Source organism: Streptomyces sp. SGAir0957 (genome assembly GCF_043523415.1).
The window spans coordinates 7,625,971-7,677,541 of sequence record NZ_CP027293.1 but is presented as its reverse complement, the minus strand read 5'-3'; the positions used below and the strand labels follow the sequence as shown (position 1 = coordinate 7,677,541).

The 51,571-nt window shown below is 69.5% G+C and carries 77 protein-coding genes and 1 pseudogene (2 of these 78 running past the window's edge); 14 read left to right on the top strand and 64 right to left on the bottom strand.

Translation table 11 applies throughout. The features are described 5' to 3' along the window. Positions 1-859, bottom strand: the 5' portion of a protein-coding gene (locus tag C1N81_RS40085) for a DMT family transporter (protein ID WP_394436335.1). The gene continues 65 nt to the left of window position 1, outside the view; 859 of the gene's 924 nt are visible here — the first part of the coding sequence; the start codon lies at positions 857-859; its stop codon lies beyond the left edge, outside the window. A gap of 94 nt (positions 860-953) precedes the next feature. Between C1N81_RS40085 and C1N81_RS40080 the strand changes: the two genes are divergently transcribed. The 4 genes from C1N81_RS40080 to C1N81_RS40065 all read left to right on the top strand — a co-directional run bounded on the left by C1N81_RS40080 (position 954) and on the right by C1N81_RS40065 (position 4,762). Further along, the gene (locus C1N81_RS40080) at positions 954-1,583 is read left to right on the top strand and encodes a TetR/AcrR family transcriptional regulator (protein ID WP_394436334.1); all 630 of its coding nucleotides are present in this window, start codon (positions 954-956) and stop codon (positions 1,581-1,583) included. Further along, positions 1,580-2,014 (top strand): protein-tyrosine phosphatase family protein, encoded by a 435-nt coding sequence (locus tag C1N81_RS40075; RefSeq protein ID WP_394436333.1) that lies wholly within the window; start codon positions 1,580-1,582, stop codon positions 2,012-2,014. Before C1N81_RS40080 ends, C1N81_RS40075 begins: the two co-directional genes overlap by 4 nt. Positions 2,015-2,149: 135 nt before the next feature. Next, positions 2,150-4,063, top strand: coding sequence for a tetracycline resistance ribosomal protection protein Otr(A) (gene otr(A), locus C1N81_RS40070; protein ID WP_394436332.1), 1,914 nt, complete (start codon positions 2,150-2,152; stop codon positions 4,061-4,063). A 54-nt stretch (positions 4,064-4,117) separates the two neighbouring features. Beyond that, complete coding sequence (locus C1N81_RS40065; RefSeq protein ID WP_394436331.1) at positions 4,118-4,762, top strand: DUF4230 domain-containing protein; 645 nt, start codon at positions 4,118-4,120, stop codon at positions 4,760-4,762. 22 nt (positions 4,763-4,784) lie between these two features. Here C1N81_RS40065 and C1N81_RS40060 read toward each other — a convergent pair whose 3' ends face one another. Next, positions 4,785-5,606, bottom strand: a complete 822-nt coding sequence (locus tag C1N81_RS40060) for a putative protein N(5)-glutamine methyltransferase (RefSeq protein WP_394436330.1) — start codon at positions 5,604-5,606, stop codon at positions 4,785-4,787. A gap of 249 nt (positions 5,607-5,855) precedes the next feature. Here C1N81_RS40060 and C1N81_RS40055 point away from each other — a divergent pair, with 249 nt between their 5' ends. After that, positions 5,856-6,590, top strand: a complete 735-nt coding sequence (locus C1N81_RS40055) for a 2OG-Fe(II) oxygenase (RefSeq protein ID WP_394436329.1) — start codon at positions 5,856-5,858, stop codon at positions 6,588-6,590. Between the two features lie 13 nt (positions 6,591-6,603). Here the strand turns inward: C1N81_RS40055 and C1N81_RS40050 are convergent. Continuing rightward, positions 6,604-7,131: pseudogene (locus C1N81_RS40050) on the bottom strand (MFS transporter); the annotation flags it as partial. A 569-nt stretch (positions 7,132-7,700) separates the two neighbouring features. On the opposite strand from C1N81_RS40050, the gene C1N81_RS40045 reads away from it, so the two are divergent. Next, the gene (locus C1N81_RS40045; RefSeq protein WP_394436328.1) at positions 7,701-8,312 is read left to right on the top strand and encodes a GntR family transcriptional regulator; all 612 of its coding nucleotides are present in this window, start codon (positions 7,701-7,703) and stop codon (positions 8,310-8,312) included. A 119-nt stretch (positions 8,313-8,431) separates the two neighbouring features. Here the strand turns inward: C1N81_RS40045 and C1N81_RS40040 are convergent, their stop codons facing one another. After that, positions 8,432-8,800: a DUF6415 family natural product biosynthesis protein gene (locus C1N81_RS40040; protein ID WP_394436327.1), complete on the bottom strand. Its 369-nt coding sequence runs from the start codon at positions 8,798-8,800 to the stop codon at positions 8,432-8,434. 166 nt (positions 8,801-8,966) lie between these two features. Between C1N81_RS40040 and C1N81_RS40035 the strand changes: the two genes are divergently transcribed. From C1N81_RS40035 to C1N81_RS40025, 3 genes are all read left to right on the top strand, one after another. After that, positions 8,967-9,227, top strand: a complete 261-nt coding sequence (locus C1N81_RS40035; protein ID WP_394436326.1) for a GntR family transcriptional regulator — start codon at positions 8,967-8,969, stop codon at positions 9,225-9,227. Positions 9,228-9,290: 63 nt separating this feature from the next. After that, positions 9,291-9,470: a hypothetical protein gene (locus tag C1N81_RS40030; RefSeq protein ID WP_394436325.1), complete on the top strand. Its 180-nt coding sequence runs from the start codon at positions 9,291-9,293 to the stop codon at positions 9,468-9,470. Positions 9,471-9,672: 202 nt separating this feature from the next. Beyond that, a complete protein-coding gene (locus C1N81_RS40025; protein WP_394436324.1) occupies positions 9,673-9,954 on the top strand; it encodes a hypothetical protein in 282 nt (93 codons plus the stop codon). 269 nt (positions 9,955-10,223) lie between these two features. Here C1N81_RS40025 and C1N81_RS40020 read toward each other — a convergent pair whose 3' ends face one another. Together C1N81_RS40020 and C1N81_RS40015 are read right to left on the bottom strand one after the other, a co-directional pair. Continuing rightward, a complete protein-coding gene (locus C1N81_RS40020) occupies positions 10,224-10,409 on the bottom strand; it encodes a hypothetical protein (RefSeq protein WP_394436323.1) in 186 nt (61 codons plus the stop codon). Further along, positions 10,406-10,645, bottom strand: coding sequence for a hypothetical protein (locus C1N81_RS40015; RefSeq protein WP_394436322.1), 240 nt, complete (start codon positions 10,643-10,645; stop codon positions 10,406-10,408). The genes C1N81_RS40020 and C1N81_RS40015 overlap by 4 nt, the downstream gene beginning before the upstream one ends. 55 nt (positions 10,646-10,700) lie before the next feature. Between C1N81_RS40015 and C1N81_RS40010 the strand changes: the two genes are divergently transcribed. The 3 genes from C1N81_RS40010 to C1N81_RS40000 are packed head-to-tail and all read left to right on the top strand — an operon-like array spanning position 10,701 to position 12,130. Continuing rightward, positions 10,701-11,033 (top strand): DUF6233 domain-containing protein, encoded by a 333-nt coding sequence (locus tag C1N81_RS40010; protein ID WP_394436321.1) that lies wholly within the window; start codon positions 10,701-10,703, stop codon positions 11,031-11,033. A 23-nt stretch (positions 11,034-11,056) separates the two neighbouring features. Then, entirely contained in the window at positions 11,057-11,272 is a 216-nt protein-coding gene (locus tag C1N81_RS40005; RefSeq protein ID WP_394436320.1) for a hypothetical protein, read from the top strand. Beyond that, positions 11,273-12,130 (top strand): ATP-dependent DNA ligase, encoded by an 858-nt coding sequence (locus C1N81_RS40000; RefSeq protein ID WP_394436319.1) that lies wholly within the window; start codon positions 11,273-11,275, stop codon positions 12,128-12,130. Positions 12,131-12,875: 745 nt separating this feature from the next. Here the strand turns inward: C1N81_RS40000 and C1N81_RS39995 are convergent. After that, positions 12,876-14,057 carry a site-specific integrase gene (locus C1N81_RS39995; RefSeq protein ID WP_394436318.1) on the bottom strand — a complete coding sequence of 394 codons (1,182 nt, stop codon included), beginning with the start codon at positions 14,055-14,057 and terminating at the stop codon, positions 12,876-12,878. Continuing rightward, positions 14,050-14,595: a hypothetical protein gene (locus C1N81_RS39990; protein WP_394436317.1), complete on the bottom strand. Its 546-nt coding sequence runs from the start codon at positions 14,593-14,595 to the stop codon at positions 14,050-14,052. The genes C1N81_RS39995 and C1N81_RS39990 overlap by 8 nt, the downstream gene beginning before the upstream one ends. A 146-nt stretch (positions 14,596-14,741) precedes the next feature. Between C1N81_RS39990 and C1N81_RS39985 the strand changes: the two genes are divergently transcribed. Then, entirely contained in the window at positions 14,742-15,209 is a 468-nt protein-coding gene (locus C1N81_RS39985) for a hypothetical protein (RefSeq protein ID WP_394436316.1), read from the top strand. A 173-nt stretch (positions 15,210-15,382) separates the two neighbouring features. On the opposite strand, the gene C1N81_RS39980 is transcribed toward C1N81_RS39985, so the two are convergent. The 17 genes from C1N81_RS39980 to C1N81_RS39900 all read right to left on the bottom strand — a co-directional run bounded on the left by C1N81_RS39980 (position 15,383) and on the right by C1N81_RS39900 (position 30,554). Then, on the bottom strand, positions 15,383-15,553 hold the full coding sequence (locus C1N81_RS39980) for a hypothetical protein (protein ID WP_394436315.1): 171 nt from the start codon (positions 15,551-15,553) through the stop codon (positions 15,383-15,385). A gap of 8 nt (positions 15,554-15,561) precedes the next feature. Beyond that, positions 15,562-16,290 (bottom strand): gluzincin family metallopeptidase, encoded by a 729-nt coding sequence (locus tag C1N81_RS39975; RefSeq protein WP_394436314.1) that lies wholly within the window; start codon positions 16,288-16,290, stop codon positions 15,562-15,564. 68 nt (positions 16,291-16,358) lie between these two features. Further along, positions 16,359-16,721: a hypothetical protein gene (locus C1N81_RS39970; protein WP_394436313.1), complete on the bottom strand. Its 363-nt coding sequence runs from the start codon at positions 16,719-16,721 to the stop codon at positions 16,359-16,361. After that, positions 16,718-17,161 carry a hypothetical protein gene (locus tag C1N81_RS39965; protein ID WP_394436312.1) on the bottom strand — a complete coding sequence of 148 codons (444 nt, stop codon included), beginning with the start codon at positions 17,159-17,161 and terminating at the stop codon, positions 16,718-16,720. Before C1N81_RS39965 ends, C1N81_RS39970 begins: the two co-directional genes overlap by 4 nt. Next, positions 17,161-17,526: a hypothetical protein gene (locus C1N81_RS39960; protein ID WP_394436311.1), complete on the bottom strand. Its 366-nt coding sequence runs from the start codon at positions 17,524-17,526 to the stop codon at positions 17,161-17,163. Before C1N81_RS39960 ends, C1N81_RS39965 begins: the two co-directional genes overlap by 1 nt. Then, positions 17,527-18,240 carry a peptidoglycan recognition protein family protein gene (locus C1N81_RS39955; protein ID WP_394436310.1) on the bottom strand — a complete coding sequence of 238 codons (714 nt, stop codon included), beginning with the start codon at positions 18,238-18,240 and terminating at the stop codon, positions 17,527-17,529. Between the two features lie 61 nt (positions 18,241-18,301). After that, the gene (locus C1N81_RS39950; RefSeq protein WP_394436309.1) at positions 18,302-18,730 is read right to left on the bottom strand and encodes a hypothetical protein; all 429 of its coding nucleotides are present in this window, start codon (positions 18,728-18,730) and stop codon (positions 18,302-18,304) included. Between the two features lie 16 nt (positions 18,731-18,746). Further along, entirely contained in the window at positions 18,747-19,379 is a 633-nt protein-coding gene (locus tag C1N81_RS39945; protein ID WP_394436308.1) for a hypothetical protein, read from the bottom strand. 8 nt (positions 19,380-19,387) lie between these two features. Next, on the bottom strand, positions 19,388-19,990 hold the full coding sequence (locus C1N81_RS39940) for a hypothetical protein (protein WP_394436307.1): 603 nt from the start codon (positions 19,988-19,990) through the stop codon (positions 19,388-19,390). Then, positions 19,987-21,078 carry a DUF5047 domain-containing protein gene (locus C1N81_RS39935; RefSeq protein WP_394436306.1) on the bottom strand — a complete coding sequence of 364 codons (1,092 nt, stop codon included), beginning with the start codon at positions 21,076-21,078 and terminating at the stop codon, positions 19,987-19,989. The genes C1N81_RS39940 and C1N81_RS39935 overlap by 4 nt, the downstream gene beginning before the upstream one ends. A gap of 4 nt (positions 21,079-21,082) precedes the next feature. Further along, the gene (locus C1N81_RS39930; protein WP_394436305.1) at positions 21,083-23,314 is read right to left on the bottom strand and encodes a hypothetical protein; all 2,232 of its coding nucleotides are present in this window, start codon (positions 23,312-23,314) and stop codon (positions 21,083-21,085) included. Positions 23,315-23,325: 11 nt separating this feature from the next. Further along, positions 23,326-28,350: an aggregation-promoting factor C-terminal-like domain-containing protein gene (locus C1N81_RS39925; protein ID WP_394436304.1), complete on the bottom strand. Its 5,025-nt coding sequence runs from the start codon at positions 28,348-28,350 to the stop codon at positions 23,326-23,328. A 21-nt stretch (positions 28,351-28,371) separates the two neighbouring features. Further along, positions 28,372-28,656, bottom strand: coding sequence for a hypothetical protein (locus tag C1N81_RS39920; RefSeq protein WP_394436303.1), 285 nt, complete (start codon positions 28,654-28,656; stop codon positions 28,372-28,374). A gap of 116 nt (positions 28,657-28,772) precedes the next feature. Then, positions 28,773-29,138, bottom strand: coding sequence for a hypothetical protein (locus C1N81_RS39915; RefSeq protein ID WP_394436302.1), 366 nt, complete (start codon positions 29,136-29,138; stop codon positions 28,773-28,775). Between the two features lie 92 nt (positions 29,139-29,230). Next, a complete protein-coding gene (locus C1N81_RS39910; RefSeq protein ID WP_394436301.1) occupies positions 29,231-29,818 on the bottom strand; it encodes a phage tail tube protein in 588 nt (195 codons plus the stop codon). A gap of 68 nt (positions 29,819-29,886) precedes the next feature. Then, a complete protein-coding gene (locus tag C1N81_RS39905; RefSeq protein WP_394436300.1) occupies positions 29,887-30,279 on the bottom strand; it encodes a hypothetical protein in 393 nt (130 codons plus the stop codon). Then, positions 30,276-30,554 carry an HK97 gp10 family phage protein gene (locus C1N81_RS39900; RefSeq protein ID WP_394436299.1) on the bottom strand — a complete coding sequence of 93 codons (279 nt, stop codon included), beginning with the start codon at positions 30,552-30,554 and terminating at the stop codon, positions 30,276-30,278. The genes C1N81_RS39905 and C1N81_RS39900 overlap by 4 nt, the downstream gene beginning before the upstream one ends. Before the next feature lie 87 nt (positions 30,555-30,641). Between C1N81_RS39900 and C1N81_RS39895 the strand changes: the two genes are divergently transcribed. Further along, positions 30,642-30,962 (top strand): DUF4429 domain-containing protein, encoded by a 321-nt coding sequence (locus tag C1N81_RS39895; protein ID WP_394436298.1) that lies wholly within the window; start codon positions 30,642-30,644, stop codon positions 30,960-30,962. On the opposite strand, the gene C1N81_RS39890 is transcribed toward C1N81_RS39895, so the two are convergent. From C1N81_RS39890 to C1N81_RS39700, 39 genes are all read right to left on the bottom strand, one after another. Then, complete coding sequence (locus tag C1N81_RS39890; protein WP_394436297.1) at positions 30,959-31,342, bottom strand: hypothetical protein; 384 nt, start codon at positions 31,340-31,342, stop codon at positions 30,959-30,961. The two genes, C1N81_RS39895 and C1N81_RS39890, sit on opposite strands and share 4 nt — an antisense overlap. Then, positions 31,342-31,752 (bottom strand): hypothetical protein, encoded by a 411-nt coding sequence (locus C1N81_RS39885; protein ID WP_394436296.1) that lies wholly within the window; start codon positions 31,750-31,752, stop codon positions 31,342-31,344. Before C1N81_RS39885 ends, C1N81_RS39890 begins: the two co-directional genes overlap by 1 nt. 11 nt (positions 31,753-31,763) lie before the next feature. Further along, positions 31,764-32,798: a glycosyltransferase family 4 protein gene (locus C1N81_RS39880; protein ID WP_394436295.1), complete on the bottom strand. Its 1,035-nt coding sequence runs from the start codon at positions 32,796-32,798 to the stop codon at positions 31,764-31,766. Further along, complete coding sequence (locus C1N81_RS39875; RefSeq protein WP_394436294.1) at positions 32,798-33,754, bottom strand: phage major capsid protein; 957 nt, start codon at positions 33,752-33,754, stop codon at positions 32,798-32,800. Before C1N81_RS39875 ends, C1N81_RS39880 begins: the two co-directional genes overlap by 1 nt. Before the next feature lie 12 nt (positions 33,755-33,766). Then, entirely contained in the window at positions 33,767-34,408 is a 642-nt protein-coding gene (locus tag C1N81_RS39870) for a hypothetical protein (RefSeq protein ID WP_394436293.1), read from the bottom strand. 61 nt (positions 34,409-34,469) lie between these two features. After that, complete coding sequence (locus C1N81_RS39865) at positions 34,470-35,243, bottom strand: VG15 protein (RefSeq protein ID WP_394436292.1); 774 nt, start codon at positions 35,241-35,243, stop codon at positions 34,470-34,472. Then, positions 35,224-36,690, bottom strand: a complete 1,467-nt coding sequence (locus C1N81_RS39860) for a phage portal protein (RefSeq protein ID WP_394436291.1) — start codon at positions 36,688-36,690, stop codon at positions 35,224-35,226. Before C1N81_RS39860 ends, C1N81_RS39865 begins: the two co-directional genes overlap by 20 nt. Then, positions 36,687-38,318, bottom strand: a complete 1,632-nt coding sequence (locus tag C1N81_RS39855) for a terminase (RefSeq protein ID WP_394436290.1) — start codon at positions 38,316-38,318, stop codon at positions 36,687-36,689. The genes C1N81_RS39860 and C1N81_RS39855 overlap by 4 nt, the downstream gene beginning before the upstream one ends. 1 nt (position 38,319) lies before the next feature. Further along, on the bottom strand, positions 38,320-38,799 hold the full coding sequence (locus tag C1N81_RS39850; protein WP_309054527.1) for a phage terminase small subunit: 480 nt from the start codon (positions 38,797-38,799) through the stop codon (positions 38,320-38,322). A 372-nt stretch (positions 38,800-39,171) separates the two neighbouring features. Continuing rightward, entirely contained in the window at positions 39,172-40,248 is a 1,077-nt protein-coding gene (locus tag C1N81_RS39845) for a hypothetical protein (RefSeq protein WP_394436289.1), read from the bottom strand. Continuing rightward, entirely contained in the window at positions 40,245-40,544 is a 300-nt protein-coding gene (locus tag C1N81_RS39840; protein WP_394436288.1) for a hypothetical protein, read from the bottom strand. The genes C1N81_RS39845 and C1N81_RS39840 overlap by 4 nt, the downstream gene beginning before the upstream one ends. A 251-nt stretch (positions 40,545-40,795) precedes the next feature. Then, entirely contained in the window at positions 40,796-41,011 is a 216-nt protein-coding gene (locus C1N81_RS39835) for a hypothetical protein (protein ID WP_394436287.1), read from the bottom strand. Then, a complete protein-coding gene (locus tag C1N81_RS39830) occupies positions 41,008-41,211 on the bottom strand; it encodes a hypothetical protein (RefSeq protein WP_394436286.1) in 204 nt (67 codons plus the stop codon). Before C1N81_RS39830 ends, C1N81_RS39835 begins: the two co-directional genes overlap by 4 nt. 295 nt (positions 41,212-41,506) lie before the next feature. Continuing rightward, positions 41,507-41,692, bottom strand: coding sequence for a hypothetical protein (locus C1N81_RS39825; protein ID WP_394436285.1), 186 nt, complete (start codon positions 41,690-41,692; stop codon positions 41,507-41,509). Between the two features lie 3 nt (positions 41,693-41,695). After that, the gene (locus C1N81_RS39820; protein ID WP_394436284.1) at positions 41,696-41,902 is read right to left on the bottom strand and encodes a hypothetical protein; all 207 of its coding nucleotides are present in this window, start codon (positions 41,900-41,902) and stop codon (positions 41,696-41,698) included. Then, positions 41,895-42,266 (bottom strand): hypothetical protein, encoded by a 372-nt coding sequence (locus tag C1N81_RS39815; protein ID WP_394436283.1) that lies wholly within the window; start codon positions 42,264-42,266, stop codon positions 41,895-41,897. The genes C1N81_RS39820 and C1N81_RS39815 overlap by 8 nt, the downstream gene beginning before the upstream one ends. Then, positions 42,266-42,478: a hypothetical protein gene (locus C1N81_RS39810; protein WP_394436282.1), complete on the bottom strand. Its 213-nt coding sequence runs from the start codon at positions 42,476-42,478 to the stop codon at positions 42,266-42,268. The genes C1N81_RS39815 and C1N81_RS39810 overlap by 1 nt, the downstream gene beginning before the upstream one ends. Next, positions 42,478-42,657: a hypothetical protein gene (locus C1N81_RS39805; protein ID WP_394436281.1), complete on the bottom strand. Its 180-nt coding sequence runs from the start codon at positions 42,655-42,657 to the stop codon at positions 42,478-42,480. Before C1N81_RS39805 ends, C1N81_RS39810 begins: the two co-directional genes overlap by 1 nt. 24 nt (positions 42,658-42,681) lie before the next feature. Next, on the bottom strand, positions 42,682-43,038 hold the full coding sequence (locus tag C1N81_RS39800; RefSeq protein WP_394436280.1) for a hypothetical protein: 357 nt from the start codon (positions 43,036-43,038) through the stop codon (positions 42,682-42,684). An 18-nt stretch (positions 43,039-43,056) separates the two neighbouring features. Beyond that, positions 43,057-43,305 (bottom strand): hypothetical protein, encoded by a 249-nt coding sequence (locus C1N81_RS39795; protein WP_394436279.1) that lies wholly within the window; start codon positions 43,303-43,305, stop codon positions 43,057-43,059. A 12-nt stretch (positions 43,306-43,317) separates the two neighbouring features. Beyond that, on the bottom strand, positions 43,318-43,878 hold the full coding sequence (locus C1N81_RS39790) for a DUF6221 family protein (RefSeq protein WP_394436278.1): 561 nt from the start codon (positions 43,876-43,878) through the stop codon (positions 43,318-43,320). 18 nt (positions 43,879-43,896) lie between these two features. Then, positions 43,897-44,154, bottom strand: a complete 258-nt coding sequence (locus tag C1N81_RS39785; RefSeq protein WP_394436277.1) for a hypothetical protein — start codon at positions 44,152-44,154, stop codon at positions 43,897-43,899. Next, positions 44,151-44,447, bottom strand: a complete 297-nt coding sequence (locus C1N81_RS39780) for a hypothetical protein (RefSeq protein ID WP_394436276.1) — start codon at positions 44,445-44,447, stop codon at positions 44,151-44,153. Before C1N81_RS39780 ends, C1N81_RS39785 begins: the two co-directional genes overlap by 4 nt. Next, positions 44,444-44,749: a hypothetical protein gene (locus C1N81_RS39775; protein ID WP_394436275.1), complete on the bottom strand. Its 306-nt coding sequence runs from the start codon at positions 44,747-44,749 to the stop codon at positions 44,444-44,446. Before C1N81_RS39775 ends, C1N81_RS39780 begins: the two co-directional genes overlap by 4 nt. A 24-nt stretch (positions 44,750-44,773) precedes the next feature. Further along, a complete protein-coding gene (locus tag C1N81_RS39770) occupies positions 44,774-44,971 on the bottom strand; it encodes a hypothetical protein (RefSeq protein ID WP_394436274.1) in 198 nt (65 codons plus the stop codon). Positions 44,972-44,992: 21 nt separating this feature from the next. Further along, complete coding sequence (locus C1N81_RS39765; protein ID WP_394436273.1) at positions 44,993-45,199, bottom strand: hypothetical protein; 207 nt, start codon at positions 45,197-45,199, stop codon at positions 44,993-44,995. Continuing rightward, a complete protein-coding gene (locus C1N81_RS39760; protein ID WP_394436272.1) occupies positions 45,192-45,731 on the bottom strand; it encodes a methyltransferase domain-containing protein in 540 nt (179 codons plus the stop codon). Before C1N81_RS39760 ends, C1N81_RS39765 begins: the two co-directional genes overlap by 8 nt. 14 nt (positions 45,732-45,745) lie before the next feature. Further along, positions 45,746-46,033, bottom strand: a complete 288-nt coding sequence (locus C1N81_RS39755; protein WP_394436271.1) for a hypothetical protein — start codon at positions 46,031-46,033, stop codon at positions 45,746-45,748. Next, on the bottom strand, positions 46,027-47,205 hold the full coding sequence (locus tag C1N81_RS39750; protein ID WP_394436270.1) for a hypothetical protein: 1,179 nt from the start codon (positions 47,203-47,205) through the stop codon (positions 46,027-46,029). The genes C1N81_RS39755 and C1N81_RS39750 overlap by 7 nt, the downstream gene beginning before the upstream one ends. A 19-nt stretch (positions 47,206-47,224) precedes the next feature. Then, positions 47,225-47,632 (bottom strand): phage tail fiber protein, encoded by a 408-nt coding sequence (locus C1N81_RS39745; protein WP_394436269.1) that lies wholly within the window; start codon positions 47,630-47,632, stop codon positions 47,225-47,227. Positions 47,633-47,860: 228 nt separating this feature from the next. Continuing rightward, on the bottom strand, positions 47,861-48,043 hold the full coding sequence (locus tag C1N81_RS39740; protein WP_394436268.1) for a hypothetical protein: 183 nt from the start codon (positions 48,041-48,043) through the stop codon (positions 47,861-47,863). A gap of 148 nt (positions 48,044-48,191) precedes the next feature. Continuing rightward, positions 48,192-48,473 (bottom strand): hypothetical protein, encoded by a 282-nt coding sequence (locus C1N81_RS39735; protein WP_394436267.1) that lies wholly within the window; start codon positions 48,471-48,473, stop codon positions 48,192-48,194. Positions 48,474-48,589: 116 nt separating this feature from the next. Next, the gene (locus tag C1N81_RS39730) at positions 48,590-49,207 is read right to left on the bottom strand and encodes a GIY-YIG nuclease family protein (protein ID WP_394436266.1); all 618 of its coding nucleotides are present in this window, start codon (positions 49,205-49,207) and stop codon (positions 48,590-48,592) included. A gap of 89 nt (positions 49,208-49,296) precedes the next feature. Then, a complete protein-coding gene (locus C1N81_RS39725; protein WP_394436265.1) occupies positions 49,297-49,569 on the bottom strand; it encodes a hypothetical protein in 273 nt (90 codons plus the stop codon). Then, positions 49,566-49,895, bottom strand: coding sequence for a hypothetical protein (locus C1N81_RS39720; protein ID WP_394436264.1), 330 nt, complete (start codon positions 49,893-49,895; stop codon positions 49,566-49,568). The genes C1N81_RS39725 and C1N81_RS39720 overlap by 4 nt, the downstream gene beginning before the upstream one ends. Beyond that, on the bottom strand, positions 49,892-50,596 hold the full coding sequence (locus tag C1N81_RS39715; protein ID WP_394436262.1) for a hypothetical protein: 705 nt from the start codon (positions 50,594-50,596) through the stop codon (positions 49,892-49,894). The genes C1N81_RS39720 and C1N81_RS39715 overlap by 4 nt, the downstream gene beginning before the upstream one ends. 86 nt (positions 50,597-50,682) lie before the next feature. Continuing rightward, positions 50,683-51,165 (bottom strand): hypothetical protein, encoded by a 483-nt coding sequence (locus C1N81_RS39710; protein ID WP_394436261.1) that lies wholly within the window; start codon positions 51,163-51,165, stop codon positions 50,683-50,685. Between the two features lie 132 nt (positions 51,166-51,297). Then, entirely contained in the window at positions 51,298-51,492 is a 195-nt protein-coding gene (locus C1N81_RS39705) for a hypothetical protein (protein ID WP_394436260.1), read from the bottom strand. 2 nt (positions 51,493-51,494) lie between these two features. Beyond that, positions 51,495-51,571: the 3' portion of a hypothetical protein gene (locus tag C1N81_RS39700; RefSeq protein ID WP_394436259.1), read on the bottom strand. It continues 100 nt past the right edge of the window; 77 of the gene's 177 nt are visible here — the last part of the coding sequence; its start codon lies beyond the right edge, outside the window; it ends in the stop codon at positions 51,495-51,497.

Below are 51,571 nucleotides of genomic sequence, written 5' to 3'. Positions count from 1 at the left end.
CGCCCCGCTGCACCACCACGACGGCGGCGAGCCCCAGCGCGAGCCCGATGGCGGTGCGCACACCGAACGGTTCGCCGAACATGAGGGCGCCCCACACCGCCGTCACCGGCGCCATCAGGAACATCAGCGTGTTGACCTGCGTGAGCCCGCGCCTGCGCAGGACGACCCAGTACAGGCCGTAGCCGCCGAACGTCGACAGGGCGACCAGCCAGGCGATCGCGAGCCAGAAGGACGGCGCGGCGGGCGGCGCCGCCTGCCCCGTCGCGAGGGCGAGGCCCGTGAAGACGACGGCGCTGGTGGCGCAGTGCACGGTCAAGGCCGCCATGGGCTCCGCGCGCGCGGGTGAGCGGCTCTCCACGAAGGTGGCCGCCACGAGGGCCAGCATCCCGAGGAAGGGGATCGCGTAGGCCCAGGGCGCGACGCCGGTCACGGCCGCCGCGTCGGCCGTCGTGACGACGACGACCCCGGCCACGCCCAGGCACAGGCCGAGCCACTGCCGCGCGGTGACGTACTGCCGCAGCAGCGGTCCGGCGAGCGCGCCCGCGACGAGCGGCTGGGTGCCGTCGATCAGGGCCGTGGTGCCACTGGAGACGCCGAGCTGGATGGCGTAGTAGACGGTCAGCAGATAGCCGCTCTGGGAGAGCAGCCCGACGACGGCCTGGCGTCCCGCGTCGCGTGGCGTCAGGCCGCGCCACCATCGCCGTCCCGCCGTCGCGGCGACCGCGCCGAGCACGAGCGCCAGCGGCAGGAACCGCCACATCAGCGTGGTCACGGCGCTCGCGTCACCGGCGCCGAGCTTGGCGCCGATGAAACCGGAGCTCCAGGAGAGGACGAAGCCGAGGGACAGCAGGACGTTCATGGCGTGGACACCGCCTCGCGTAGCAATGGCGCGGATACTGGGTATCCAGATCTGTTTACTGGCCCGAGTATACAGATCGGTTTAGTGTGGAGACATGCGTACGACCACACCCCCGGTGACAGCACCTCCCGTCGTCGATCCCGAACGGCCCGACCTCACCCCGGCCGCCCGCCGGGTCCTGGACACCGCCTCGCGGCTGTTCTACGAGCGCGGCATCCATGCCGTCGGCGTCGACCTGATCGCGGCCGAGGCGGGCGTCACGAAGAAGACGCTCTACGACCGCTTCGGCTCCAAGGAGCAGATCGTGGTCGACTACCTGCTCACCCGGGACGCGCGCTGGCGGGCGTTCCTCGCCGCGCACCACGACCCGGCGGCCCTCACCCCGGTCGAGCGGATCCTCGCCGTCTTCGACGCGTCGAAGGAGTGGTCGGCCGGGCCGTACGCGGGAAAGGGCTGCGGCATGGTCAACGCGCACGCCGAGATCAGCGACCCGGCCCACCCCGCGTACGCCGTGATCACCGGCCAGAAGCAGTGGACCCTCGACCTCTTCACCCGGCTCGCGCACGACGTGTCGCCGGACGCGGCACGGGAGTTGGGGCGCTCCCTGACCCTGCTGCACGAGGGCGCCCTCGTCACGGACGGCCTGGACGTCTTCCCCGACGGCTTCGGCCGGGCGCGCCGCCTCGCCGCCTTCCTGCTCTCCGCCGCGAAGGAGGCGCGATGACCTGGGACCCGGACGTGCCCGGCGTGCTGCGCCTGCCGTCGGGACGGCTCGTGCGCGGCCGGGGGCTGCGCGACCCGGCGCCGCCGGGGCCGTCGGCGACGTACGGCGTCTACCTGCTGGGCCGCCGGCCGCCGCCGGTCGGCTGGGAGTCCACCTGGCTGCGCTGGCCGGACTTCCGGCTCCCGGCCGACGCCGGGCGGGCGCGGGCCGTGCTGCTCGACGCCTGGCGCAGGTCGCCCGACGAGCGGGTCGAGCTGGCGTGCGGCGGCGGTCGCGGCAGGACCGGCACCGCGCTCGCCTGCATGGCCGTCCTCGACGGCGTGCCGCCCGCCGAGGCGGTCGCGTACGTGCGCCGCCACTATGACCCGCGCGCCGTCGAGACGCCGTGGCAGAAGCGGTACGTACGCCGTTTCGAGCCGCCCGGAAAATAGTTTGCGCGCCCCGGTGACCCTCGGTGCATGCTGAGCGCGACATCCGTCCGTTCGTTCAGGAGAACCGCATGCGCCGAGTCCTCGAAGCAGTTCAGCGCCCCCGCCGGACCACAGCTTTCGAGGACTCGACCTTCCATGCAGACCCCGCAGGTACGCACGACCCTGAACATCGGCATCCTCGCCCACGTCGACGCCGGTAAGACCAGCCTCACCGAGCGGCTCCTGTTCGACACGGGCGCCATCGGCCGGCTCGGCAGCGTCGACGGCGGCGACACCCGCACCGACACCGGCGCGATCGAGCGGCGGCGCGGCATCACGATCCGCTCGGCCGTCGCCGCGTTCACCGTCGGTGACACCCAGATCAACCTCATCGACACCCCGGGCCACAGCGATTTCGTCGCCGAGGTCGAGCGGGCGCTCGACGTGCTCGACGGCGCCGTCCTGCTGCTCTCCGCCGTGGAGGGTGTGCAGGCGCGGACGCGCGTGCTGCTCAAGACGTTGCGGCGGCTCGGGCTGCCCACGCTCGTCTTCGTCAACAAGATCGACCGGGCGGGCGGGCGCGTCGCCCCGCTCCTGGACGACATCCGCCGCAGGCTCACCCCGCACGTGACGGCCCTCGCGGACGTGCGCGGCGCCGGTACGCCGGACGCCGTCGTCACCGCCCGGAACCTCGACGATCCGGCGGTACGCGAGGAGACCGCCCTCGCCCTGGCCGACGTCGACGACACCGTGCTCGCCGCGCTGGTCGACGGGGAGCTGCCGGACGCCGCCGCCCTCCGCGCCGCGCTGGGCGCGCGCACCGGTGACGGCACGTTCCACCCGGTCCTGTTCGGCTCGGCGCTCGGCGGACAGGGAGTACCCCAACTACTGGACGCGGTACGGACGTTCCTCCCTGCCACCGCGAAGTCCGGGGCGGCGTCGGCGCGGCCGGCCGGCACCGTGTTCGCCGTCCGGCGCGGGCCTGCCGGGGAGCGCATCGGCTGTCTGCGCCTGTACGAGGGTGAGGTGCGGGCTCGTCAGAAGGTGACGTTCCTCCGGCGTGACGCGGAGGGCGGCACCGTGCGCGTCGCCGCCCGGCTCACCGGGGTCGAGGTCGTCGGCACCGGCGGCGACCTCGTGGGCCCGGGGCAGATCGCCGAGGTGCGCGGCGCCGCAGGACTCCGCGTGGGCGACCGGTTGGGCCGACCAGGGTCCGTACGCGGGCAGTTCGCGCCGCCGACTCTGCTCACAACGGCCCGCGCCGTCCGCGCGGGCCAGGGCGCGGCGCTCCGCTCCGCCCTGCTCGAACTCGCCGACCAGGACCCGCTCCTGCACGCCCGCCCCGAGCCGGACGGCAGCACCGCGCTGCTTCTCTACGGCGACGTGCAGAAGGAGGTCGTCGCGGCCACGCTCGCCGAGGAGTTCGGCATCGAGGCGGAGTTCGCGCCGACCCGCGTCCGCTGCGTCGAGCGGCCCGTCGGATCGGGCGAGGCGGTGGAGGAGATGGGCTTCCACAGCACGACCGGGCTGCCCGCGACCGTCGGCCTCCGTGTCGAGCCGGGACCGCCCGGCTCCGGCCGCGTCTTCACCTACGTCACCGAACTCGGCGCCCTGCCCCGGGCGTTCCACCAGGCCATCGAGGAGACGGTGCACGCCACCCTGGCGGAGGGCGGGCCGCGCGGATGGCCGGTGACGGACTGCCGGGTGACGCTGATCCGCTCGGGGTTCGACTCCCCGGTGAGCACGGCGGGCGACTTCAGGACCGTGGCCGCGCTGATCACCCGGCAGGCCCTGGAGCGCGCCGGGACCCGCGCTTACGAACCGGTGCACACCTTCGAGGCGGAGGTCCCGCTGGACGCCCTCGCCCCGGTCACCGCCCGACTGGCAGCCCACGGCGCCGAGTTCGGGCCGACGACGGGCGGCCGTGAGTCCTGGCTGATCACCGGGGAGCTGACGGCGCGCGAGGTGCCGGAGGTGGAGCGGGCGCTGCCGGGGCTGACGCGCGGCGAGGGGGTGTGGTGGTCCCGGGTGTCGGGCGACCGCCCGATCCGGTCCTCGGGCCGCCGTTGAAGGCGTGATACGCGGATACGGTGGAACAAGACCTCCTGGAGAGGAGGTACCGCCATGACGTCAAGGGCCGCACAACTCCCCCGCTGGGCCAAGCTCCTGGGTGTGCTCGCGGTGGTCCTGGTATTGGTCTTCACGGGCCTGCGCCTCGTGCACCGGCTGACCGACGTGTTCGGCACCGAGACGCACGACCGCTCGGGCCCGGCGCTGCTGAAGTCGGTACGGGACCTGAGCCGTTTCGAGGCGGCGTCCGGGAACTTCCAGGTCGTCGTCGACCTGGAGAAGGACACGAAGTACCTCCCGGACGCGATCCGCGGGACCCGCACCCTGTACGTCGGGGCCGGCAGCGTGGACGCGTACGTGGACCTCGGGCAGGTCGGTTCCGGGGACGTACGGGTCAACGACGCGCGGACGTCGGCGACGCTCAAGCTGCCGCACGCGAAGCTCGGCGACCCGGCGCTCGACACGGACCGCTCCTACGCCGTGTCGAAGCAGCGCGGACTCCTCGACCGGCTCGGCGACCTGTTCTCGGACAACCCGAACGACGAGCGGGCCGTGCGCAAGCTCGCCGCGAAGCACATCGGGGAGGCGGCGCGGGACAGCGGTCTCACCGCCCGCGCCGAGCGCAACACCACCGACATGCTGCGCGGCCTGCTGCGCTCCCTCGGCTTCAAGGACGTGAAGGTCTCCTACGGGACCTGAGCCCGGGCCGTCGCGGGGTGGCTCAGGGCCGCGCCGCGACGAGCACCGTCGCGTAGAGGTCCTCGTCCCGCGCCACCCGCGGCCGCAGACCGGCGGAGCGCACCGCCGCCTCGGCGGCCGCGGTCTGGCGTTCGCTCGTCTCCACGAACAGCAGACCGCCGGGCGCGAGCCAGCGCGGCGCCCCCGCGGCCACCCGGCGCAGGACGTCGAGGCCGTCGGCGCCGCCGTCCAGGGCCATGCGCCGCTCGTGGTCGCGGGCCTCGGGCGGCAGCAGCGGCACGTCGTCCGTCGGCACGTAGGGACCGTTCGCGACGAGGATGTCGACGCGGCCCGCGAGCTCCGCGGGCAGCGGTTCGTACAGGTCGCCCTCATGGACCTCGCCGCCGAGGGGCGCGATGTTGCGTTCCGCGCAGCGCACCGCGGCCGGGTCGAGGTCCGCCGCGTGCAGCCGTGCGGGGCGCCGCCGGGCGAGCACGGCGGCGACCGCGCCGCTGCCGCAGCACAGGTCGACGACGACGGCGTCCGGCGGGGTGTGCGCGAGCGCCTGCCGGGCCAGGAACTCGGTGCGGCGGCGCGGCACGAAGACGCCGGGGTCGACCGTGACGCGCAGACCGCAGAACGCGGCCCAGCCCACGACGTGTTCGAGCGGGAGCCCGGCGGTGCGGCGCCCGACCATCGCGGCCAGCTCGGCCGCGTCCCGGGCGCTGGAGAGCAGGACGCGCGCCTCGTCCTCGGCGAAGACGCAGCCGGCGCGGCGCAACGCGGCGACGACCGAGGCCTCGTCGGAGGCCGGGGGCGAAAGGGGCGCGGCGGGTGAGGAAGGCGAAGTGGGGAGCGACGACATGGCTGTTGGTTGACCTCTCGGAAGCCGGTGGGGCTCCCGGGCGCCGGACGGCCGCCGGTCCGCGGCGGAACTCAGCGGGCGCGGACGGTGCGTACGGCAGGAGAAGGGAGTCCCTGACCTGACACAGCGGTGATCGGGCTCACCTCCTCGTTCCCTCGTGGCACCTTTGGGGCCCGGTCACACTACCGCACGGGACGCGCTGTCCGATTCCCGCCAGCGCCGCTCCACGCGCGCGTGCAGCCTGGAGGCATGACCAGCACCAGCACCCCTCCCGGCACGGCGCGGGACCGGATCGAGGCCGTCGACCAGGACGGACTCGCGGCGGAACTGGACGCGTTCGGCCACGCGCTGACCGCCCGGCCCGTGCTCACGCCCGCCGAGTGCCGGGACGTCGCCGCGCTCTACGACGACGTGGCCCGGTTCCGCTCGACGATCGACATGGCCCGCTACCGGTTAGGCCGCGGCCAGTACCGCTACTTCGACCACCCGCTGCCCGACCTCGTACGGGAGCTGCGGGCCGCGTTCTATCCGCGGCTGCTGCCGATCGCGCGGTCCTGGGCGCGGCGCCTGGACCGGCCCGCGCCCTGGCCGGACACGCTGGAGGAGTGGCTGGAGCGCTGTCACGCTGCGGGCCAGAGGCGGCCGACGCCGATCCTCCTCCGCTACGGCCCCGGCGACTGGAACGCCCTGCACCGCGACCTCTACGGGGAGCTGGTCTTCCCGCTCCAGGTCGTGATCGGCCTGGACGAGCCCGGCGTCGACTACCGGGGCGGCGAGTTCCTGATGACGGAGCAGCGGGCCCGCGCGCAGACCCGCGGGTTCGCCGCGACGCTCACGCGGGGCCACGCGCTGGTCTTCACGACCAGGGACCGGCCGGTGCGCTCGGTGCGGGGCTGGTCCAACGGGCCGATGCGGCACGGGGTGAACACGGTGCGCTCGGGGCGCCGCCACACGCTGGGGCTCGTGTTCCACGACGCGGAGTGAGACGCAGGGGGTTCTAGCGGCCCGCCCGGTGCAGCGCCCAGTCCGTCACCGTGACGATCACGAGCAGGACGCCGAGGGCGACCGAGACGCCCGCCATCAGGTGCAGGCCGCCGTCGTCGGCGCGCTGCCCGTAGGCGAGGGCGATCAGGCTGGAGGCGGTGATGGCGCCGATGTACTGGGCGGTGCGCTGCAGGCCCGCGGCGGCGCCGATGTCGGCGGCGGGCGCGTACTCCTGGACCGCGGCCTGGTTGCTGGTGCCGATGAGCCCCTGCGGGATGCCGAAGCAGGCGCCCGCGAGCAGCAGCACCACGAGCGGGGTGTGCCCGGAGACGACGGTGAGCAGCCCGGCGCCCGCCGTCAGGAGCACGCAGGCGACGACGAGCGGCGCCCTGATGCCCTTGGTGCGGGCGCCGAGCAGCGAGCAGACCAGGGCGGCGACGGACATCGGCAGCATGAGCAGCCCGGTGTGCCCGGACGAGTAGCCGCGGCCCTCCTCCAGCCACTGGGTGAAGCCGTACATGACGCAGTAGATCAGCAGGTAGCACCTCTGACCTGCTGGCCTGCGGCGTTGACCTGCGGCAACACGTCCACGATCTAGCTGATTCGCGCTGCTAGTAGCGGAATCACGCGGAGAACTGCGGAGATCATCTCCCTTGCGTCTCCCATCGGCTCCCGTCGACCGTCAAGGGTGGACAACGAGGGCGCGTACTACTCGCATCCACTGCGTAGGGGTGGAGAGAATGCAGAGGCCGCAGCCGGAGACGTGGTGCACACCTTGGGGGTAGTGACCGTCTCCGGCTGCGGCTTCCATGTTCAACGAGCAACCTCCGCGCAAGCCACGGGAAATAGGTCACTCGTTCGGATGGATACGCGGCACATGACGCCGGGTACCCGCAGGGGTTGCTGGCCGAGCCCGTAGGGGATACGGCCCTTCCGGCAGCCCCTTCGAGGAGCCGAGAGACCTGACTCTCGACTCCTCGAAACTTCACTCTTCAATTGCTTCCGGCATACGCCAGCCTGCCTGCCGGGTCTGGATATATCCAGCCACCCGTCACCTTCGTAGCTTTCGGACTCACGTCATGATCTTCTTGATCAACGCCAGGGGTTCGGATGCCAGTCGCGCGCTACAGGCGCATCGCCGACGACATCCACGCCCGCATCACCCGCGGCGACTGGGCTGTGGGGGCGGACCTTCCGTCCCGTCGTGAACTCGCCGGCGAGTACGGCGTCAACGAACAGACGATGCGGCTCGCCTACGACCTCCTGCGCAGGGCTGGAGTTCTTGAGGGCGAGGAGCGGAGACGTGTCTTCGTCGCGCATCCTGCTGCTGTGCGCACCCTCACCGACGTGGACGCCGCCTGGCCGTACTCCAGCGAGACCACGGACACTAGGCCGCGGCCCGCGACGGAGGAGCTCGCCGAGCGTCTCGGTGTCCCGGTGCGTGCCCAGCTGCAGCACGAGACGGTCGAGTGCCTCGACCCGGGCGGCCGGTCCGCGATGCTCGTGTCGACGTGGTGGCGCGGCCGGCGCAGGCCGCATGTGCGGTTCCTGGCCGAGCTCGACACGGTCTGCCTGACGGAGGAGCAGGCGCACGCGCTGGGGCTGCTGGTGGACGCGATGGCGTATCACGTGGCGCGGACGCGGCTGGACGAGCATGGGGCCCCCGTGGAGACAGCAGACTTGATCTTGCCTATGGACCGGTGGCGGATCAGGCTGCGCTGATGGTTCGTCGAGCGGGGTCCGGGCCCGGCGAGCTTTCATATTGAAGTAGATATATGCGACTTGGGAAGCCTGTGGGGTGCACCGGTTTCGACACTTCGTTCGCGCCCCGTGTGAATCGCCTACAGCCCGTCTGACCTCTGGCTACGGTTTGCCGGGCGGGCAAAATCGTCGAGCGCCTGGAGGCAGCGGCCGAGCTCCGACACGTGCAGGGCAGCCGAGCGTAACCCCACCCCGAGGTCGCGTGCACAGGTGTCCTTCGCCTGACCGATGGCGCGATCCCGGAGGTACCAGGCGGTCGTGCCGTGGTCGAGCCGGTTGGCTTGGCCGCGGACGGTGCGCGTCACGGCGGCGAGTTCGGCTCGCAGGAGCCGGTCGAGTTCTTCGAGCCGGCTGATGGGCGGCAGGATCCCGGTGGCTGCTTCTGCTTCCGCGATGAGGGCGGTGCGGGTGTCTTCGTCGGGTGGGGTGTGCTGCGTAGGCTGATGCATGTCGACGCTCCGCTGGTTGCCGTCGGCCGTGCCCCCGGTCCGCGTCATCGGATGCGGGGGTGTTTTCCTGCCACATGACTGTACGCCGACTTGGTACGTCTTGTTACGTCCTCGGTCGGGCTATCCCGATCTATGCCCGGTCAGGTGGTGCTCTTACGGTCAGAGCATGATCGATCTTGACCGGGATGCCATGACGCCGATGTACGTGCAGCTGGCCAACGTGCTGCGCGACCGCATCCGCAGCGGCGAGATCCCGGTCGGCCGCCGGCTACCCTCCCAGTCCGAACTCGAAGAGGAGACGGGCGGCACGGTGTCGCGGCGCACCATCAAGAGTGCACTCGAAGTGCTGGCCGACGAGGGGCTGGTGCAGGGCGTGCAGGGCAAGGGCGTGTTCGTTATCGCGCTCCCCAACGGAGGCGCCAAGTGATCGTCATATGCCGTTCCGCCTGGCTGCTGGGTCCTGTCAGACCGCGCCTCTAAACTGATCGCCATGCCCACCACCCCGGCCGTCCCGCGCTCTGCCGAGCAGGTGAATGCGGAGATCCGCCAGTTGTGGCTGGACCCGCGTGTGCGGCTGTCCCCGGCTGTGCGGGACCGGTACGAAGCGCTGGTCGCGGAGTGGACGCTCGCCACGGCAGCCGAGCAGGGGGACGTCGTCGAAGCGGCGTGACTTCTTGCCGGGTCCGGCAAAAAGCCTGGCCAGAGACAGGAAGACCCCGCCCCAACGAGGGGGCGGGGTGTTTTCCGTCTGAGACCCTTGGCCGCCACGTCCCCTGGACGCTGGGCTCCGGCGTGCACGTCCTGCCGCGCTTCCACTGTACGTCGGGAGTGCCGCCGTCATGGGTGAATGGTGAACGATCTATGATCCCGTCGTGGCTGACTACTCCGATCTGATCCCGCTTGAGCAGGCCGCGCACGACGCGCACCAGCAGCTTCTCGCCTTGCAGGAACGCTTCTCCGCGCAGGGCGAGGACGGGGTGCGGGTTCCGCCCGGGGAGTGGACTGAGGAGCAGCACGCCGAATACGACGCGCAGTGGCGGGCGTGGCGGGAGGCTGCCGAGAAGTCGCTGGCCGCGCAGGCTGCGCGAGAGGACCGGCTCGCGGCAGAGCAGGCCGTGAAGAAGGCCGTGCGGCACCCAGAGCTGGCGGCCTGACAGCCGAGAGCCCCGCGCCCGGTGCTGTTCGGGGCGGGGCCTCGTCGTACAGCCACCAGTCCGCAAGGTTGATGGATGTAGAAACGGTACCGCCCGCCACTGACAACGCCGGGGCTGCCCCGTCAGCCTGACAGCTGTTGCAGTGCGGCGATCAGGCCGAGTACCACGATGGCTGCGAAGGTGCTCAGAGCGACGGCCCGGCGCCACTGCGGGCTGCTGATCCAGGACTGGAGGATGCGCATGTGGCCAGGATGGCAGGAGGGTCGCCGCTACGGCCATGCCTTCAGCACGTCCCCGGTGTCGGTGTCGACGAGTTCGACGCGGGAGCCGTCGCGCCCGTAGTCGCCGACGGCCGCCGTCCACTTCTTCTCCGCCGTCGCCTGCCGGTTCCACCAGCCGTTCATGACGGTGCGCCCGTCGATGGTCAGGGTCACCCGGTATCTGCCTGCGGTCACGGGTTGATCTTCTTCCCGGTGGCGCGGAGAAGGTCGTCGCGACACAGGTCGAGCCAGTGCGGCTGGTCGTCGACTTCGACGATGCGGCTGGCGACCGCCATGGCCCCGCAGACCGTGCAGGGCACCGGGTGGGGTGGTGCGAGCCGGGCCCGGACGAGGCTGGACGGCGGCCTGCCGGACGGGGCGGCGGCCAGACTGGCGGGGTTGATGCCGAGGGCGGCGATGGGGTCGTGCATGCCGCCTCCCGGGGCTCGTGTGCTGTGCGTGCCCCACCAGCATAGAATCGAACTTGTGTCCGATCTACCGCCTGACCTGCCCCGGCTGCACACGCTGCGGACCTGGCATGCCATGTGGGTGCAGCGGCTCGACCAGGCCATCGCGGCAGCAGAGCAGCGGGAAGCCGAACGGCAGCGCGGCGAGCAGGTGCGGCCGCCGGTCCCGGACTGGGTCATCGAACGCGGACTCCAAGGGCGTAACGCGGTGTACGTGCACGTCGGCGGGTGCCACATGGCGGGCAAACGGTCCCGGCCCGCCGAACGGGATCAGGCGCGGCAGGCGCTCGCGGCAGGGGTGGATGCCTGCCCGCACTGCCGACCGGACACGGCGCTCGGGGTGCTCGACTAGCCGGAACATCGCAGGCTAGACGCATGGCGTCTCCGCAGCCCGTAGTGATCTATCCGCCCGACGAAGACGGCGGCCGACGGATCCGCATCGACGGCACCATCCTCGGCCGCGCCTACAACGTGCAAGACGTCGCCCGGTTCATGCAGGAGGCCGGACTCCAGTCCTTCGACGAGATCGACGTCGTCCGCACCGGGCTCATCGAATGGCGCGGCGGCGGACCCGACGACTGGACCGACTGAGTGGACTACCCGCTGGCTGTCGCCCTCGCCGAACCCGCCACCGTCCTCCCCGAAGGCTACGGGTGGATGTACGAGCCCAAATTCGACGGCGACCGCGCGGTGCTGTGGCGGCGGGACACCGTCCGCATCCAAACCCGCTCCGGCCGCGACGCCACCCAGCAATGGTTGGACCTTGCCACCGCCGGAATGGACCTCCCCGCCGACACCGTCCTCGACGGGGAAGCCGTCATCTGGCGGGACGGGAAAACGGACTTCGGGGCCGTCCGATCCAGGGCCTCCGCGCGCGGGCGCCGGCTCGCTGACCTCGTCGCCCGCTACCCAGCCAGCTACGCGGCCTTCGACATCGTCATGCTCGCCGGCCAAGACCTCCGGAGCAGACCGTACCTTGAGCGGCGCCAGGCCCTCCTCGACCTACTCGCCGATCTGCCGCCGCCCATTCAGGCCGTGCCCGCCACCGGCGACCCCGACGTGGCGCGGGCGTGGATTGAGCAGCTGGCCGGGCAGGGCATCGAAGGGGTCGTAGCGAAACGGGCCAGCTCCACGTACAGGGCGGGCCGCTCCCCGGCATGGCGGAAGGTGCGGCACAGCGAGACCGTAGACGCCGAGGTCGTCGGCTACACCGGAGCAGCGGCCAGGCCGACGAAGCTCGTCGTCAGGCTGCCGGACGGGCGGCGCATGATGTCGCAGACCCTCCCGCCCCGGCTCAGCCGCGACGTGGGACAGCACCTCGCCGGGGCCGGGACGCGGGCGAGGACGCGGGACGGGGAGACGTACACGACCAGCAGCGCCGGGATTGTGGTGGAGGTGCTGGCCGGGACCACCCGGCACGCCACCGTCAGCGTGACCAGGATGCGGTGAGCACGAGCGCCCGCCCCGATCCGTGGGGCGGGCGCAAGGCTGGCGTCTCCGGGGGCCTCTACCCCGCCTCGCTGATAGACCCCAGAGTGGGCCGTCGATAGCGGGAGGGACTGCGGTTACCCACGCCCGGCTGATCCCGGCAGACGATGAAGACCACGTGGGGGTGACCCCGACTTCGAGCCCCACACTGCCTTCGCTCCGCCTTGCGGTCGGGCGGAGGGTGTAGCACGAGGTGACTCCCGACTGTCCGCAGCCGACTCGGGTCCGCCGTCGCGATCGACTCGCCCTTGCCCGCTGACAGCCATCAGGCCCCGCATCGCCAGGATGCCACGAAGCGCCGACAGAAAAGAGGCCCCCGCCACGAGCGGGGGCCTTGATTGCGGGCCTACCCCGCCAGGGAGGGCGAGTTCAGTCCGCGAGGCCCGCTCGGCTATGAACCGACTGGATCTCGGGTGCCGGGGTTTCCCCACAGCAGACGAGCGGGCGGAAGCTGCCTACACCGCCCAGCGGGACGGTTCAGCTGCTACCTCCACAATGCCAGATCCACAACGAGAGCGGATTGTGGTTCTGGCAGCTACACAACACCCCGCCTCCACGGGGGATGAGAGGCGGGGTGCAGGATCAGTCTGGCACGAGGGGCTGACAGAAGGGGCGGGGAGTGCTTACCGTGATCGGGCGGTCGCCGTGTTCGCAACCACCTGCTGCGGTGGCGCCCCTTGGGGCGGCGGCGACCGCACCTCTGTGTTCAGGCACCACCGCCGGGTCCTGCCTCTTTGGCCGCTTCTTCGGCCCGCTTGCGCCTCATGGCGGTGATCGCGTTCTTGGCCTCGTCTTGCGCCGGTTCGACGTAGTGCTTCCGCACCGTGATGGAGCCCGGCTTCCAGCGGCCTTGCCCGGTGGGGTCCTGGCCCGCTTCAGCGATCTCTTGGGCCGGTCCGCGCCGGAGCCCGTGAGCTGTGATCTTCGATGGGTCGGGTAGGTCGGCGAGCTTGGCACGGGTCTTGACGATGGCGCCGATGGCGTCGGGGGTGAGGAAGTCTCCTCGTTCCCCGGTTGCCCGGTGTCGGATGGTGCCGCCCCGGTTGATGTGCCGGAACAGGGGGCCGTCGGTGACGCCTTGGCGGCGGAGTTCCTCAAGCCAGGCGCGGATCCGGACGACGGGGCAGGTGGCGGGGTCATCCGGGTTGGCGGGCACGAAGGTGGTCTCGCCCTTGGCGGCCTGGTCGGTCTTGGAGAAGGCGACGAGGACGTGGATGCCGGTGGTTCCGATGGTGAGCTGCTGGATGAGCAGGTGGGCGAGTTCGGAGCGGCGGGAGAGCATGCCCCAGCCGAGGGTGAGGAGTGCGGCGTCGCGGGTGGATTTGGTGCTGTCGGCTTCGGCGTCGCAGGTGGCGACCATGGCGGCGAGCATGTTGGTGCGGATGCCGGTGGCTTTCTTGGCGGTGCGGCGTTGTGCCCAGCCGCGTGCGTGCTTGCGCACGGCTTCGCTGGCTTCCTTGGTGCCGGGCTGTTGTCCGTCTTCGTGCCAGGAGCGGATGGCGGACATGGCGACCTGGATGGTCGACGGGGATTTGTCCGCGCGGATCAGGTGCCCGACGTACTCGACGAACGTGGCGGTGGTGCAAGGCAGGTGAACGCGACCATTCTCGCGGCACCACGCCTCGAACTGCGACCGCGCGGAGTTGTAGGTGCGGGACGTGTTCTCGGGCGGCGACTCGTCGAGGAGCTTGGCGGTCTCTTCGGTGATCCGGAAGTCGGCCTCGGTGTACGTCGGCAGGTCGGCCGTGGTGGGGATCGGCGCGTTGGGGCGCAGGATCGTGTGCCGGTCGACGAGCGGCCGGGCGATCGACTCGGGCTCGACTGCGGCGGGGAGGCGGCCGTCGTCGACGAGTTCGGCATCGACCACCTCGTCGGGGTCGCTAGGCATGCCACTCCTTCCGGCTGGTCAGGTGCCAGACGCGGGGGTCGACCTCACATTGGTAGCTGCGGCGTTCTCGCCTGCGAGTGACGCCCTGGACTTCACGCTGGATCTTCGCGTCCAGTAGCGCCTCAGCCGCACGGCGCCCGGTGAACTGCTTCTTTGCGCAGTCGCACCGCTTGCGAGGTGTCTTGGTGTGAGGCAGCGCGGCGGGGTCGTAAGCCGTGAAGGGGGCACTGCCCGGGTCGAGCGCAAGCGTGGTTGCGTAGCGATCAAGACTCGCTGCACCGCCCAATCGGTACCAGCGATCACTGCCGGTGGGTTGAGCGAAGTAGCGGACATTCCGTCCTCGCCACACGGTAGGGCGTCCGGGTTGGTTGCTCGGGCGGGCGACGACCATGACTCGGTGTCCGCTCGCATGCTCCGCTTCTAGGCGGACACGGACGTCGGTGGGCTGGTCCGGCATGAGAATGATGGACCAGCCTTGGTCAAGCAGGGACTGTGCCCGTTCCTGAAGCACGCCCGGCAACTCATCGACGCTCTTCACAATCCTCCTTCTCATGCAGGTACGTATAAGGGAAATTATACTGAGCTACCGTCGGTAACCCCTGCCGCTTCCCGGAGTTGAGAGACGGCGCTCCGCATGGCATCGACGATCCGCCCCGTCTCGCCACCCCCCGCTATCCTCGCGGCATGACGACTGCCGCGCCAACGTCCGTCGACTGGATCCGGCTCAAGGTCGGCGACGAGGAGCTCGCCGTCGAGCCAGCGCCGGGCATCCTCCTGCATCTGCACGTCGGGCCACCGCCCGCACCCGACTTCGACGGGGCGCCGTTCGCCATCGCGCCGTCCGGTCTCGGCGTGGCCCTGTACCTCGAACCGAGGGACTCGTCGGACGAGATCCGGTGCGGCAACGAGGTCCGGCGCGTACAGCAGTTCCTCGGCTCCCTCAACCCGGACCTGCGCACCGCCCTCCCCGCTTTCAGCCTGCACGCCGCCATCAGCGGCGAGGCGGCCCCCTACAACCGGGTGCGCGTTCCCCGGCTCGCTCTCGGCGGGGAGCCGCCGGAGGGGATGGAGCCGCCAGCGCACGCCATGCAGGTGTTCGTCGCGCGGGCCCGCGAGGTCGACGGAACCTTGTACGAGATCAGCGCTGCCTAGCTGTTACGGAGGGCCGGTGCCCGTCGGCTCCGGCCCTCCTGTCCACTAGCCGCTCTCACGTCACGGACGGTGGATGCGCCCGGCGCGTGGGCTTTTCAGGCCGAGCGACTGCAGCCAGGGTACGACGAAAGCCCCCGCTCCCCTGCCGGTTGGCAGAGCAGCGGGGGCATCGTTCATGCGGCGTCGTCTGGCGCCGGCTCGTAGACCGGCTCCTGGAACGGATCGATCGTCGGTGCGGGCGGTTCGGGTTCGGGCTGTTCCTCCACGACGCCGAGGTCGACGAGGCTGCCCATGTCGGCGGCGCCGGGGTCACGGCGCGGCTGTACGGGAATCGGTGCGGGCATGGCCCTCCTTATCCCTGGCCGTAGTTGGCGACGAGCTGGGTGAGGCCGGGGGTGTCGCGACTGGTGAACAGTCCGCCTCCCCCGCTGGTCGTGTAGCCGCCGTTGGGTGAGCACATGACGGGCAGGTAGCCCTTGGCGGTGCGGACGCACTCGCCATTCTCGACCTTGCCGTCGCCGTCGAGGTCGACGTTCGGGTGGTCGAGGCCGACCATGTGCCCGATCTCGTGCGTGATCGCATTCTTGATCTTCGCCGTGTTGACGGTCGCGTTGGTGGAGAACCAATTGGCCTGCCAGTACTCGGTGTCGATCCACGACCAGCCGCCCCACGCTGCATGGTCGTCGACCTGGCCGGGCCGGTTGGTGTAGCAGCTGTACGCGACGCTCATGCCGACCGTCCCGGACGGTCTGTACTTGAGCCCGAGGATCAGGTGGTGCTCGGCCGGGCAGCCGCCGACCGCGGGCGCCGACTCCAGGGTGGTCGTCACGGTGAACGCCGTGCCGGTCGCCTCCGTGAGCTGGCTGGCGGTCGCCTTCGCATACGGGGTGAGCCGGGTGCGGGAGGCGCTGTCCGTGAACGTGATCACGTAGGGCCTGGGGCTGAGGCTGTGGACACCGTCCTTCGTGGCGATCTTCCAGCCGGTGCCCGAGTAGGCGACAGCAGCAGTCGCCTGGCTGGTCGCCAACACCAGCAGCACAGCAGCGAGAAGGACGGGCAAGGCGAAACGAACAGTGCGCATACGGGCTCCGGGAAAAGACGAAACCCCCGCCAGGAAGGCGGGGGCTGAGAAGCAGGGAAGGCCGGCGGTTACACGCCGGTGCGGTTGTACTCATCGACGAGCGGATGGGCTGGCTCGGGCTCGATCCCCGCCTGGTGCATCTGTCGGGCCCACCGGTCCGTTGTCCAGGAGAAGGCCCGGACGACAGCCTCCAGGCGGGACATTCGTCCGCGAAGCTGCCCGTTCTCCTCGTCGACGCGGGTCACGGTCGCCTGCAGCACAGCGAAGTCTTGGGCTTTCGCCTGCGGTCCACTGCTGATGGCGGCCACGGCTTCGTTGGCGCGGGCGGTGGCCTGTGCTGCGCGGACTGTGGCGCGGGAGACGAACCATCCGCCGCCGCCGAGGATGCTGCCTGCGGCAGTGATGATCCCTGCCCACTCGCCGCCGTTCATGCGGCCTTGCCTCTCCGGGCGCGTCGCGGAGCTGGGGGGACCGAGTACTCGGGCACGCTCGACGCCCACAAGATGACCCCGACGTGCGAGGTGAGGTACCAGAGCGCGACGAATCCGCCGCGGGAGTAGTCGCCGTTGATCACGGCGACGGTGTAGGCGAACGCCCACACTGCGGGGGGAATGAGGGCTGCCAGGAAGCCGGCGCCGTCGCGGCCGACCTTGAGGAACGCGGACGCGCCGGTGACGATGCCGCAGACGATCCACAGCCAGGACCAGTGCCGCAGATCGCAGAGGCGGGTGAGGAGTTGCAGGCCGTGGTCCTCGGGCGGGTTGACGAGGAACGAGAGCCCCCAGCACGTTTTGCCGACACCGAGGATCAAGAGGAAGGCGCCGCGGCGGCCCAGCTTCTGTTGCAACCGCCGGGCCGCCGGGCCGACCACTAGACCGCCTTCGTCGGACCGCTGGCCGTAGCGGGCGCCGACGGGCTGGACGGGGTGACCTGCCCGCGGGTGATGAAGACGAGCAGCGCCAGGACGAGCGCGTTGAGGGAGCCGACGGTCTCGGGGGCGACGTCGTAGTGGAACGCGGCGAGGAGCGCCACGACCGCGGCGACGAGCCCGGTGAACGCGGACGGCACGACCGGGCGGGTCAGTGCGGCGGTGATCGCGGCGAAGACGGCGGAGATGACGGCGACGATCCCGCCCGCCTGCTCCGAGGTGAGACCGATCCCGAAGGTGACCAGCAGGGACAGGGCTGCGGAGACGATACCCAGGATGACGGCGGGTTCGCGGCCGAAGATTCTCATCTACTTCACCTTCTTGGAGAGGGCGGCGACCTCGGAGCGCAGCTGGGCGACCTGCTCGTACAGGCCGACGAGGAGGCTGATGGGCTGCCAGGTCGGGTTGGTGTCCTTGGTCGTGCTGGTCGAGGGGGCCTTGGCGTAGTCGCCGGTCCAGAACAGGTCGAAGGCTTCCTTCTTGTCCATGCTGTCGAGTTCTCCGCTCGTCGAGGGGGCTGCGGGTCGGGGGGCGCCCTTTTTGACCCACGCGTACAGGGGTTCGCCGGGGCAGGCGGTGGCGTAGCCGTCGCGGTGGCCCTTGATCTCGTCGCCTGCGCCGTGCTTGCGCATGTGGTCGATGCCGTCGCGGATCGCGGTGAGCATCGGGTCGTTGGGCTCGGTGAGGCCGGTGGAGCCGAGCAGGCCGAGGATCGCGTAGTGCGCCTGGTTGAGCGCCTGGTTGCCGTTGGCGCCGGTCCGCTTGCCGAGGCCACGCCCTTCGAGGAGGTAGCCGTGGGGGCAGGCGGCGTAGTTGTAGGCGACGTCGGAGTAGTTCTCGACCTTGTTCGCCAGGTGGGCGTTGCGGATGGACTTCCACAGGGCGAGGCAGGCGTCGTGGTCGGCGAGGAGCTTGGTGCTGACGTTGGTGCCCTCGTAGTGGACCTTGACGCCCTTGGTCGTGGCCTGGGTGGGCGCGGCGGAGGCGGGCCAGCCGAGCGCGGCGCGGGTGACGAGTTTCAAAGCGGTCCCCTATCTGGGCATGAAAAAAGCGCCCTAGGGGCGCGGGCTGTGGTGCGTGCGGTCAGCAGTTCGGGCACGGGCCGCCGTCCGGAACGGGACGGTGAACGAAGACGCCATTGAGGTACAGCGAGGTGGCGGGCACGCCCAAGTAGGCCGCGAGCTGGCCGGTGGGGCCGATGTTGAGCTTGCCTAGATACGCCCCGCCGGTCGCGGTCTTGGCGCCGATGTACAGGCTGCGGCCGATGTACTTCCCGTCGGGCGCGTCGGTCGGGACGTCGCTCCAGAAGCCTTCGGGTAGTGCGCCCAGCCAGACGGCCTGACGGACAGGGAAGTTGCCGCCGGTTGCGGGTTCGACGGCCCCACGGAAGGCGATGTGGCAGTCGTGTCCCGACCCCCCGAGGATTCCGTAGCTGACCGGCTCGATGGCTTTGAGGTTCGTTGCGAGGTCGAGGTCGGTCCAGGTGATGTGCGGCGCGGGCACGGTGGGCATGCTGGGTCCTTACGGGTCAGAGGCTGCAGAAGACGCCGTTGAAGGACACCCACGGCGGCTGGATGCGGGGGTTGGCGGTGGAGGTGGTGGTGCCGACGATCTGGATGCGCCCGTCCGTACCGATGTCGAGCTTCACGGAGAGGACGTCGCTGTTCGTGGTGGAGCAGGCGCCGGTCAAAGACCGCAGCGAGGTGGGCCGGGCGGCGGACGGCAGGGCGCTGTTGGTGACGAATCCGCCGTTGGCGATCGTCGACGGGGAGCCCGAGTAGGTGACGTTGACGCCGCCGCGAAGCATCAGCGTGTCCTCGCCGAACAGGTTGACGATCCGCCACTGCAGGTTGCCGTTCGAGTTGCCGTTGTGCGTGAACCCGGAGGCCAGGGAGACGGTCGTCCAGGCTTTCGTACCGGAGCCGACGACCACCCACGCGCTGCCGTCGTACACGGTGAGGAGATCGACGTCTTGCAGCCAGGCGGCCATGCCTTCGACCGGTGAGGTGATGGTGGCGCCGCGGGCGGACGCGGACGCGAACCGCATGATGCCCCGGGGGATCAGCCCGGTTGCGAGGTCGCTGATGGCTTTGGGGATGTCGGGGGCGTCGGTGAGGCTGGCCAGGCTGATGCCCTGCCCGTATGCGTCGGTGGTGGGCAAGGGTCCTCCTAGGCGAGCCGGTAGCGGCCCAGGACATCGAGCTGCAGGTATTTGGTGCCGGTGGTGGGCAGGGCGGGGTTGAAGTCGCCGAGCTGGATAGCGCCCGCCGTGGTGATGGTGATGACGCCGAAGTAGCCGATGGCGACCTGCGCCGGGGCCCTGACCTGGGCGGCCGGTGTGGCTGCGGCGGGCAGGTTGGCGACCGTGGTGCCGGAGGCGAGCGTCCCCGACATGGAGGCGAGCCCGCACAGCGACGCGGTGCCGTCACCCCACAGCCGATACGCCGGCGTGTAGTACGACGGGTTGGCGGTCCAGCCGCTGACGAGTGAGATGGGCGTCCATGCGGCGCCGTTTGAGGCGCGGCCCCAGGCGACGAGGTTGCCGTTGCCGGACTGGGTGACGATGGCGACGTCGCCGACGACGGGGCGGGCGTAGGTTTCCATGCAGCGCCAGACGAGGCCGTCTGCGGTGATGGTGCCGGTTCCGACGGCGGTGACGGTGGCGGTCCGCCAGTCGGATCCGCGCACAGACGGCGCCTGCTCCCCCGCGCGCTTTGCGGACAGCGTGAGCACCTCGGCTAGTTCGCCATCTCTCGCGTGCTCGGGTCTCACGAGTCCTCCTTGGCCGCGATCGTGGAGATGGCGAACTCGCCGCCTTCTTCCAGGGGCACGGTGAAGCTCGCGACTTGGTGGAGTTCGCGGGTGCCGTCGGGGTGGGAGACCCGGATGACGTCGCCCGGCTCCAATGCGGGGTTGACCAGGGAGGAGAAGTCGCCGCTCGCGTTGGGCGCTTTGGCTTTGGCGAGTTCGAGGGCGGCGGCTTGCCCGCAGGCGGCGTTGGTGAGCAGCGTGCTGGACGAGATCGTTTTGAGGCGGCGGCCGAATGGTCCGCCCCAGTAGGTGGGGCTGCCGGGGTCGCCGTCGACGACGAGCGCGGACACGGGTGGCACGTTGTCGGCGGTGTTCTCGCCGCGCGCCAGCACCCCGTTGTAGACGCCGTCGCTGCTCATGGCCCGGTTGCCGGAGATGTACACACCGCCCTCTGTCGCCTCCACGGCCCAGACGGGCGGGGTGGTGAGCAGGTCGGGGAGCTGGCTGATGACGAAGACGCCGTCGGCGTTGCTGTAGACCTCGGCCCCGGCGGCGGCTGCGATCTCTTGGGCTCCGGCCCATGGGTCGGCGTCGACGTCGAAGGCGCGGCTGCCGATGGGGGCGTCGGTGATGGTGGAGATGACGTCGGCGTCGGGGAGGCTGCGCTGGATGAGGGCGCGGATGGCGCCGACGATGGTCCCGGACGCCGTGTACGGGACATAGAAGTGGTCGTCGGCGACGGCGGCTTCGAGGGCCTTCCCTTGCAGGTTGACGGGGCCTTCGCTGATGTCTCCGTCGACGGAGTCGAGCCGGAACACTCCGAGCGGCACCAGCTCTGTGCTGCCGTCGCCGTAGTCGACGCCGCGGGCGATGCGCAGCCGGGCCCCGTAGGTGGCGAGCATGTCGGCGGCGGTCTGCGGGATGAGGCTGGGGTCGGCGCAGGTGACGGTGCAGGTGCGGCGGATCGCCTGACCTCGGTCGACAACGACGGAGCCGCCGGTGTGGTCCAGGTCGACGACCTGCCCGTTTGTGAGGAAGAGCTGCACGCTGGTGACGGGGCGGTGGCCTTCGGCGAGGCGAGGCAAGAACCGGTCGGAGACGGGATACAACGCATCACCCCGTTCTGCGGTCCAGGAGCAGGGCCTCGCTGGTGGCGTACACGGGCAGAAGGTCGGCGCAGGTCGGGAACTCTGCGCGCACGTCCTGCCAGGTGCGGCCACCGGACCCGTTGACCCCGGTGGTGATCGGCCGGTCTGCTTCGATGAGCGGCAGTTTCCAGTCCCGCCACTGTTCCTGGGCGCGTTGGGCGATGCGGCTTTCGGTGATCTGGCCGACGGTGACGTACATGTCGTCGACGCCCATGCCGGGTACGGCCTGCCAGAGCAGGACGTTGCCGGAGTCGAGGAGCAGGTGGAGGGCTTCGCGTTCGGCGTCGGAGCGGGTCCAGACGGCGAGATCCCCTTCGAGTCCGTTGCGCCGCCCGGACAGCGTGACCTTGTTGCGGCGGCCCCGGACGACGAACGTGGACTGCTCGATGGGCCGCGACCATTCCGGGGCCGTCTGCACCACGACCTTGAGGTTCCGCTGCGGATTCCCGGGGTCTTTGATCCACGCCTCGTTGATGTCTGCGAGGAGCAGCATCACCGGCACGGACCAGCGTGTGCCGGTCGATCCTGTCGCCGAGACAGTCTCTACGTAGTAGCGGATCTCCGTGTTCAGTGGCGCCTCGTGGTCCTCGACGATCATCAGGTCGGAGGTGACGACCTGCTTGTTGATCAACCCCGAGGCGCCTCGGACGAGGATGCGGGAACTGTCAGGCATCTGCCGGTAGACGCTGACCGTGCCACCCGTGGGTAGCTCCCGCAGGGTTAGCGTGATGTAGCCGTCGTCATTGTGGGCCTGCACGGCGCTTAGCGGCAGCGTCGGCCAGAGCGCAACGGCGTCCACGTGCAGGATTGCCCCTGCGGACGTCGCCGTGACCGTCACCTCTACGGCGGCCTGGGTGGCGTTCGCAGGCGGAGTGACGTCGGTGAACAGTGCGTACCAGCCGGATCCAGGCAAGGCGTAGGTGTACGCCGTGCTGGCGCCGAGGTCGACATTGGAGGCGTCGTAGTAGCGGACCCGCACCCCGACCGGCCCCCATGTACCGGAGGCGATGTGCGCGTAGATCTGCGCCCGCCAGCCCTGGCCGCTTGCGCTGCCGGTGAGCGGGTAGCGGCCAGATCGGGCAACGCTGGCAGTGGCCGTGGAGGAGCTGATCGCGAGCGCGTAGAACCCTTCCGCGCCGGTTCCCCACGGTGTAGTACGCGCCAGCGTCGCCACTCCGGATGCGGTGGCCCACTGGCCGACGCCCTGCTCGAACGATGCGTCCGAGTAAGGCAGAACGGTGCCCGCCTGCATCACGGGGGCGACGGTGAGAACGACCGTCTCGATGCGCAGGATCTGTCCGGCAGAGGCGCTGTCGATGCCGACGGCGATGGACGCGGTGACGGCGTTACTGGGCGCCTTCGCGGACGCCCGCTGCCGGTAAAGACCCGTTCCTGGGGGTGCGAGAGTTGACCGTGTCGCCTGGATCTGGCTGTTGCCTGCGTCGTAGAACCGCAGCTCGATCCATGTGTTGCTGCCGGTGGTGGGTGGCCCGAGGTAAGCGTAGGCCAAGTATTCGACGCCCGGTGTGACGGTGGGCCGTTCGACTGTTCCGGCGCTCATGTTGCCTGCGGCGACGGCGGTTGCGGTGAGGACGTGGCCGCCCGCCAGGTAGAAGTCGACGGCCCAGCTGAGGGCGGGCGCTGAGCGGGAGATGGTGGCGTTGGCGAGCGAGGTCCAACCGGATGCGTCGATTTCCGAGGACTCGGTGCCGAACCCGAGCAGGTTGCCCAGCGTGCGGATTGGCAGCCCCAGGTAGCAGTTTTCCCAGTAGTGGGAGACCGACGCCCCGGCTTCGGTCGAGGACAGCACCACTTGGGCCTTCGCCGCGTTGGCGGGTGCTGCCCCGGCCACGCTGACCCGGTGCCACGACGAGGAAGCCGTAGCAGTGGTCAGCGACCACATAATGCTGATCTCGGCCCCGAGTGCGTTGAGCCAGCGGATCCCGATGCGCTCCCCGACGTTCGCAGAGGAGGCGTCCGCGAACGTCTGGTACACCGTGCCCGCGATCACCGGATAGGAGGTGACGGTGCGGACCTGCATCTCCCCCGCCGCCACCGAGGCGACCGCGAGACAGCCGTCACCGTTCCGTCCGCCGCCACCCAAGCCGATCGTGCAGTTGAGCTTGCTCACCCACCCGCTGGTGTTGGGGTCAACGCGCTCCGTCGTCGCTGAGAGGAGGTTTCCGGGGATCGGCATGAAGCCTCCTCTCAGCGCGCACGAAGCCTCTGGACGAGCCGCGCCTGGCTTTCCTGGACGACGGACTGGGCCTCGCCCCGGACCCGGCCAAGGAACTCGCCGCTGTCCAGGTAGAGATCGCCTTCAAAGCGCTGTGGCCCGCTGGCCCCGCCGCTGCGGGCGAGCGTGTCCCACTGCGTGTTCGTCAGCACCGGCTCAGGCTTGCCGGTGCCGTTGTAGACCATGGACAGGCCCTCGGGCAGGTAGCCGCCGGAGTCGTACCAGTGCGGGCTGCGGCTCTGCCACTTCGCCCACGCCCGCGCCGGACTCCCGTAGTCCGGGCGGCCCTTGATGTAGCCGAGACCCCACCTGATCTGCGTCGCCGCGTTCGTCCGCCAGTCCGAACCGGCCGACGCCATCTTCGACGCGGGGAGGCTCTGCGGAATGCCGTAAGCCCCGGAGCTGGGGTTCGTGGCGTTCCAGCGCCAGCCCGACTCGTGCTGCCACAGCTGCTTCAGCGGCCCGAACTGAGACGGGCCCCAGCCGTAGCGGGACAGGATCGACTTCGCGTACTTCTGTGCGGCGCCGACCGCCTGCACGTTGCCGCCGCCCGCGCCGCCACCCGTCAGGTAGCGCATCGGGTCGACCGCACGACCGTTGAGACGCGCCTCCAAGTGGAGGTGCGGCCCGGTGACGTTGCCGGTCGCGCCAACGCGGCCGATGGTCTTCCCCTGCGAAACGGCCTGGTTGAGGCCGACGAGGATCTTCGACATGTGCGCGTACAGGGACGACAAGCCCCCGCCGTGGTTGATCGTCAGATGCTTGCCGTAAGGCCCGCCGGTGCCGACGCTCGACACCGTGCCCGCCGCCACCGCGTGGATGGGCGTGCCCGTCCGGGCCGGGAAGTCCAGGCCGGTGTGATGCCCGGAGGACCACATCGACCCGGCCTGCCCAAACGGCGTCCCATAGGCGACGTTGACGGGCTTCGCCCAGATCCCGCCGCCCGCAGACGACGCCGACGCGCCCCTCGCGTCCGCCTTGTCGGCGTACCCGAAGATCGCGTCGACGATCCGCATCGGAATCCCCTTGGCCATGCGGCCGAACGGATTGTCGAGACCAGGGATCTTGCTGATGAGCGGGTTGACGACGTTCCGCACGCCTGCCCGCGCCGAGTCGGCCAAGGTGTCCTTGAGCCACTTGGCCCCGGCCTTCACCTTGTCCCAGGCGCCACTCCCCCAGCCGGCGAGCTTGTTCTTAGCCTTGCCGACCCAGCTGAAGATGCCGCCGTCCTTGAACGCGGGCAGGCCGAGCGCCTTCTGCACGCCGGGCACGCCGCCGCCGCGTGCGGCAGCGTTCATCGTGTTGACGTAGCCGGGGCCGACCGCGCGCGTCCACTCGGGGCGCATGACGGCTTCACCGCCGGACAGGGCAGCGAGGTGCACGTCCTTGCCTGGGGTGTAGCCGGGGAGGACGCCGCCGGTGTTCCAGCCGGAGATGTCCATCTTGTTGATCTTCTTGGCGCCGAACGCCGTAGCGATCTTGTTCCAGACGGGGACGATGCCCCGGTTGTAGACCGTGTTGATGATGAAACGGACGGGGGTCTTGGCGATCCCGGACAGCTTGTCCCACGCCTTTTTGATCATCTTGCGTGCGGACTCGAAGCTGTCGGCGACCTTACCCACAGCCGACTTCAGCGAATTGAACACCGGGCGGATCACGTGCTCCCACGCCCAGCTGATCGCGTCCCGGATCTTCTTCCAGACCGGCTTGACGACCTTGTCGTACAGCCAGCGGAAGACGCCGCCGAGTACGCTGATCGCCGTCTTCACGTAGCCGAAGTACGGCTTGACGATGTTGTTCCACCACCACGTGATGATGTTGGCGATCTTGTGGAAGACCGGAGACAACACCTTCTGCCACAGCCACGTCGCCACCGACGCGACCCGCTTCCACATCGCCACGACATACCCGAAGTAGGGCTTGATGACGTTCGACCACAGCCAGACGCAGATGTCGCCGATCCATGTGAAGACCGGCTTCAGCACCTTCTCCCACAGCCACAGCGACGCCGTCTTGATCCCATTCCAGGCGGCGAGTACGAGATTCCGAAACCAGGGGAATTTGTTGAAGGCGTAGATCCCGAAGGCAACCAGCGCGATCAGTGCGGTGATGACGAGCTGGATCGGGTTCGCCCGCATGGCCAGGTTGAGCGCCCACTGCACGATCGTCCACACGCGCATGGCGACGATCAGCAGCCAGATGCCCTGCACCATCCACGGCGCATGCGTGGCGATAATGTTGATCGCCTCGGCCATGCCGCCGAGCAGCATCAGCAGCGGCCCCGACAGCGGCGACAGTGCCTGGCTGATCGACATGAAGGCGCCGCCGATCTGCCCCAGCGCGTGGGCCAGCTTCGGCCCCATCTCCGCGCTGTACGACAGGAACCGCTCGAACTCCGGCGAGCCCTTGAGCCCGGTGCCCCAGTTCGCAAACCGGCCCGTGATCCGCTGCATCCGCTCGGAGATCGAGTCCATGTGCGGCAGAAAGGCCTGAATGATGCCGCCCATGCCCTTGAAGATCCGGCCGAAGGAGATCCCCAGCCCGGTGATCGCGGGCCCGACCGAGCCCTGCAGGTCGGCCTTGAACTCCTGCCACCACGGCGACTTGAAGCCCCGCGACACCCGATCCTGCAGACCGGAAATGGCGTCCGCTGCTGCCGTCACGAACGGCGTCAGGCCGGGCAGTGACCGCCGCAGACCGTCGATCGCCCGCGTGAACAGCGGCATCACCTGTGGCTGCAACGAGCGCGACCATGCCGTGAACGCAGTCCGGAGGTTCACGAACGCGTTGAACGTGCCCCTCGCCGACGGCGTCAGCTTCGCCAACGCCTGCTGGTACTTGGCCTGCGCGGCCGCAGCCTGATCCACGCCCCCGGCCGCCTGCTGCGACGCGGAGGCAATCTGTCGTTGAGCCGATGTGATCGAGTCCGCGCCCGACTGCTGCGCCTGCACCACACGCTCCTGCGCGCGGGCGATGCTTTCGGCGCCCTGCCGCTGGGTTTCGGCGACGTTCTTCTGCGCCTCGGACAGCTTGGTCTGGGCGTCGGCGATCGCCCGGGTGTTCTCGATCTGCGTCTTTGCGGTGGCGTCCTGGGCCTTCTTCAGTGCGGCCGTCTTGTCGACCACGTCCTGCTGCGCCGACGCGAGCTGCTGCTGGGCCGCCTTGACGGTCGCCGACCCGTCGACCCCGGCCTTGTTCGCCTTCGCCGTGTCAGCCTGCAGCCGCTGCGTCTCGACGCGCTGCTCCTTGAGCCGCTGAACCGCCTGGTCGTACTGGAGGACGGCCTTCTGCTTGTCCAGGTCGGAGGCCGAGCTGTTGAGCACCTTGTCGCGCTGGATCGCCGCTTCCTTCAGCGCGATCTCGGCGTCCCGCTGCGACAACTGCGCGTCCGCCAGCTGGTTGTTCATGTCCTGCAACTGCCGGGACGCCTCCGCACGGGCAGCCGTCAGATCCAGCTGAGCCTGCCGGGCCGACTTCTGCGACTGGGCGAGGTCGCGCTCGGCCTGGTCGACCTGTTCGTTGGCCTGCGTCATCCGGTCCGCGGCCTGCGCATACGCGTCCGCCAGCGAAGTCCGGGCGGACTTCACCTGTGAGGCGGCCTGTGCGTTCGCCTGCGCCGCCTGCCGCACCGCGTCCCCGACCGCACGCTCAGCATCCGCGATCTGCCGGGCCGCATTCCGGCGGGCCGTCGCCAGCGACTGCTGCGCCGACGCCATCTGCAACGCCTTAGACGCCGCCCGGTTGTTCGCCGCGGCACCGTTGCTCGTCGCCGACGTCGCCGCATCCTGGGCGGCCTTCTGCGCCTGCAGAGCCCCGCCAATGTCCTTGATTGCAGGAAGGGCGACCGCGCCGATCGACGCGATACCCACACCGGCAGCGACACCGGCCGCGGCGATAGCGCCCAGGCCAGCGGCCACGATCGGCAGCGCCGGGATGATCGTCGGGCCGAAAGCGAGGGCGGTCGTGATGAGCAGCGACATGCCGGAGACGGCTTTGCTGGTGTCGACATCAACGTTCGCCGTCATGCCGTCCAAGGCCCGCACCTGCGCGGTGAACGCCGCCAGCTGCGCGGAGGCGGCGCCGGCGTCGACGCGGACCGCGATGTCGGCGTCCTCCGTCGACAGGCGGGCGAGACGGGCCTGGATCTGCGAAATCTGGGCTATGGCATCGCCTGCCGAGATGTCGATGCCGATCCGCTGGTCGCTGAGCGCGGCGAGTCGGGCCCGCAGGCTGGCGATCTCCGCCTGGGCCGGGGACGTGTCCGCGCCGATGTTGACGTTCGGCAGGGACGCCTGAGCCTGCTGGACGGCGGCCCGCAGCCGGGTGCCGATCTGTCCGTCCGTCTCCACCCGGATCCGGGCAGGGTCAGCGGTGAGCTCGTCGACCTGTGCCTGCACCGCCTGCAGTTGGGCGATGGCCCGCGCTGTGTCGGCGCGGACCGTCACGTTCGGGTGCGCGGTGCCCAGGCGACGGAGTCGCTCCTCAATGTCGGCGGCCTCGGCACGCGCCGCTTCGGCGGACACGTCGATGCCGATCGTCTTGTTGGAGAGGGTTTCCATGCGGGCCCGAAGCCGGGCCAGGTCCGCGTCGACGCCCGTGTCCGACAGGGACACGTTGAGCTTCGGCATGGACCGGAACGCTTCTTGGAGCTTGGTTCGCAGGGACCGGGCGAACGCACCGCCCGTGTCCGCGCCCTGCCGGGTTGCCGCAGGACGGGCCGCCTGGCCGCCCTGCCGGATGCCGTCGCCGATCCCGTCGCGGATTGCCCCGGTGATGCGGACGGCGATCTGCCGTCCGATCTGTGTGCCGACGCGCTCCCCGATCGAGTCGGAGATCGACGACGTCATCGCCGGACCGAACGCCTCACCCGCCGCATTACCCGCAGACCGTCCGGCCTGCGTCGCCGCGGCGACGAGGTCTTGGGTGAGCTTGCGGTGGATGCCCCGCGTGTTGGGGACAACATCGACTTCGACGGATCCGACAGAGATGGCTGGCACAGGGAGTCTCCTCCCTGCGCGCTACGCGGCTTCCGGGTTGAGCAGCCGGAACAGGACGTCGGCCTGCTGCTCGGTCATCTGCTGCTTGGGTTTCACGGCGCGGCTTCCGGGGCGGCGCATCGGCTCGGGGGGCCGGGGGCGCCTCGACTTCCCGTCCGAGTTGGCGGCGATCAGCACGTGCTGCACCACGCCCAGCCGGTCATAGACGGCCGCCAGCAGCTGCTCCTGCTGCGACCAGCGGCCCCGCTCCGGCTCGCCCTTCTCCGCCTGCTCCGCGAACTCCTCGTCCGTCAGGGCGTTGCGCATGGCGGTCATCGTGCGGGACTCCGGCGGCAGACCCTCGATCAGCACCCGTAGCCGCCGCCAGGAGAGGCGCCCGCGGTGCAGGTCGAGCAGGTCAACGCGGGGCAGGAGATCGTCCTCTAGCTCCTCCGCGAAGCGTTCCCAGACCTCGAACGCCCACCGGACTTTCCCATCGAGTCCCCGGCCGCCGTGGCCGCGTCCTCGGTGAACTTCGCGAAGGAGTCCTGGTCCGGGTCGAGCTCCTCGTAGATTTCGAAGTCGTCCTCGTGGAGAACCAGCTCCATGAAGCCGTCGAGGTCGCCGGTGCGCAGGCAGCGCATCGCTGAGGCCCGCCACTTGTTCGGCGGGACGACCCGGACGTCCTTGGTGACGCCGTCGAATCCGGCGAGCGGCACGGTGACGTAGCCGCCGTCGAGCTCGGCCTCAGCCTCCTGTGCGTGCGCGGCGTCGCGGGCGGCGTCGAGTTCCTTCTTCGTCGTGGGCATGGCGCGGGACTCCTTCAGTCAGGGCGCGGGACAGGGGTAGAGGTGGGCGGGCCGGGCCCGCGCCGGCTGGCTATACCAGCCCGCCCACCAGTTCAGGAGCCCGAGTAGGTGGGCGTGGCGGGCAGCTTGTCGCAGTGGTAGACGGTGTTGCCCTGCTCGTCCGGGTAGGTGGTGATCGTCCACTCGTAGCCGGACATTTCGTCCTGCTTGAACGTGACGTCGGAGCGGTCGTTGATCTCGCCCTGGGGGACGTAGAAGCCCTTGTAGCTGCTTCCGTCGATGACGAGGAACCAGAACGCCCTGCGGTCCGGGACGGGCGAGGCGGTCTCCGCGTACTCGGTGAGGCCGTCCTCGTTGGGCTCCAGGTCACCGGCGGTGAGCCGGTACTGGAGGGACTGGACGGCGACTCGGGAGGTCTCCCACACCGTCAGGCCGAACGTGCGCACGGACTTGGTGATCTGTGTGCGGAACGGGCTGGTGAGACCCCAGGGCGTGAACTCCTGGCTGTCCTCGTCGAAGCCGTAGGTGAGGCCGTCGTCGCTGATCGCGCCGAGCGGCTCCCACGGGGCGGCGGGCTGGGCGAGCGGGGACGCAGGGCGGGCTGTGCCCACCGGGGCCACGAAACCGCCGCCGTTCGCGCCGACCAGGGCGAGGTCCGCAGCGCGGGTGATGTTGACCATGAACAGTCTCCAGACATGGAAGAGCCCGCGCTCGGGCGGGTGGAGGGTCCGGCGCGGGCCCAGGCCGGTCAGGAGACCGGGTGGAAGAAGAGTTCGTAGGTGGCGCCAACGCGGCGCAGACCGGTGTTCTCGTAGGGGCGGATCGCGGGCAGCGTGACTGCGCCAATCCGCCCGAACACGGCTGCAGCCGTTGTGGAGCCGCGGAGTTCGCCGGTCAGCCAGGCGTGCACCCGGCCTGCGAGGTCGAACGCGTTGGCCCGGGTGGCGGCGTAGATGTTGACGTCGACGAGCGCGCGGGCCAGCCGCAGCCCGTCGTCCTCACCGCCCGGGATCTGCTCGATCTGAATCGTCGGCAGTTCGGCGAGGAGATCGTTGTCGAGCTCGTCACGGACCACAGCCTCCGGGAAACGGGGGGTCGCGGCGCCGATCAGAGCGGCTTCGATGTCGACGAGGACGGTCACTGGTTCCGCCCGCCCAACTGGGCGGCCCGCAGCAGCACGTGGTGGGCGGGCACCTTGTCGGTGCCGTACTCCACCCAGCGCGCGTAGTAGGCGGTGTTCCGCACGTAGGCGACGGCGCGGTCCTTGCGGCGCCCGCCGCGCTTCGTGCTGCTCGTCTCCCACGACGCCTTGTAGTGGCCGGGGTGCGGGCCGTGCTCATCGACCGGGGAGATCGCGACAGCTATCCCTTTGATGATCTCGGCGCGGCGCAGCATCTCCGCCTGCATGCTCGACATGCGGAGCATTCGGCCGATCCCCTTTCGGTTCGCCTTGAACCGTGCTCCCATATCCACCTCCAGAAACTCGAACCACAGGGGGCGGACATGGAAGTACGAGGCGTGCAGGGCAGCGTCAGCTTCGACGGGGAATGGATCACCATCACGAAGACGCCCATTGGGCCGAAACCCGCACCCTTCCGGATCCGGGCAGCCGACGTCACCGGCACCCGGTTCAAAAAGGCGACCCGGCTCATGCACGGCTACATCCAATTCCTGCTCCCCGGAGCCGTCGCCGCCGGCGAGAAGAGCGGGCTCATGCAGGGCGGTCGCCCGCCGGCCTCCGACCCGCACAGCCTGTCCATCCCGCACAAGAGCAACGACGAGGCGGAGAAGCTGGTCGCCGCGGTCGAGCAGGCGCGGGGCTAGCCGGTCACCCGGTCCGCCGCGAACTGGATCGGCCCGCGGGTGCCGGTGAACGGGGAGCGTCCCCAGTCGCCGGGCTCGCCCGTGATGTCGCAGACGACGCCGCGAATCCGGGCCCGGTCGGTGGTGCGCACCGGCTTCCCGGCGGGTGTGTACACGGTCCATCCGACGATGACGGTGTCCCGGGCCTGCTGCTGGTCGCCGCCCACCTGCGGCGCCTGGGAGCGCGGGGTGACGACGCAGCCGGTCAGGTCGAACGACTCGTCCGGCCCTGGCAGCGGCTGGCCGCGGGCATCCCGCAGCACCCTGCCGTCCGGGCCCCGCGGCGGTTCCCCTGTGCGCAGGATCCGCACCGTCTCCCCATACGGGTAGGGGGCGGGCATCAGTGATACCCCCAGCCGGGCTCGTACTCGTCGGCGAACCCGAGATCGTCGATCGGCCAGGTCGGGGACGGGTCTGCCGTCTCCGGCGTCGGATCGACGGTGAACGCCCCGCCGCGGCCCGCCAACGACTTCAGGGCGCTCTTGTCGGACTTGGTCAGGTACAGGCCGCCCGACCCTTGGGGGCGTTGCACCGACATGGGGCCGATCGTCTCGTAAGAGACCTGCTGCGGATTCACGTAGGCGCGCCCGGCCACCGACAGAACCACGGCCTCCGCACCCTCAGGCAGCGGCTTGACGACCGTCTGGCAGAGACCTGCCGCAGTCGTGATGAGCAGTTCCGCGCGCTCGACCTCAATCTCCCCGAGACCGAGATACAGGCCGAGCTGCTCTGCGGTAGGAGGAACGAACACGGCGACCCCTCCTAGCTGTTGAGGCCCTCGATCGCACTGCACCAGGCGGTCAGGTCGGCCGCCGGATCGAGCTCGGCGCTACGGGCCTTCGCCCGCTTCGACGCCAGCCGGTACTCAGCCGGGGCCAGCAGCTTGCGCAGGACCGCCTCGTAGCCGTCGACATCATTGCGGTCGACGAAAATCCCGGCCTCGCCCAGCGACTCGCACAGCCCCGGCGTCGGGTGGGCCACGACGGGAATGCCGCTGGCCATGGCCTCGGCGCCCGCCCGCCCCCACGACTCGTAGGAGCTGGGCATAAGCAGCACCCGCGTGCGGGCGTACACCTGCTCGCGCATGTCCTCGCCGCGCACGTGCTCGAGCACCTGGACGTTCGGCAGATCCGGGAGGATCTGCTCCCCGTAGGCGCCGGCGACCGCAAGGAACTGCTGCTCCGGCATCCGGCGGGCCAGCGCCTCCAGGACCCGGCCGCCCTTGGCCTCGTTGCAGTTGATCAGCGTGATGGCCTTGCCGGGCTTCGTCGCGTACTCGTCGGCGAACACCGGCGGGCGCACGATCAGCGACGATGCGGGGCGCACCGACTGCGGGTACTCGGCGAAGAAGAGCTCCGCCTCCCGCTCCATCCACTGCGAGTTGTAGACCGCCAGCGCGGTCCCGCCAGATGCCATGTCGCGGAACGTCGGCCGGTGCGTGTTGTGGCAGACCACGACCAGCTTGCCGCCGTAGCCGCGGGCCATCGACGCCGTCGACGGCACCGTCTCCAGATGCGCGACCAGCACATCCGCCCGCTTCACAGCGAGCGTGTAGTCCAGCCGCGACTCCAGCGGCACCACCTTGATGCCGCGATACTCGTACACGTCGTGCGCCCGGCCGTAGCGGGACAGCCACACGGACACGTCGTGACCGCGCTCCACCAGCGGACGCAGCATCGACACGAGCATGTGCTCGGCGCCGGCGTTGTGCTCCGGAGGGAACGCATGGAATCGGGCGACGATCTTCAGGGGCTTGGCTGCCCCGCCCGGCGCGGACATCGGGACAGCCGTCGCCATCAGGAACCCGAAGGGGTGCCGGTGAACTTCACGAACGCGTCCGCGTCACCCATCACGAAGCCGTAGTAGGCCTCCGCGAGGATCAGGACGAGGTTCTCCTGGAACGCCGAGTGCACGCCGCCGTCCTCATCCACGTAGGTGGCCTCGTTGGAGATCCGCACGGTGATGTCCATGCCGACGCCATACGCGGCCTGCGACCAGTCGCCGCCGAGCGCGCGCAGCCCGGAGTCCGTGGACGCCGACTGGCGGCGCTGCTTGCCCGACACGCTGCGCGAGTAGGCGAGCGGCTCGCCGATCAGCGTGCCCGCCGACGCCATGTTCGTGCCCGGCGTCTGCGTGTCCACCAGGATCGGGCGGCCCGTCGTGTCGGTGGCCAGCAGCAGCTTCGGCTTCAGCCGGTGGTCGGCGACCGTTCCGGTGTAGTCGTAATCCTCGTCGACGACGAGGTCCATGCCCTTGACCAGGTCGGCCCAGATGCCGCCCTGGCCCTGCGCCGTCGTGCCCAGCGCGACCGACTGCGAGGTCATCGCCAGGTACTCGGTGAACGGTCCGGTGGCGCCCTTCATCGTCTTGCCGTGGATCGCCGCGTGGTCGAAGGCCCGCGCGAACGCGGTGGGCAGGTCGTTCTGCAGTTGCTGGTAGAGGCCCGCCGTGTTCGTGCGGGCGACCTCCATCGCCACCGGGATGAGCACGGCCAGCTTCTTCGCCGTCATGTGCTTGACGTCGATGCCGCCGGTCGACAGCGGCTTCTTCTGTCCCTGGCCGACCCAGTCGGCGGTCGGCACGTCCATCGGGATCGGCACCGACGTGGTGGCGTCCAGGGCCAGCGGCGCCTGACGGGCCAGGGCCATGACCGCGGACTGCTCCTGGCTCTTCTCGAAGATCGGGGCGGTGATGGTCCGCGGGAGGAGTTCCTCGGGCAGAGCGGACGTGGTGATCGGGGCCGTAGCCACCATGATTTACCTCTTTCAGCGGCTAGGGAGCCGCGAACTCAGCCACCCGGCGAACTCTGCCTCCGGGCTGGGGGCCTGCTTCTTGTTGGCGCCGGACGCCTGTGTGCGATCCGGTGCGGGACGCCGCGGGCCCTCCTGGGGCTGGGTTTTCGCCCAGTGCGGCTTGCGCTCCAGGAGCGCGTCGAGGTCTGCCCTGATGGCCGCCTCGTCGATGTCGCCGTCAGAGTCGATGTACGAGTCGAGATCCAGCGCGCCGACCGCATCTTCCGGGTCCGCGAAGCCGGACATGGCCAGCGCCTGCACCTGGGAGCGGGCGAGCCGCTGACGCGTCTTGGTGATCTGCTCGTTGGCGCGGGCCAGCTGGTCGTTGAGACGGTCCGTGTCGGACTTCTCCGCGTCCTTGCGCTTCTGCAGCTCGGCAAGCAGGGGCTCCTGCTCCTTGAGTCGCTTGCGGAGGTTCGCCGCCTCGCTGTTCTTCTTGCGCAGCTCGGCCTCGAACTTCTTCCGGTCGAACGGCTGCTCCTCGCTACCGGAGTCCGCCTCCTGGGCGTCGTCCTGCTGCTCGGTGCTGCTCGCCTCCTCGGTGCCCGTCTCCTCGACGGTCTCCTCAGTGCCGGTGTCCTGCTGCTGCTCGCTGGTCTCGGTCTCTTCGGGCATGACGAATCGGCCCTCCAGGGGCTGTGAAAAGGGAAAGGCGCCACCAGGGCGACCTCGTTGATCAGATAGATCCGGGGAGCGGGTTGGAGTCGTGCTCCGCCAGCGCAGCCCGGAAGCGCTTGAGCTGGCCGCCCGGGAACGGAGCGGCGTACTCCTGGTAGATGCGCGCCCACTCGGCTGCCTGCGGGGACAGCTCGAATCGCTGCCCAGCAAAGACCGGAGTGGCCAGGCAGTGGCAGCCGTCATGGGCACGGAAGCCAACCGTGTCCTGGGAGAACACGCTGCCCCTGCTGGCGAGAAGCTTGCAGAAGGCGCACGCACCCAGCGCCGCCGTCCGCGCCCACGCCGTCGCCTGCGGATCCTGCCGCACCGCCTCCACGACGGTGTCCCGGCCCGTATCGGCGACCAGCTTCTGCACGACCAGTTCAGCCTTCTTCTCCGCCTGCTCCAGGCGGAAATCGATGGGCTGCCGTTGCGCCGGCGTGGCCTGCTCGGGCTCGCGCTCCCACACGTCCTTCGCGGCCCACCGCAGCGAAGCCTCCGTCTTCTCCGCAGGGGGCGGGTCCTCAACGGGCACCGTGAACGAGCCCGGCACTCTGGCCGCCTCCCGCTGCGCGTCATAGAACTCGGCGCCGAGCGCAGCCGAAGTCCGCGCGTACTGGTCCACGACCGCCTGCATGGCTGCGAACCAGTCCGGCATCGTCTGCCGCAGCCGCGACGGAATGATCAACCGTCGCAGGCCGCGCACATCCCGCAGCAGCAACCGCGTCAGGCCACGTTGCGCCGCCCGATACCGCCGCGGATCGCGGCCGTCATCAGAAACCGTCGTCGCCACCGTCGACCCCCGCCACATCTGGCAGGCTGCTGGTCTGCTGCTCGTTGACCGCAGCAAGCCGGTCCAGCAGCCCGCCGCCGGTTGCCGCCGCGCTCGACCTGCGACGGTCGGCGGCGATCCGCTGCCGCTGCGCCTCCGTGAACCCGGCCATCTCCAGGGTCACGTCGGAGTCGGCGGGCAAAACCCCGGCCTGCACGAGTTTCACCGTCGCATCGACCTGGGCGGCGACGGTTGGTGTCGCTGGATTACGCCACACCGTTTCAATGCGGCGCGCCTTGTCGGGCGGCTCACCGTCACGAACCCACAGGGCGAGGCGCATGGCCTGCTGCCAGGAGGTGCCGAAGCGGCGGATCCGCCGCTCGCTGCGCTTGACGAGCTTGGCCTCGGTGGAACGGATGGCGTCCGCGGAGGCCGGGTTGTCGGTGGTGTACCCGAGCATGTGGGGCGGCAGGCCGAACTGTGCCGACATGATCCGCGCGTACAGGTCGATGATCCTCGTCATGGCCGTTGGGTCATGTGCCGCGAACTGGCCGACCTGCGGGACGTTGCCGTCCTCATCCCGCTCCAACGCAAGGACGCGGCCGATGTACGTCTCCCACGCAGACTTTGCAGTACCGTCCGCGTCCTGGAACGCCGATTCGGAGGCTCCGAGAATGTAGCGCTGCGGCGCCCCGAAAAACTCGGCCGCCACCTCCATGCCCATCAGCCGGCGGCACGCCGCATCGGTGATCGACATGATCTCCGGGGTGATCTCCGACTTCCCGACCCGGTCCGCAGTCCGCTGCCGGTTCGCCAACCGCACTACCGGCACAACCCCGAGGTTGTGCATGTCGCGGTCGACGACCTCCCAGCCGCCGTTATCCGACGGCACGGCCATCACCGTCTGATCCGGCAGGTACAGCACCAGCATCCGCTGCTCAGGATCCGCGTCGATGAACGTGTCCGCCGCGCACTCCCGCAGCGCCGCCGTCCCCATCCGCAGACGGGCATCCCACAGCAGCGTCATATCCAGCGGCGACTCCGCTGTGATCAGCGGCGGGCAGTCGTCGGTCCCGCAGCCACCCGATCCGACCGCCAGGTACTCGCGGCCGTACACCAGCGCATCCAGATGGGCCAGCGACGCCTCGTCGAACAGGTCGTTAGCGTCGGCGATCTCCTTCAACTCCGACGAATCCGCCCCGTCCGCCCATCGGAACGCCTCCAAGTCGAGGCGCTCCTCCAAGGACTCGACACCGACCCGCGGCCAGCCGATGACCGTATGGAGACCCTTGAGCTGCGGCGGGATCGAGATCCCAAGGTCGCGCACCAGCTGCTCGCCGTTGAAGTAGGCGTCACGCAGTTGCAGCGCCCACCGATCCTGCATCATGTCCGCGCGCAGCAACTGGATCAGCGCCAGCTCGTCATCCGACAGATGCACCAGCGGAAGCTCGGGGATGGAGACGGTCACCGCAGCACCACCACCCGTCCGCTCTTGCCGGTCTTCTTGCGGCCGAGACCCTTGGCCATCGCATCGACACGCGCCTGCCAGGCCAAGACCGCGGCGACCGCGGCATCGATCTTCCTGGGACTGTCCGGATGCTCTTTCATGATCTGTATGCCGCTGCGCGACTCCCGACGCCGGGCGTTCAGAATGTGTCTCATCAGTACGCTCGACCCGTCGTGCGAGAGCTCCCCGTCCACCACGCTTGAGCGGAACTTCTCCAGCGCCCGCACGATGTGGAAGGACCGGCCGCCCGTCATCCACCACTCAATCGGATGCTGTGTGGACGCCTTCAGCTTGAGCCGGCGGCCGTGGTCCGCCTCCCATTTCGCGACGTGCGACTCCCAGCGCGCAGGGTCCGCGTACATGCCGACGACCTTGTAGTCGCGGAACGCCTCCTCGACCGCCGCGAGCACCTCCACCGTCGGCACCTGCCAGTCCTGGCCGAACGGTCCATCCGGCTGCTCCCAGCAACCCACCAGGAACAGGTGCCCGTCCGAGACGCGGCAGCCCACCAGGGCGGTGGCGTCGGTGACGCCACGGTTCCGGCGCCGCGATCCGTCGAAGCCCAGCACGATCTCCTCGCCGCGGCCGACGCCCTTGTCCGGCGCGGCGACGCCCGCCCATTCGGGCTGTGAGATCCACGAGTCGGAGGCGTGTGTGATCTGGTTGAGGAAGTCGGCGCGGGATGTCTGCGGGTCGGTGGCCGGGTCCCAGATCGTCGCCACAATCGTGTCCAAGTCGACGTGCCCGCCGTTGCGGTCCGCGGAGTTCCCGTAGGTGTAGGCGAGTCCCGCCAGCAACGAGTCCCGGTCCGTCAGATCAGTCTCGGGCGGCGCTTCGCGGTGGTCGTAATACAAGCCGTCATCTCGGGCCCTGCCCTCACGGATCTTTGCCCAGAAGGCAGCCGACTCCTCCGCCACCGAGCCCTCGCCTGGGATGTAGGCGTTCGGGGATTCGATCGTCGTACCGCCAACCTTCGCCGCGTTGATCCGCATCGTCTCCGCCAGGCGCAGCCCGTTGTTCGAGCGCACCCACTCCTCGGTCTGGTCCAGCACGGCGAAGACTGGCTTGTTGCCCTTCACCGTGCGGGCCGACGACGTGATCGGCTCAATGCGACCTCGCGGCAGATTCACGAAGCTATCCAGCGGCTCCAGGCCCGGATACTCGTCCAGCACCGGGCCTTGCAGCATCTCCAGCAGCGGCGCCCACGTGTTCTTCGTCTGCGTCTCAGACACCGCCGCGATCTGAACCAGCGGCGTCCGAACCTCGGACCAGGGCTTGCCCACCGGCTGCCCGTCGGCATCCCAGCCATCGGGGACAACCGGCCCCAGCGCCTCGACGATCGCCAGCGCCGCCAGGAACGGGCTCTTACCCCAGCCGCGCGGCCGGCTGATGACCCCACGCCGGAAGCGGCGCTTGCCCGTGTGCGGGTTGATCTCGTAGTAGCGGAGAACGAAATCCTCCTGCTCCGGGTACAGCACGAAGGGCTCGTACTCGCCGCGGTCTGGCGCCGCCAGCATCTCCGAGATCCAGTCGATGACCTCGAAACCCAGGGAGGGAACAGCCCCGGGCTCTGGCGGCTTCCATGGCATGTCAGCCCCCCGACGCCTCCTCAGGGGGCGGCAGCGCCCGCAGGACGCCCCGCCGCTCCCTCGCCGACCGGCCGCCCTCGGGCCGCTTGCTGTCCGCTTCATCTGCCTGCGCGAACTGCATCCTCAGCCGTGCGCGGTCTTCCGGGGTCGCCCCGAACTTCGCCACACGCAGTCGCAATTCGGCAGCCGCCGACATCTCCCCCGACCACAGCCGGGCGTGCACTACCGCCGTGTCCAGAAGGAAGTCCCAGTCCGTGCTGCTGAAATGCTCGGCCTGCGGGGACGCCTTCCACATCTCCCACCAGTCCAGCGTCCGCGCCGGCCACGCGTACTCGACAAGCTCGCCGTCCTTCATCACCGACAGCGTCGGGAGCTCGGGCGGCTCGGCCTGCTCGAAGCGCAGGACCGTCTGTGCAATCGGGTCCTTGTTGCCTCGCGCCCGGCGGGAGGGGTCCTTGGGTTGCGGGCCACGACCTGCCAAGGAGGCCACCTCCCCCCAAGATCCAAAGTCCCCAGACCCGTCCTCAGCCCTAGCGCGTAAACGGCCCCGATCCCTAAAAGATCATGATCATGGGATAACCCCCCAGATGATCATGGTTATTCGATCTTGAAAAACTTCAGTTTGATCATGAAATTTGGGTCTTACTGATCTTGGAAAACCATGATCCACAGAGCCGCTTCGATCTTGGTCAAGAGGCCTCATTGATCTTCAAGCTTTGATCAACATCAAGTCGATCAACCTCAACGATCGACACTTGACGATCACAGACGCGATCACCGTGAGCCGCAGCCAACCGACCGACCGCATCACCCTGCCTGCCAGCCGGCCGACCACTCCCCCATGCCGGTGCCCCTACCCGTACCGGTAGGCGGTGACGTCCAGCGTCTGCCCTGCCGCAACGAGGAGGCTCGCGGTGACGGTGACCGTCAGCCCTGCGGCTGTCTGGGTTCCCGCCTTGACCTTGACTGTCGCCTTGCCGATCAGTCCTGCGCTCGGTGCGATGTCGACGTCGTAGCTGGCGCTCGGCATCGGCAGCGACCACGTGATCGCCTGGTCGTAGCTCGCACCCAACGCGATCAACGGCAGCTGCGGAACGCTTCGCCTGATCGCAACCGTCTTCGCCTTCAGGGCTGTGACATCGGCTTCGACTGATGTCGTCCTCGATGCGACCGCGGCTGTCGCCGTGCTGGCCTGGTCCGCCTTGACCCTGATCGTGTCAGCTGCGGCCTGTGCTGCCGTCGCTGCGGCTGCCGCCTGGTCGGCCACGGTCTTGGCCGCGCCCGCGGTACTGGTGGCTGTGGTCGCCTTGGTCGCCGCGTCCTGTGCCGTCGTCTGGGCTGAGGCTGCGCTGGTCTTGGCGGTGGCGGCGTCCGCTGCCGCCTGCCCGGCGGCTGTCTGCGCGGAGACGGCCGTCGTCTTCGCGGTGGCCGCCTCGCTGGCCGCGACGCCGGCCGTGCTCTGCGCCTGGCCTGCCTGGGCGAGTGCCTGCGTCGCGGTGTCGCTGGCGCCGGTCGCGGTGGTGTTGGCCTGCTGTGCGAGGGCTGCTGCATCCTGCGCCGCCCCGAGGGCGCGTCCGGCTTTCTCGTAGGCGCCTTGGGCTTGGACGCCTGCCGAGTCGGCGTCGGCCTGCACGTCGGCGATCAGCGACCGGAGCGCGGCGATCTCGGTGCTGGCCTGGTCGATGAGCTGTTGCAGCCGCGCGTGTTCGACCCCGGCGTTCTGCCGGATGGGCTCCAACTGGGCGGCGATGTCGGCGAGGGTGGCGAGCCGTGTCGCCATCTCGGCGGCCTGCGCTTCCTGTTCGGCTTTCTGTGCGGCGAGCCGCTGGGCGACCTCAGCATTGTCGGCAAGCGCCGCGCTGGCGACGGTGTCGACCATGGCTTTGGTGGCGGCGTCGGGGACTTTCGGGGTGTAGGTCTGCCGTCTCATGTCCTGGTCACCGACACTTTCGGCGTCCCGGCCGAGATGAGTTTGACGATGGTGGGGCCAGCTGTGGGCGGCTGGACTTGCGCGGAGCTGATGGAGGCGGGGATGACGCGGGATGCGCGCCCTTCGACTTGTGGGGTGCTGCCGTCGACGGTGAAGTAGATGGCGGCTGCTCCGTCGTGGGAGAGGATTTCGACTTCGTTGACGTCGTCGGGGAACTGGACGGTGTCGACCTGGCCTGCGACGAGGGTGATGCCGTGGATGCCCCACTCGCCGTCAGCAACGGAGTAGGTGGTCATCGGCGTCCGCCACGCATGGCCTTCGCGTGCTGGCTGGTCCACATGCCTGTCGCAGCCTTATGCCTCAAGGCGCAATAGCCGCGAGCGCGACTTCCCATGAACTTCGACACGGATCGGACACATCGGTTGAAATCTCCCGGCGTCCCCCATTTGATCTTGGCCGCACCCTGGCCCGTCGTCCAGTAGTTCCGCAGCGTCTGGGCGTTGCCTCGGTTCCGTCGTCCGCCTCGTCCTTTGCTGGCCACAGTGGATCACTCCTTCTGCGGCGCGGGCCCATCTGGCTCCTGGTCTTCGTCTACCCGCTCGACGATGACGCCAAGTCCAGCGGGTATGGCGTATGCGGGTCCGTGCTGGTCAGTGAAGATGGCCCAGTTGCCGCTGAAGGTGAGGGCGAGGTCGTCGTCGATGCGGAAGTCGTCGCGGCCCTGCCCGCCCGGGAACTGGATGAGGAAGCGCGGCACGGTCACCGCCCTCTGTCGGCGAGCATCCCGGGAGATGGCACGGCTGGGGCGGTGAGGTCTCTTGAGAGTGTGTGGCCGTGCGGCGGGTGATTGGCGATGAAGATGCAGCGCCATAGCCCGTCGGCGCTCGTCGTGACGTGCAGGCATCGAAGCGGGGTGGCGCGTGCGATCTTGACGGTGAGGTTCCAGCCGGGCCAGATGCGCATGCTGATCACCTCAGTCCTGGGTGGGGTTCCTGTGGGCGAGTCCGTCCGGGTCTCGGGTTGGCCCGCTGTGCCTCGTTGCCTTCGCGACTGGACTTCTGATCGTGGCAGGGCCCGCAGAGTCCTTGCAGTCCGCTGTCGCTGTGGTCGTCGGCCTTGGCCACGATGTGGTCGCAGAAGGCTGATGGCCGGACGCCGCACATCTTGCAGATCGGGTCGCGGGCGAGGATGCGCGCTCGGATCTTGGCCCAGCCGGGCGGGAGGCGCTGCTTACGCCCGGAGTTCTGCCAGCCGCCGCTCACGGGTTGTCGACGGCGGAGGCCAGCGCAACGATGAGAATGTCGCTGTAGTTCGGGACCCAGGCGATGGCCTTCTTGGACTCATCGCGAAAGATCCACACCTGGGCGTCCTCGTCATAGATGACCGAGTCCGCCTCCACCCGCTGAATAGCCGCACTGTGGTGGATGACGACGTACTTGTTCATGCGTTACTCCTCCTCTCCGCTGCGTTCGGTGTCGCTGCTGAGCGCCCATCCGGCGAACCCGGCTCGCCGTTCGGGGGTGTTGGCGGTGGCGACGCCAAGGAGCCGGACGGCGGTGTCTTCGGCGTCGGCGAGCGCAGCCTCCGTCCCGCCTGCGATCTCGACGGTGACCTCGCGGATGCCGTCGCCGACCTTGATCGTGACGTCAGGCACGGCGTAGGCGCTCGACGAGCCGGCGCTGGGTCTGGCTGAGCGCCTCTTGAATGGCGGCTTGGACTCCCTCGCTCGAAGGCCAGGGCTGCCCGTCGAAGCGGAGTTCCGTCTTGGTGCCACTAGTGCTGGTCTGCGGGTTGTTGGCGGGGATCTCGACGGTCTCTTCGAAGACGAGGACGGCGCGTGCGCCCACCTGGTCGGAGATGGGGTTGTAATCAAGCGGGTCCCCGTCACCTCTCGACGCCTGTTCGCGGAGGTTACTGAGGGTCGCCTCGTCGGCCTGGTCGATGACGAGCACGAACGGCGTGATCATGTCGTCGCCGTGGTGCTCGGTGGGCAGTTCAAGGATCTGAAGGCGGGCCATCAGGCGCCTCCTCGCGGGAGTCGTTCACGGAGGATGTCGCCGATCTCCAGGAGGGCCTGGACGGTGGCGATGGCGGCGATGGCTTGCACGTGGGCGGCTCGGGCCTGGATCTCGGCGCTGGCCACGTGTCCGGATGGCATGGCGTTGAGGTGCTCGGCGGCCTGCCCGAGGGTGCGGCCCGCGAGTTCGCGGTAGCTGGGCATCCCGGCCATCAGTCGGCCGCCTTCTCGGCGTCCTGGCGGATGACGCTGCGGACGTTTGCGACGGGGATGTAGGCGGCTGCGGAGCCGTCTCCGGCCCAGGCGATGTACTGGCCGCCGGAGGGTTCGAGGTTGTCGGCGGTGATGGTCTCGGTGTCGCCGGTCAGGTAGTTGATCGCGTACTGGGCCATGGCGCGGGCTCCTGGGGTGGTTGGTCAGGTGAAATCGCGGGTGCTGAACTCGTGTCCGTCGCTGACGAACCAGCCTTCGTAGACGCGGCGCATGCCGAGGTCGGGCTGGGGTTCCATGTGACTGCGCTGTTCCTGCCGGTCATGGATGAGGCGGAGCAGGTCGGCAAGAGTGTGGGTGCTGCCGTACTGGTCGGTGATGACGCCGCTCATGGCGATCTTCATCCACTCGGGGAATCCGTTGAGGGGGCCCCAGTCCGGTTGGGCTTGGAAGCTGAAGCGCCAGCCGCCGCTGCTCTTGCCGAGGTGGATGCGTTCACTGGCTGAGCAGTGCTCACAGGCTGCGGGGCAGGGCTCGGTTTGGACGTAGTAGTTGGTACCCATGCGGCGCGGGCTCCTGGATCATGCGGGGTGTTGGTCGACGGTGAGCTGTAGCTCGTCTCCGGTGCGTTCGACTGCGGTGACGATGCCGCTGGCGACGACCCGTCCGTTCTCGCCGACTGCGATGACGGGCCGTCCCAGGAGCGGGTCGCTCTCGGTGGGGTCCTGCCAGGTGCAGCCGCAGGTCTGGCCGTTGATGAGCAGCCGGTTGCAGTCGGGCTTGGGGCAGCGGATCGCCGAGTGGATGGGGTCGCCGAGCCGGTAGGCCATGTGATCCTCCGGTCAGGGCTTCCAGCGGGGTCCGCGTAGCGCGGCGGGCACGTCGCTGGTGGTGATGGCGTCGATGTCGGCGAGCCCGAGCCGTCCGGTGGCGGGCCTAGGCTCGGGCGGCTGGGGTCGGTCGAGTCCGGCGAGGATCTCGTCCGTCAGTCCGTGGGCGTAGCCGAGGGCGAGCAGGATGGGGCAGTCGTTGATGTTCTCGGTGATCCAGTCGTCGCAGATCCCGGCTGTGCCGCATCCGTCGCAGGCGACCGCATAGCCGTCATTGGCGGCGACGTGGATCGCGAGGATTCGCCGGTCCGCCTCGCAGCGGCGCAGGACGGTGTCCGGATCGTTGTGGACGATGTGGTCGGCGTCGGGCGAGTAGGCCGGGGTGGTCGACCACCAGATCCGTTCGTAGGCGATGGACGCGATGCGGGCATTGTCGGGTGCGGACTGCCAGCCGTCGGTGTCCCGGTCGACGATGACGCCGTCGAAGACGTGCCGCCAGTCGGTGGCATCGCAGGCGCGGGCCCGCTTCTCAACGGCGTCGACTTGCTGGGTGATCCAGGCGTGGAGATCCATGGCGCGGGCTCCGTGGGGTCAGGTCTGCGGGTCGGGGTCGTGCCGGATGCTGACGCTGCGGGCGAACATCGTGACAGTCACGGTGACCACCTCGTCGTCACTGATGTCGTGCACGCGGATCTTCGACCCGGACGGCATGAGGACTTCGACACCGTTGATCCGCAGCGCGGACGGCACGAGGACGTCGGCGTCACCGGTCGTCCGGTCGAGGATCTCGATGTCGGCGCCGCGCCGTTCACGGAGCGCCTTCTCGAACTTGCCGCTGACGGCGGTCATGGCACCTCGCCTTTCCCGCCCGATCCGGGATCGGCCGTCGCGACGGGCGGCACTCCGGCGAGCGATCCGACGAGTCCGATGAGGCCCTCCTCGATGCGCTTGCCGAACTCGCTGCTGCTGGCCTTCTGCACGTAGACGCTGATCGCTTCGGCCTGTGAACGGACGTCGGCGGGCACGGCGCTGAGGACTCCGCCGAGGCAGGTGTCTTCCTTACCGTGGAGTTCCTCGTGCCGCTGCATCGCGATGATCAGATTCCACGCCCACAAGGGCAGGTCGGGGACGCCCGCGCTCATCGCTGCGGCCCTTTGGTGAGGTTGACGCGCGGCAGAACCAGGCGCGTCAGCACCTTCCAGACGGCAGCCCCGACAAGGGTGAGGGGCCACATGATGGCCGCACAGAATCCCATCGCGGTTGCCGTGATGAGGTCTTCACTGGTCAGATCCTTCTCAGTCTCCGCTCGCATGTGGCGGGCGACGAGTGCGGCTGCGACGAGCCAGACCATGAGGCCGATCGCGATGTAGCCGGTCCAGTAGGGCCAGGGGATGTCGACGTCGTTGCCGTGATGGTGCCGGGCAAGGATGACGGAGGTAGCCATGGGCGCGGGCCTTCCGTGGGGCGGTCAGTGGTAGCGTGCGGGGATTTCGATGCGGTAGTAGTCGGTCCCGTCGGCGCGCTGCGTGATGCGGGGCTGGGCGTCGTCGGGGACGGTCATGCCGCCGCGCTCGGCAAGCACCCGGCCGTAGGCGAGCGCGTCGTCCGGATCCGGCGGCTGCCCGAGACCTGCGAGTTCGTAGGCGAAGAACAGATGGCCGCTCACGACGCCTCACCTCCAAGGGGGTCAGTGGCGGTGGTGGCCCCATCGCCCTCGGCAGGTGACGTTGTGCCATCCGAACAGGCGGCAGGCAATCCGGCGTGGCACGGCGTACACGAACTCGCGCGGCTCACCGATGAGGTAGCGCAGCCAGTACGCCGGTCCGGTCGCGGACGGGTCGTACTGGTACCAGCGCGGCGGCCTCGGGGCGGCCCTCGTCAGCAGGTCAGCCACGGTTCCACCACCAGCATCCGAGCGTCGACCCGCGATAGGAGTCGACCTTGCCGCCGAGCCCGGCAATGACGGCATCCATGTCGTCGGCATCCCACTGGTGGACGTGGGCCTCGTGCGGGTTGCCGTCGACCTCACCCTGCGGGGAGTCGACGATCGGAAGGCTGACGAGGATGTTCCACGCCCCGGCGGCCACGGTGCGTTCGAGCAGGGCCACGGCGTCGTCGCGCTCGACATGTTCGAGGACGTCGCCGAAGATCACCAAGTCCCGGTGGAGCAGGTGGTCCTCGGACTCACGGATGTCCTCGACGTGGATCTCGTCGTACATCCGGCGGGCCTTCGTCGACTTCAACTTGAACTTGGCCACGTAGGGCTTGTGGATCTCGACGGCGGTCCACCACACGCCCTCGTGCACGGGCCGGAACAGCCGAGCGTAGGTGCCCTCACCAGGCCCGACATCCGTCACCGTGTTCGGCAGGTGGTAGCGGAACCATTCGAGGGACCAGTCCTTGCCCTCGGCGTCACTGGTGGGCATCAGGTCTCCTCAGGTCACGTGATGGTCAAGCTGCCGGACAGGCGGACGATGTTCTCTGCGCCGGGCGGATCGAACGAGACCCACACGCGGTAGGTGCCGCGCGACAACGTCAGCGCGCCGCCGTCCGGGCCGATCAACAGCCGGGCCGCACCCTCCGCCCACTCCGCTGCGTGCCACTCGGTGTCGGCCGGGTTGTCGCCGTGTGCTACCACCGCAACCCGCACCGGCAGACCAGTGAGGTCCACGCCCGGCGCGGCCACGGGGACGTGCACGAACTCGGTCGAGGAGGCGGGGATCAGCACGGCGGACCCACCTTCCAAGCGGAGGCGTGCGGCGGACCCGCCGACCACGGGGATCCATGCGGACGGCCGACCGTCACCTCAACGTCGTCGTGGCTGCCGGTTGTTGCGCCGCTCGCCGTGAGCGTCACGGTGGCGGCCAGGCCCGCGCCTCCGCGGACAGTCGTGGCCCCTGACGCGGTGAGGACCGCTGTCGCAGCCAGGACGGCGTCACCACCGATGGGTGCCGCGATGACGGCGCCTGCCGCGGTCAGGGCGGCCACACCGGCAACGGCTGCCGCACCCCTGCGGTCAACCTGCCCTTGCGCGTCGACCGCAACCGTGGCCGCGAGTCCGGCCTGGCCGGGATGCTCGACCTGCCCTACTGCTGCCAGGTCTGCGAGGGCCGTCAGGCTGGCGTTACCAGTGACGGTGACCTGCCCGTCGGCTGCGATGGCTGCGGTCGCGGCGAGCGCCCCGCCCGAGCTGGTGGTCACACTGCCAGTGGCGGCCAGAAGCGCCACCCCGGCGAGACCCGCCGTGCCGGGCGTCGTTCGGGTGCCTGCTGCGGTGAGGTTCGCGGTCGCGGTAAGGGTCGTACCCGAGGCTGCGGTCCGCAGTCCGGTGGCGGTCAGCGTGGCGGCGCCGGCGAGCGCTGCGTCGCCGCTGACGCCGCTGGTGACGTCCGTGGCGGTGAAGTCGTCGAACCTGAGGGCAGCCACGCTCTCGGCACGGAGCCCGACGCTCGTGCCGGTGGGCACGTTGGTGTCGGTGACGCTGACGCGCTGGATGCCGTTGACGAAGCCCTTGATCGTCGTCCCGACGGCCTGCACCTTCGCCACATCCCCGGCGACGGCCGCCCCGGCGAAGGAGCCGATGGAGGTGAAGGATCCGCCGACGACGGAGAACAGGTTCCAGCTCGTCCCATCGTTGCGCCACAGGTAGCCGGAGGTGAGTGTCGCGTTGCCGCGGCACCAGACGCCGTGGCTGACGGACGAGGTGGCCGCGATCTTCACCTGCGCGGAGTGGTCGTTCGTGGCCATCGCCGTAGCGGCACGGATGATGATCGTGCCGCCTGCCGACCCCGACGACAGCTGCTGCGAAATGATCGTCCACGACGTGGTGCCGCTGACGAGGACCCAGTTGGCGCCGGGCGCACCGTCCGCGCGGTTGAAGTCGTCGGTGAAGGTCGTCACGACGTCCCCGTCCGCCCGCCTACTGGGCCTGCGGGCCCTGCGACATGGTCAGGGTCGTCAGATTGAACGCGTCCCCACTGGCCCAGGTCTTGGGTGTCGTCAGCGCCGCCGTGAACTCCAGGGAGCCCGCCGTGCTGGCGGTCCACACGGAGATGTGCGAGATCGACTCCGACGTGCCGCCGTTCGTCCACGACGTCGGAGGGGTCGCCATCGACAGTGCCGAGCCGGCCGTCGAGCCGGAGAACACGAACGAGTTCCTGGTCGTCGAGCCGGCTGAGACGTTGGCGGTTCCGGCGGCGCCGGGGTCTCCGGTGTGCAGCTGCACGAAGGTGCCTGCGACCGCGTTGTAGGCGGTACCGCCGTTGCCGGTGGATCGCAGCGTGTTGAGCCAGCCGGAGACCAGGCCGGTCGACAGTCCTGTGGTCATTCCTCGGCCTCCTCGGGCTCGGTCGGGTTCTCGTCGGGCCGCTCGACGTCTTTGGCCTTGGTGACCTCGCCGTCGGCCTCGATGGTGATGATGAAGGCGTGCTCGTCGGGCATGGGGCCTCCAGGCAAGGTGGTGTTCAGGGATCGCCGCCGTTCCGGAGTCGAACCGGTACTGGCCAGCTGTGGACGACAGCCTTCGTCTGCCGACGACGTCCCCGTTTGTGGGTGATCATTCGTAGGGCCAGCCGCCGAGCCACGACTTGCGTGCGGGCAGGATGGCGACGATCTCGCCCGGGTACTCCTCGCGGAGCTCGCGGGCGAAGTGGCTGGCCTCATAGGCGGTGAGCCCGGTGCCGTCGCCGCCGACCTCACATTGCAGGCGACCCCGGCTGAAGGCGACGACCATGTACACGGACGCTCCCGGTGATGTTGGGGTGTCCCGCCGCCGTGGCCTGGGGGGCTCGGTCGGCGGCGGGACAGGGGCGGTGACCAACCGCCCGTGGGCCGAGCGCGTGGCGCTACAAGGCCCTCCTGCGCGACCACCCCGGTGCGCAGGGGCTCTAGGCGGCCTTGAGGTGCGGGCCGCGACTGTTGGCGGCCGGGTCGGCGGGCTTGTGCTTAGCGCCGCCCTCCTTGGCTGCCGCGACGGTTGGGAGGTGGAAGATCGGTCCGGTGTCTTCGATGAGGACGGGTTCGATCTTCTTGCGGCTGACCCAGACGCGGATAGTGTCCGGGCGGACCTTGGCCACGCGTGCGGCTTCCCAGATGTCGCCGAGCTGTCCGCCCTCTTCGAGCTGGGCGAAGTGGATCTCCATGCGCTCCGGGTTGGGGTAGGCGACCACGGCACCTCCCTTGGGAACGCGGAAGCCCCCACCGGCGTTGGCGCGGCGGGGGCTTCAGAGGCGTGTCGTGACTAGTGGGCCACGATCAAGAATGTCCTGTACAGTCCGGGACCTTGTCAAGCCCCCTTCTGAAACTGGGGCAGGTCCGGCGGTGGGGGTCCGTGCTCCGCAACGACCGCATCGATGTGCGCCTTCAGCTCGTCGGTGAGGTGGAAGTACTCCATCGACAGGGAGACACGGATCTTCCCGAACTCTGCATGCAGGGTGGCTTCGAGTTCGTAGCTACCGGGCTCTATGGCGAGGACTTCGTCGGGCATGAGGTCGCGCATGCGGTTCCGCAGATTCGTCGTGGTGCCGATCTTCACGTACTCGCCGCGCCGGATGTAGTAGACGACAGCTCCCGGGGCGTCGCCGAAACTGCCGGGCTTGAGGGCTTCGAGCGCTGCCCTCGTGGCAGCTTCCCGCTCTCGGGCGGCGCGGATTGCGGCGGCTTTGCGGCGGTCCTCTTCGAGTTTGCGGTGGGCTAGCTGGACGGCTGCGACCATGAGTTCTTCGGTCATCTCGATGCCTGCGCTGCGCCACTCGCGGACGACGCTCATGAAGGGAAGGAGCGCAGGGTCTCCGACCTTCGGTATGTGCCGGGCGCCAGGTATCCCGCTCCATCCCTCATTTGCGGACGGGCTTGGCTTGGGGGGCTTGACGATCCGGCCGTGGGATCTGGAAGGCTGTGCCATGTCGATCTCCTCGCAAGGTCGGCCATGCCCCGGGAGGTCTAGCCACCTCGCCGGGGTCTCAACTGCCCCAATTCTACCGGCTTTTCGATCTATTCGGCGGATTTCTCGCAGGCCAGGCGTTCTTCCTCCTCGTCGATGAGCGGTCGGATCATGTGCAGGTACTCCCAGATCCATACGCCGAGCCGTTCGGCGGCTTCGTGGTATCCGGACCGTCGCAGCCACCGGTTGGACCGCCACGTTCCCCGATGGTGCCGCTTGATCCAGTAGTCACAGCGGGGCGACATGGCGGGCGGCATGTCAGTCCAGTAGGTGGTGACGTCGTCGACGGGCGGCGGCTTGTGGCCCCACGGCGGGGCGGTCACTGGTTCTGTCGCGTGAGTCGCTGCCACCACGAAGGCCAGCTCAGATCCGGGATCTGTTCGGCGGGCCAGGGACCGGCCTCGTCACCGTAAGGCACGGGCGCATCGATGGCGTCGCCGTAGAGAAGGTGCTGGACGATAGCCCGGTTCTTCTTGTTCTCACGCCAGCGGTCGGTGACCTGGAAGGTTCGACGGCGGGTGACGAAGGTTCCGGTATCGCCGCTGAGGGCGTAGGCCGTGCCCCTGAGTGGCGTGCACCCAGCGGCACGGCACCAGTCGAGGTAGTCGTCTACATCTGCGGCAAGCACGATGCACAGGTAGGTGCTCACGCTGCGACTCCTGCCGTTTGGGCGAGTACAGCCTCTTGCGCGGCCCGAAGCGCCCGCCACTCCCCCAGCGTCTCCCACCGCGCCCCGCAGGTGCCGCAGCGGATGCGGTGGCTGTCGGCGGTCGCGGTGAGCTGCGCCCCGCAGTGCCCGCCGTCGGTCGGGATGGGGCACAGGCCGGTCGGCACGCGTCCGTGACGCCGTTCCCCGCTGGCGAGGGCCAAGCATTCGCCGTGCAGCTTGCGGAGTTCGGCAATGTCCTGGCCGACGGACTCGTAACGCTCGCACGCCCACAGCAAGTTGATGGCCAGGAACTTCACGTGCACAGGCACAGCCTGCGCCGGGGAGCCGCGCCACGGGGCCATGGTCCAGCCGAGCGTCTGCCGCCACGCATCCTCGATCGCCGACAGCCGGGCCGCAACACCACCCGGACCGACGAGGGCGAGGACTTCGAGGCGGGGCGGGATCGGCGGCGTCTTCGTACCACCGCCCCCGCCGGCTCGGGATGCGCCGCGCGTGAGGGCGGCCGTGGTGTCCAGCTGCCGGAACAGGCCGGGGAGTTCGGCGAGCCGTTTCCCGGTGGCGTCCTGGCAGGGTCGGCAAGCCCAGCGGCCTGTCTCGCTGGCCCAAAGCTGCCGCCCGCAGCCCGGGGTCACACAGATGGGCCACGAGTAATCGCTCAGGTCGGTGGGGTGGTCGTGCACGGTCGGCTCCTCGGATGGGTCGGGAAGCAGGTCGCTACTGAGCCAATTGTGCACGCCTGGTTGACAACGGTGGGCCAACGGCCCAGTCAGCACTTCTCTGTCAGCAGATACCGGGCCATGAGGATCTGTTCGTCTTCGTCGTCGCCGGTACTGTCGGCCATCTCCTTGCCGACGACGGTGGCCCCGTCTTCGTGAAGCCGGTCGCAGACGAGGTTCTGCTGGTCGGCGTCGGTCTGGTCCCAGGCTTCGTCCCAGTTGTCCTGGTTGGCGGCGGTGTCGAGGATCTCGTCTTTGCGGCCGGTGATGACCTTCTTGACGGCGTCGGTGTATTCGTCGCGGGTGAGGCTGCCGCATTGGGGTTCGCTGGATGCGTCGTGGACGTCACCGTCGTCGTAGTTGCGTTCGAGGAGGGCCTGGCAGTCGTATGCGTCATAGCTGGGTTCGGCGGTGATGACGGGCGTGGCCTCGGGTTCGGCGGCGGGCTTGTCGTCGGTGCTGCTGTCGCTCCCGCATCCGGTGATGGCCAGGGCCGCGGCGATCAATGCTGCGGTCAGGATGCTGCGTCTCATGGTTCCCCCCATGGTTGTGTGGCGATCAGTGTGCGGTGCCTGGTGTGGCGGGATGCGGGTTGTGGTCGTTTTGTGATGGTCGGCCGCCCGAGCCCCGGCCCTGTCGGCGGGCCGGGGCTCGGGGCGGGGCGGTCACTTCTCCTTCCGCCGCCTGAGGATCTCGGCGAGTCCACCGCCAGCATCGGCGGGGATGCTGGCGACGAGCGTCTCGTGGTAGCGGCGGAGCATCGCGTCGTCCCGGGCTATCCGCCTCCGGTCGACGACGTTCACGAGCCACGTCCACGCGGTGATGGCGGTCGCGCTGAGGCGGGAGGCGAGTCGGTGCATGGTCAGTCCTCGTCTCGGATCTTGCCGGTGGCGGCGTCGAGTTGGTCGGCTTCGGCGCGGAGGGCGGCGGCCTTCTCCA

Excerpts from the sequence above, each read along its gene's own strand:
- C1N81_RS39795 (WP_394436279.1), bottom strand. The coding sequence starts at position 43,305 with ATGGCCTACCGGCTCGGCGACCCCATCCACTCGGCGATCCGCTGCCCC.
- C1N81_RS39870 (WP_394436293.1), bottom strand. The coding sequence starts at position 34,408 with ATGCCCGAAGAGACCGAGACCAGCGAGCAGCAGCAGGACACCGGCACT.
- C1N81_RS39890 (WP_394436297.1), bottom strand. The coding sequence starts at position 31,342 with ATGCCCGCCCCCTACCCGTATGGGGAGACGGTGCGGATCCTGCGCACA.
- C1N81_RS39975 (WP_394436314.1), bottom strand. The coding sequence starts at position 16,290 with ATGCGCACTGTTCGTTTCGCCTTGCCCGTCCTTCTCGCTGCTGTGCTG.
- C1N81_RS39915 (WP_394436302.1), bottom strand. The coding sequence starts at position 29,138 with ATGCCCACGACGAAGAAGGAACTCGACGCCGCCCGCGACGCCGCGCAC.
- C1N81_RS40005 (WP_394436320.1), top strand. The coding sequence starts at position 11,057 with ATGGCGTCTCCGCAGCCCGTAGTGATCTATCCGCCCGACGAAGACGGC.
- C1N81_RS40055 (WP_394436329.1), top strand. The coding sequence starts at position 5,856 with ATGACCAGCACCAGCACCCCTCCCGGCACGGCGCGGGACCGGATCGAG.
- C1N81_RS39920 (WP_394436303.1), bottom strand. The coding sequence starts at position 28,656 with ATGCGCAACGCCCTGACGGACGAGGAGTTCGCGGAGCAGGCGGAGAAG.
- C1N81_RS39845 (WP_394436289.1), bottom strand. The coding sequence starts at position 40,248 with ATGAGACGGCAGACCTACACCCCGAAAGTCCCCGACGCCGCCACCAAA.
- C1N81_RS39710 (WP_394436261.1), bottom strand. The coding sequence starts at position 51,165 with ATGAGACGCAGCATCCTGACCGCAGCATTGATCGCCGCGGCCCTGGCC.
- C1N81_RS39970 (WP_394436313.1), bottom strand. The coding sequence starts at position 16,721 with ATGAACGGCGGCGAGTGGGCAGGGATCATCACTGCCGCAGGCAGCATC.
- C1N81_RS39745 (WP_394436269.1), bottom strand. The coding sequence starts at position 47,632 with ATGACCACAGGACTGTCGACCGGCCTGGTCTCCGGCTGGCTCAACACG.
- C1N81_RS39800 (WP_394436280.1), bottom strand. The coding sequence starts at position 43,038 with ATGGGTACCAACTACTACGTCCAAACCGAGCCCTGCCCCGCAGCCTGT.
- C1N81_RS39900 (WP_394436299.1), bottom strand. The coding sequence starts at position 30,554 with ATGTCGAGCATGCAGGCGGAGATGCTGCGCCGCGCCGAGATCATCAAA.
- C1N81_RS39780 (WP_394436276.1), bottom strand. The coding sequence starts at position 44,447 with ATGAGCGCGGGCGTCCCCGACCTGCCCTTGTGGGCGTGGAATCTGATC.
- C1N81_RS39995 (WP_394436318.1), bottom strand. The coding sequence starts at position 14,057 with ATGCCTAGCGACCCCGACGAGGTGGTCGATGCCGAACTCGTCGACGAC.
- C1N81_RS39805 (WP_394436281.1), bottom strand. The coding sequence starts at position 42,657 with ATGGCCCAGTACGCGATCAACTACCTGACCGGCGACACCGAGACCATC.
- C1N81_RS39705 (WP_394436260.1), bottom strand. The coding sequence starts at position 51,492 with ATGCACCGACTCGCCTCCCGCCTCAGCGCGACCGCCATCACCGCGTGG.
- C1N81_RS40080 (WP_394436334.1), top strand. The coding sequence starts at position 954 with ATGCGTACGACCACACCCCCGGTGACAGCACCTCCCGTCGTCGATCCC.
- C1N81_RS39815 (WP_394436283.1), bottom strand. The coding sequence starts at position 42,266 with ATGGCCCGCCTTCAGATCCTTGAACTGCCCACCGAGCACCACGGCGAC.
- C1N81_RS39910 (WP_394436301.1), bottom strand. The coding sequence starts at position 29,818 with ATGGTCAACATCACCCGCGCTGCGGACCTCGCCCTGGTCGGCGCGAAC.
- C1N81_RS39880 (WP_394436295.1), bottom strand. The coding sequence starts at position 32,798 with ATGGCGACGGCTGTCCCGATGTCCGCGCCGGGCGGGGCAGCCAAGCCC.
- C1N81_RS40075 (WP_394436333.1), top strand. The coding sequence starts at position 1,580 with ATGACCTGGGACCCGGACGTGCCCGGCGTGCTGCGCCTGCCGTCGGGA.
- C1N81_RS39760 (WP_394436272.1), bottom strand. The coding sequence starts at position 45,731 with ATGCCCACCAGTGACGCCGAGGGCAAGGACTGGTCCCTCGAATGGTTC.
- C1N81_RS39730 (WP_394436266.1), bottom strand. The coding sequence starts at position 49,207 with ATGGCACAGCCTTCCAGATCCCACGGCCGGATCGTCAAGCCCCCCAAG.
- C1N81_RS39985 (WP_394436316.1), top strand. The coding sequence starts at position 14,742 with ATGACGACTGCCGCGCCAACGTCCGTCGACTGGATCCGGCTCAAGGTC.
- C1N81_RS39840 (WP_394436288.1), bottom strand. The coding sequence starts at position 40,544 with ATGACCACCTACTCCGTTGCTGACGGCGAGTGGGGCATCCACGGCATC.
- C1N81_RS40045 (WP_394436328.1), top strand. The coding sequence starts at position 7,701 with ATGCCAGTCGCGCGCTACAGGCGCATCGCCGACGACATCCACGCCCGC.
- C1N81_RS39980 (WP_394436315.1), bottom strand. The coding sequence starts at position 15,553 with ATGCCCGCACCGATTCCCGTACAGCCGCGCCGTGACCCCGGCGCCGCC.
- C1N81_RS39875 (WP_394436294.1), bottom strand. The coding sequence starts at position 33,754 with ATGGTGGCTACGGCCCCGATCACCACGTCCGCTCTGCCCGAGGAACTC.
- C1N81_RS39790 (WP_394436278.1), bottom strand. The coding sequence starts at position 43,878 with ATGGATCTCCACGCCTGGATCACCCAGCAAGTCGACGCCGTTGAGAAG.
- C1N81_RS39825 (WP_394436285.1), bottom strand. The coding sequence starts at position 41,692 with ATGAACAAGTACGTCGTCATCCACCACAGTGCGGCTATTCAGCGGGTG.
- C1N81_RS40040 (WP_394436327.1), bottom strand. The coding sequence starts at position 8,800 with ATGCATCAGCCTACGCAGCACACCCCACCCGACGAAGACACCCGCACC.
- C1N81_RS39785 (WP_394436277.1), bottom strand. The coding sequence starts at position 44,154 with ATGACCGCCGTCAGCGGCAAGTTCGAGAAGGCGCTCCGTGAACGGCGC.
- C1N81_RS39775 (WP_394436275.1), bottom strand. The coding sequence starts at position 44,749 with ATGGCTACCTCCGTCATCCTTGCCCGGCACCATCACGGCAACGACGTC.
- C1N81_RS40030 (WP_394436325.1), top strand. The coding sequence starts at position 9,291 with ATGCCCACCACCCCGGCCGTCCCGCGCTCTGCCGAGCAGGTGAATGCG.
- C1N81_RS39950 (WP_394436309.1), bottom strand. The coding sequence starts at position 18,730 with ATGCCCACCGTGCCCGCGCCGCACATCACCTGGACCGACCTCGACCTC.
- C1N81_RS39855 (WP_394436290.1), bottom strand. The coding sequence starts at position 38,318 with ATGCCATGGAAGCCGCCAGAGCCCGGGGCTGTTCCCTCCCTGGGTTTC.
- C1N81_RS39810 (WP_394436282.1), bottom strand. The coding sequence starts at position 42,478 with ATGGCCGGGATGCCCAGCTACCGCGAACTCGCGGGCCGCACCCTCGGG.
- C1N81_RS39960 (WP_394436311.1), bottom strand. The coding sequence starts at position 17,526 with ATGAGAATCTTCGGCCGCGAACCCGCCGTCATCCTGGGTATCGTCTCC.
- C1N81_RS39895 (WP_394436298.1), top strand. The coding sequence starts at position 30,642 with ATGGAAGTACGAGGCGTGCAGGGCAGCGTCAGCTTCGACGGGGAATGG.
- C1N81_RS40065 (WP_394436331.1), top strand. The coding sequence starts at position 4,118 with ATGACGTCAAGGGCCGCACAACTCCCCCGCTGGGCCAAGCTCCTGGGT.
- C1N81_RS40015 (WP_394436322.1), bottom strand. The coding sequence starts at position 10,645 with ATGCACGACCCCATCGCCGCCCTCGGCATCAACCCCGCCAGTCTGGCC.
- C1N81_RS40060 (WP_394436330.1), bottom strand. The coding sequence starts at position 5,606 with ATGTCGTCGCTCCCCACTTCGCCTTCCTCACCCGCCGCGCCCCTTTCG.
- C1N81_RS39830 (WP_394436286.1), bottom strand. The coding sequence starts at position 41,211 with ATGCGCATCTGGCCCGGCTGGAACCTCACCGTCAAGATCGCACGCGCC.
- C1N81_RS40035 (WP_394436326.1), top strand. The coding sequence starts at position 8,967 with ATGATCGATCTTGACCGGGATGCCATGACGCCGATGTACGTGCAGCTG.
- C1N81_RS39930 (WP_394436305.1), bottom strand. The coding sequence starts at position 23,314 with ATGCCGATCCCCGGAAACCTCCTCTCAGCGACGACGGAGCGCGTTGAC.